We start from the raw sequence: 57,193 nt of genomic DNA on the forward strand, positions 1-57,193 counted from the left end.
CACTACCGCAGCCTGGGCGGTAGAGGTCAGCGAAGCGGCAAATCCCAGGGCAGAAAGCAGCGTTAACAAGGGCTTGGTTTTATGTAACATAATGATTCAGTCCATCGTGACAGGTCGAAGAATTGTGATATTATAACATTCGATAACTTCTGCAACCCGTAATCACTATGACCTCACTGATTAGCCTTGAAAAAATTTCCGTCAGCTTTGGTCAGCGCGCCGTGCTTTCTAACGTTTCGCTGACGCTGGAGCCGGGCAAAATATTAACGCTGCTCGGGCCTAACGGTGCCGGTAAGTCTACGCTGGTGCGCGTGGTACTGGGACTGATTTCGCCAACGCGAGGCAGCGTGGTGCGCCACGAACAGCTGCGTATTGGCTACGTGCCGCAAAAAATTCATCTGGACGCTACGCTGCCGCTGACCGTCGAGCGCTTTATGCTGCTGCGCGGCGGCGTCAAGCGCGGCGATATCCTGCCCGCGCTGAAAAGGGTGCAGGCCGCACAGCTGGTGGACGCGCCGCTGCAAAAGCTCTCCGGCGGGGAAATGCAGCGCGTGCTGCTGGCCCGCGCCCTGCTCAACCAGCCGCAGCTGCTGGTGCTGGACGAGCCGACGCAGGGCGTTGACGTGAACGGCCAGGTGGCGCTTTACGATCTGATCGATCAGCTACGGCGCGAGCTGAACTGTGGCGTGCTGATGGTTTCCCATGATTTGCATCTGGTAATGGCAAAGACCGACGAGGTGCTGTGCCTGAATCAGCATATCTGCTGTTCCGGTACGCCGGAGGCGGTCTCTCAGCATCCGGAATTTATCTCTATGTTTGGCCCGCGCGGCGCCGAGCAGCTGGCTATCTATCGCCATCAGCATAACCATCGTCACGACCTTCAGGGACGTATCGTTTTACGCAGAGGACAAACCAAGTGATTGAACTGTTGCTGCCCGGCTGGCTGGCGGGTTTCTTTCTGGCGCTGGCGGCTGGCCCGCTCGGCTCGTTTGTGGTCTGGCGCCGCATGTCCTATTTTGGCGATACGCTGGCGCACGCTTCACTGCTTGGCGTGGCTTTTGGACTGTTGCTGAACGTCAGCCCGTTTTATGCGGTGATCGCCGTTACGCTGCTGCTGGCGCTGCTGCTGGTCTGGCTGGAGCGTCGGCCGCATCTGGCTATCGATACGCTGCTGGGCATTATGGCGCACAGCGCGCTGTCGCTGGGCCTGGTGGTGGTCAGCCTGATGTCCGGCGTGCGGGTGGATCTGATGGCCTATCTGTTCGGCGATCTGCTGTCCGTGACGCCGACCGATCTTTATACCATCGCCGCTGGCGTGGTCGTGGTGCTGGCGGTGCTGGCGGCTAACTGGCGCTCGCTGCTTTCCATGACCATCAGCCCGGAGCTGGCCCAGGTAGACGGCGTCAATATCCAGCGGACTAAGATGGTGTTGATGCTGGTAACGGCGCTGACCATCGGCGTGGCGATGAAGTTCGTCGGCGCGTTGATTATCACCTCGCTGCTGATCATTCCTGCCGCAACGGCACGACGGTTTGCGCGCTCGCCGGAGCAGATGGCTGGGGTCGCGGTGCTGGTGGGGATTCTGGCGGTGACTGCCGGCCTGACCTTCTCCGCCTTTTACGATACGCCGGCCGGGCCGTCGGTGGTGCTGGGCGCGTCGCTGATGTTTATGCTCAGCATGGTAAAAAAACCGGCGGTCTGAAACGTCCGTCAGGGAAAGAAAAAACCGGTCGTCGCTGACCGGTTTTTTTATGGCTTACTCTTCCCGCGTGATGCCGAAGTGCTTATAGGCATGCTGCGTCGCCATCCGGCCGCGCGGCGTGCGCTGAATAAAGCCCTGCTGGATCAGATAAGGCTCCAGCACGTCCTCAATGGTTTCGCGCTCTTCGCCGATCGCCGCCGCCAGGTTGTCCAGCCCGACCGGGCCGCCGGTAAACTTATCGATGATCGCCAGCAGCAGCTTGCGGTCCATATAATCGAAGCCTTCCGTGTCCACGTTCAGCATATCCAGCGCTCTGGCGGCCACGTCGCCGCTCAGGCTGCCCTGCGCTTTGACCTCGGAGAAATCCCTGACGCGGCGCAGCAGACGGTTGGCGATACGCGGCGTGCCGCGCGAGCGGCGGGCGATTTCCAGCGCGCCCTCTTCGCTCAGCGGCAGGCCCAGACAGCTGGCGCTGCGGCCGACGATATGCTGAAGGTCTTTCACCTGATAAAACTCCAGACGCTGCACGATACCGAAACGGTCACGCAGCGGCGACGTTAGCGAGCCGGCCCGCGTCGTCGCGCCAATCAGGGTAAACGGCGGCAGATCCAGCTTGATGGAGCGCGCGGCCGGGCCTTCACCGATCATAATATCCAGCTGATAGTCTTCCATCGCCGGATAAAGCACCTCTTCCACCACCGGCGAAAGACGATGGATCTCATCGATAAAGAGCACGTCGTGCGGTTCAAGGTTGGTCAGCATGGCGGCCAGGTCGCCCGCTTTCTCCAGCACCGGCCCGGAGGTGGTGCGCAGGTTGACGCCCAGCTCGTTGGCGACGATCCCGGCCAGCGTGGTTTTCCCCAGCCCCGGCGGGCCGAAGACCAGCAGATGATCCAGCGCGTCGCCGCGCATTTTGGCGGCCTGGATAAAAATCTCCATCTGCTCGCGCACTACCGGCTGGCCGACATACTCTTCCAGCAGCTTCGGCCGGATGGCGCGATCAATGACTTCTTCTTCGCTGAAGGTTCCCGGCGATACCAGGCGATCGGCTTCAATCATGCTTTACCTCAAATAGCTGCGCGCAGGGCTTCACGGATCAGCGTTTCACAATCTGCATCCGGGCGGCCGACTTTACCGATCATCCGGCTGGCTTCCTGAGGTTTATACCCCAGCGACACCAGTGCGGCAACGGCTTCCTCTTCCGCGCTGTTGCCTGCGGCAGGCGCCTGCACTTCGCTGGTCAGCGCGAAAGGCGCATCGGCGGCAAACAGGTCGCCATGCATCCCTTTAAAGCGGTCTTTCATTTCGACCACCAGACGCTCGGCGGTCTTTTTGCCCACGCCCGGCAGCTTCACCAGCGAGGCGATCTCTTCGCGCTCTACGGCCGTAACAAACTGCTGCGCCGACATGCCGGACAGGATCGCCAGCGCCAGCTTTGGCCCAACGCCGTTAACCTTGATCAGCTCGCGAAACAGCGCTCTCTCCTGACGGCTGTTGAAACCGAACAGCAGCTGCGCGTCCTCGCGCACCACAAAGTGGGTGAACAGCGTTGCTTCGTGATCCAGCTCGGGAAGCTCATAAAAACAGGTCATCGGCATATGCACTTCATAACCCACGCCGCCGACTTCCAACAGCACCAGCGGCGGCTGTTTTTCCAGAATCTTGCCTCTCAGACGACCTATCACCGTAAGCTTCCTTCAGAAATGTGTTAATGCGGGGATTTATATCATAAAAAAAGCTGGATAGATATCCAGCTTATCAGGAACGCAGGCGACCGCGCGCCAGGTTGAGTTTGCCTTCGCCCAGCCGGTTAATATTCTGGCTGAGATGGCAGTGGGTGATGGCGATAGCCAGCGCATCTGCCGCATCCGCCTGCGGGCTGGCGGAGAGCTTCAGCAGCGTTTTCACCATATGCTGCACCTGGCTTTTCTCTGCGCTGCCGATGCCGACCACGGTTTGCTTGACCTGACGCGCGGCGTATTCGAACACCGGCAGATCGTGATTGACCGCCGCCACGATGGCCGCGCCGCGAGCCTGGCCCAGCTTCAGCGCCGAATCGGCGTTTTTCGCCATAAAGACCTGCTCAATGGCGAAGTATTCCGGCTGAAACTGGGTGATAATCTCGCTGACGCCCGCATAAATCAGCTTCAGGCGGGACGGCAGATCGGTCGAATTGGTGCGGATGCAGCCGCTGCCCAGGTAGGTCAACTGGCGACCTACCTGACGGATAATACCGTAGCCGGTTATCCGCGAGCCGGGATCGATACCTAAAATGATCGCCATTACGCCTCTCCCGGCCGTTGCGTGAAGTGCGCCATTACAGCGTTGCCGCGACCTCGTCGGAGATCTCGCCGTTATGGTAAACTTCCTGCACGTCGTCGCAATCTTCCAGCATATCGATCAGGCGCAGCAGCTTCGGCGCCGTTTCCGCATCCATATCCGCTTTGGTGGAAGGGATCATGGTGACTTCGGCGCTGTCGGCAGTCAGGCCCGCTGCGGCCAGCGCGTCTTTCACTTCGCCCAGCGATTCCCACGCGGTAAAGACATCCATCGCGCCGTCGTCATAGGTCACCACGTCGTCCGCACCCGCTTCCAGCGCGGCATCCATCAGGGTGTCTTCTTCCAGACCCGGAGCGAAAGAGATCACGCCTTTGCGGGTAAACAGATAGGCCACGGAGCCGTCGGTGCCCAGGTTGCCACCGGTTTTGGTGAAGGCGTGACGCACTTCGGAAACGGTACGGTTGCGGTTGTCGCTCAGGCATTCCACCATCACCGCCGTGCCGCCAGGACCATAGCCTTCATAGATGATGGTTTCCATGTTGCTGTCGTCTTCGCCGCCCACGCCGCGCGCGATAGCACGGTTCATGGTATCGCGCGTCATGTTGTTGGACAGCGCCTTATCCATTGCCGCGCGCAGGCGCGGGTTAGAACCCGGATCGCCACCGCCCAGCTTAGCTGCCGTAACCAGCTCGCGGATAATTTTGGTGAAAATTTTACCGCGTTTGGCATCCTGAGCCGCTTTACGGTGCTTGGTGTTAGCCCATTTACTGTGACCAGCCATTAACTCTTTCTCCAGATATAGATCGGACAGGCTATCCTGCGCGTGATGTTGTCCGCTGGCAGTGTCCGCAGTCCTCACGGACGCATGCCGGCAGCGAACAAACTCACCGCGCCGATAAAAGCCTGAACATTTAACTAATTCCATCCCTTTACCCGGCCATTAGCCAGAAGCCAGGGAGCTAAACTACAAATTCTTCAATGGCCTGGCGGTTGCTCCAGGACTTGCACAGCGCCGCACCTTCTGCGGCCGCCATCCAGCGCCAGGCCAGATGCTCGCTTAGCGTGACCGGCTGTTCGGCAGGCAGCGCCAGATAAAACCAGTGTTCGCTGTTATGCGTGACCTCCGGCGCGTAGCGGTGGCGAAAATGCGCAAAGATTTCGAATTCTATCCGACGCCGGCAGTCCACTAATGTGAGCTGCCCGGCGTTGATATCAATCCCTGTTTCTTCCAGCACTTCCCGCCGCGCGGTTTCCGCCAGGCTTTCGCCCTCTTCCTGACTGCCGGTAACGGATTGCCAGAAATCCGGATCGTCGCGCCGTTGCAGCATCAGCACCCGCCCGGTATCGCGGGCGAAGATCACCACCAGAACCGATACGGGCCGCTTGAAAGCCATCTTAGTTGCTCTCAGGCTTATCCTTTTTTATCACCTGGATCCCCAGCTCCGTCAGCGAAGCCGGATTGGCGAAGCTTGGCGCTTCGGTCATCAGGCAGGCCGCCGCCGTGGTTTTCGGGAAGGCGATAACGTCGCGGATGTTGTCGGTGCCGGTTAACAGCATAACCAGGCGATCCAGACCAAAGGCTAAACCAGCGTGCGGCGGCGTACCGAACTTCAGCGCATCCAGCAGGAAGCCGAACTTCTCACGCTGCTCCTGCTCGGTGATGCCCAGAATGCCGAATACCGTCTGCTGCATGTCGCCACGGTGAATACGCACCGAGCCGCCGCCCACTTCGTAGCCGTTGATCACCATGTCATAGGCGTTGGCGATCGCCGTTTCCGGCGCGTTTTTCAGATCGATTGGTGTCATGTCGCGCGGCGCGGTGAACGGATGGTGCATCGCAGTCAGCCCGCTTTCGCCGTCGTCTTCAAACATTGGGAAGTCAACGACCCACAGCGGCGCCCAGGCGTTGCCGTTGGTAATATCCAGGTCGCGACCCAGCTTCAGGCGCAGCGCGCCCAGCGCGTCGGCCACGATTTTCTCGCTGTCCGCGCCAAAGAAGATCGCGTCGCCGTCAGCGGCCTCGGTACGGCTCAGGATCGCTTCCACGATGTCCGCGTTCAGGAACTTGGCGACCGGGCTGCTGACGCCTTCCAGACCTTTGGCGCGTTCGTTGACTTTCATCCACGCCAGGCCTTTCGCGCCGTAGATTTCGACAAACTTGCCGTATTCATCAATCTGCTTGCGGCTGAGCTGAGCACCGCCCGGCACGCGCAGCGCGGCGACGCGGCCTTTGGCATCGTTGGCCGGGCCGGAGAAGACCTTGAACTCTACATCTTTCAGCAGGTCTGCCACGTCCACCAGCTCCATCGGGTTACGCAGATCCGGCTTGTCGGAACCGTAACGGCGCATCGCTTCGGCGAAGGTCATCATCGGGAAATCGCCCAGATCGACGCCTTTCACGTCCTGCCACAGCTCGCGCACCATTTTCTCCATGATTTCCCGCACCTGTGGCGCGGTCATAAAGGAGGTTTCGACGTCGATCTGGGTAAATTCAGGCTGGCGGTCGGCGCGCAGATCTTCATCGCGGAAGCATTTGACGATCTGATAGTAGCGGTCGAAGCCGGACATCATCAGCAGCTGCTTGAACAGCTGAGGCGACTGCGGCAGCGCATAGAATTTGCCTTTGTGCACGCGGCTCGGCACCAGATAGTCGCGCGCGCCTTCCGGCGTGGCTTTGGTCAGCATCGGCGTTTCGATATCCAGAAAGCCGTTGTCGTCCATAAAGCGGCGCACGAAGCTGGTGATTTTCGCGCGGGCCTTCAGGCGCTGCGCCATATCCGGACGACGCAGATCCAGATAGCGATATTTCAGGCGCGCTTCTTCGCTGTTGGTCTGATTGGGATCCAGTGGCAGCGGCTCGGCGCGGTTGATAATGGTCAGATCGGTGGCGAACACTTCTACTTCGCCCGTTGCCATCTCGCTGTTTTTGTTTTTTTCGTCACGCGCACGCACGGTGCCGGTCAGCTGGATACAGAACTCGTTACGCAGTTCAGAGGCCAGCTGAAAGGCTTCCTGGCGATCGGGGTCGAAAAAGACCTGCACGATGCCTTCACGGTCGCGCATATCGATGAAGATCAGGCTGCCCAGATCGCGGCGGCGGTTAACCCATCCGCAAAGTGTCACCTGTTGGCCTACGTGAGACAGGTTGATCTGTCCGCAATACTCGGTACGCATAACGCTATCCTTTTAACTTCGCCGCTCGCGGGCAGCATCTTTAGTTATCTGTTCGGGGCGATGCCGCCGCGAAAAAGGCGGCTATTATAATGGAAAAAGCCCGGCGCGATAAGAGTCGCTTCCTGCAAGCTATGCCGAAAGTCGCTACAATTAGCCTGCGCCTCACAAAAGCTAACAAATTTCCCGCGTCTCTGACATTGTTGTTATCGCGCATTAAGGCTGACTGCCTGTATTCTCAACGGTTTTCCCCAAACACCCGGAGCAAGTATGTTGGAATTAAACGCTGCAACCACCGCGCTGGTGCTGATCGATTTGCAGGAAGGCATTCTGCCTTTCGCTGGCGGCCCTTATAAGGCAGAAGACGTGGTGGCCCGTTCGGCAAAGCTGGCCGATAAATTCCGCGCCGTCAATGCGCCCGTCGTGCTGGTGCGCGTGGGCTGGGCGAAAGATTTCGGCGACGCGCCGAAGCAGGTAGTTGATAACAGCCACGGCGGCCCGCTGCCGGAAAACTGGTGGGACTGGCCGACAGCCCTGGGCAAACAGGACAGCGATATTGAAGTGATCAAACATCAGTGGGGCGCGTTTTACGGCACCGATCTGGAGCTGCAGCTGCGTCGTCGCGGTATTGATACTATTGTGCTGGGCGGCATCTCGACCAATATCGGCGTGGAATCTACCGCCCGTAACGCCTGGGAGCTGGGCTTTAACCTGATCGTCGCGGAAGATATCTGTAGCGCGGGCAGCAGCGAAGAGCACAACGGCAGCTTTAAGCATATTTTCCCCCGTCTGGGTCGTGTACGCACCTCAGACGAGATTATGGCCGCGCTGTAATTTTCCCCGCGATCGCAGGGAAGCGATCGTTATCGTCGGCATGATAAGAGAGGAGCGATGAAACCTTTTTATCTGGGTCTGCCGCAGTGGCAGCATCCGCAATGGAAAAAGTTGGGCATGGAAACCCTTGCCGACTACGCGCGTTATTTTAACTGTGTGGAAGGCAATACAACGCTCTACGCGCTGCCGCGCCCTGAGATCGTCCAGCGCTGGTACGATATGACCCATGACGATTTCCGCTTCTGCTTTAAGTTTCCTGCCACCATCAGCCACAAGGCCGCGCTGCGCGACAGCGGCGATCTGACCGCCGAATTTTTCAGCCTGCTGACGCCGCTCGCCTCCCGCATCGGTCAGTACTGGCTGCAATTGCCCTCCGCGTTTTCGCCGGCGGATCTCCCGGCGCTTTGGGCCTTTCTTGACGGCCTGCCGAAAAGCTTCAGCTACGGCGTGGAAGTGCGTCATCCGGAATTTTTTGCCAAGGGCGAGGCTGAAAAAGCCCTGAACGCGGGGCTGCATCAGCGCGGCGTGAATCGGGTGATCCTGGATACGCGCGGCGTCCATTCCGCCATACCCAGCAATCCGGCCATTATTGACGCGCAGCGCAAAAAACCGCACCTGCCGGTGCATGCGGTGATGACAGCCGACCAGCCAATGATCCGTTTTATCGGCGGCGACGAGGTAAGCGCCAACCTGAAATGGTTTGCAGCCTGGCAAAACAAGCTGCCGCAGTGGTGCGAACAGGGCCAGCCGTGGCTGTTTATTCATACGCCTGACGTGGCCTTTGCGCCGGCGATGGTGCAGAGCCTGTGGGGGGCGTTGCGCCAGGCGGTGCCCGATATCGGCGAGCCGCCGGACTGGCCGCAGCAGGACAGTCTGTTCTGATCCCGGGCGACGCTGCACATATGCTGACAGCTGCTCTTTTCACCGCTATGATGGCGCCAGAAATTTTCGACCGGGTGGAGTAAGGATGGTCAGCGCGCTGTATGTAGTGCTGGGAGCACTGTTTATTATCAAGTTTTCTTTTGACGTAGTGCGGCTGCGTCGCCAGTATCACGTGGCGCACGGCGACGGCGGCTTTTATGAATTGCAGACCGCCATTCGTATTCACGGCAACGCCGTAGAGTATATTCCGCTCGCCCTGCTGCTGCTGGTGATTATGGAAATGAACGGCGCGGAAATGTGGATGCTGCATCTGACAGGCCTCTTCTTTTTCCTGGGCCGCGCGCTGCACAGCTACGGTATGCGCACCAGCACGCTGCTGTGGCGGAAAAACGGTATGATCCTGACGCTGGCATCGCTGCTGGGCATGATCGTGCTTAACCTTGTTTTTCTGCCCTGGGATTTGGTTTTCACGCTGGGCTGAGGCGGAAAAGGTGCAGCCCGCGCCGCTTTCTGCCAGAATACGCCCTTTCCGTTTTTGTTCCGGACTTACCACTATGTCTAACCGCGATACGCTGTTCTCCGCGCCGATTGCCAAACTGGGCGACTGGACGTTTGACGAGCGCGTGGCCGAAGTTTTTCCCGATATGATCCAGCGCTCCGTGCCTGGCTATTCCAATATTATTTCGATGATCGGGATGCTGGCCGAGCGTTTTGTACAGCCGCACAGCCAGGTTTACGATCTGGGCTGCTCGCTGGGCGCCGCCACCCTTTCGGTGCGCCGCAATATCAAAGCCGAAGGCTGCAAAATTATCTCCGTTGATAACTCGCCCGCGATGGTGGAGCGCTGCCGCCGTCATATCGACGCTTTCCGCGCCGACACGCCGGTCGAGGTGATTGAGGCCGATATTCGCGCCGTTCCGATTGAAAACGCCTCGCTGGTGGTGCTGAACTTTACGCTGCAGTTTTTAGAGCCTGCCGAGCGGCAGAGCCTGCTGAATACCATCTGGCAAGGCCTGCGTCCCGGCGGCGCACTGGTGCTTTCCGAAAAATTCAGCTTCGCCGACGCCAGCGTGGGCGAACTGCTGTTCAATATGCATCATGACTTCAAGCGGGCTAACGGCTACAGCGAACTGGAGATCAGCCAGAAGCGCAGTATGCTGGAAAACGTTATGCTGACCGACAGCGTGGAAACGCACAAAGAGCGCCTGCGCCTGGCCGGTTTTGAGCATGCCGAACTCTGGTTCCAGTGCTTTAATTTTGGCTCGTTAATTGCGCTTAAGGCTGGGACGGACTGATGGATTTCGGTAATTTTTATCAGCTGATCGCCAAAAGTCCGCTGTCGCACTGGCTGGAAACGCTGCCTGCACAGATTGCCGCCTGGCAGCGCGAACAGCTGCACGGGCATTTTAAAAACTGGGATCGCTCGGTTGAGCATCTGCCGACCATCGTGCCAGAAACGTTGGATCTGCTGCACGGTGTCACCGCCGACAGCAGCCAGCTCAGCGAGCGTCAGCGCGGCGGTATCGAAAGCCTGCTGCGTAATCTGATGCCGTGGCGCAAAGGCCCCTACTCGCTGTATGGCGTGCATATTAATACCGAATGGCGCTCCGACTGGAAATGGGACCGCGTGCTGCCGCATATTTCCCCGCTGGCGGGCCGAACCGTGCTGGACGTCGGCTGCGGCAGCGGCTATCACATGTGGCGCATGGTTGGTGCGGGCGCAAATCTGGTGGTGGGCATCGATCCGATGCAGCTGTTTATCTGCCAGTTCGAGGCCGTGCGCAAGCTGCTGGGCAACGATCAGCGCGCGCACGTGCTGCCGCTCGGCATCGAGCAGCTGCCGGAGCTGAAAGCGTTTGATACGGTTTTTTCGATGGGCGTGCTCTATCATCGCCGCTCGCCGCTGGATCACCTTTATCAGCTGAAGAACCAGCTGGTCAGCGGCGGCGAGCTGGTGCTGGAAACCCTGGTGGTCGAAGGCGACGAGCACGCGGTGCTGGTGCCAGGCGAACGCTATGCGCAGATGCGCAACGTCTATTTTATTCCCTCTACCGGCGCGCTGAAAAACTGGCTGGAGAAATGCGGCTTTGTTGATGTGAAGATCGCGGACTATTCCGTGACTTCGACGGAAGAGCAGCGCCGCACCGACTGGATGACCAGCGAATCGCTGGCGGAGTTTTTGGATCCCAACGACAGCAGCAAAACCGTCGAAGGCTATCCGGCGCCGCTGCGTGCCGTACTGGTGGCGCGCAAGCCTTAGCACGACCGGCGTCGCCGTGGGCGTAAAGCCTTGGCTTTACTCGTGGCTCATAACTGCCAGCTTTAGCTACCCGTGCGGCTGACGCGGTGCGCAAGCTTCGGGCATAAGCGGCCTGACTGATAGCCAGCCTTAGTTCGTCCGGCGCGGGTGGCTGCTGGTTTCAGCCTCGCTGTAGTAAATAAAGCCGGACGACCATTTTCGCGCAGGGACGCGCGAAAAGTGCGTTCATTATCCGTGCTTTCCCCCTTCCCCGGCAGGTCTTAACGCTTCGCCAGCGCCAGCTTTGCGGCAAAGCCGATAAAGACGCAGCCGGTCAGGCGATCCATGATTTTTATCACCGCCGGCTTACGCAGCTTTTCCGCAAAGTAATGCGTGCAGGCGATCAGCATCCCGTTCCACAACGTGCCGACGACCACGTGGGTAAAGGCCATGCCGATACTCCAGAGCGCCACCGAGCCACCAGCAGGAATAAATTGCGGCAAAAACGAGACGTAGAAGATGCCGACCTTAGGGTTAAGCAAATTGCCTAAAAAACCACGCATAAATACGCGGCGATAGCCGTCCTGCTTAGCCTGCGGCAGAGCGTCCTGGAAGGCGCTGCGCGGTTTTAACAGTAGCCCCACGCCGAGCCATAGCAGATACGCCGCGCCCGCCAGCCTTAAAATGTTATAGGCCACTTCCGATGCCAGAAGCAGTGCGCCAAGCCCCACGCCCACCGCAGTGCCCCACGCCATACAGCCGGCATTGACGCCCATGCTGGTCGCCAGCGCTTTTTTCCAGCCGCTGGCGGCGGACGTACGCAGGATCAATGCCGTATCGAAACCCGGCGTCATGGTCAGCAGCGTAATGGCGAACAGAAAGGTTAATAACGAGGTCATACTGATTTCCCTGGAAAGGAAAAAAAGTTTAGCGATTACGCGGCTGATTGCCTACTACCAATTTTCGTTATGTCACATTTCCATCCCCCTTTTTGCGTTAAAAGGTCTACGGTTGAACCTGTACGACTTTTATTTCACCAAAAGGAGTTCCCATGAGTAAGTTCGTATTCTCTTCACCGCGCAAGTACGTTCAGGGCGCTGGCGTCATGGCTCAGCTGGGCGACTACGTAGCGGAACTGGGCAATAAAGCTTTTGTGGTGGCGGATGAAATCGTCTGGAAACTGACGGGCAAGACGGTGCAGGATGCTTTGCAGCAGCGCAACGTCGAGTTTCATTATCAGCAGTTCAACGGCGAGGCTTCCGGCAATGAGATCGCTCGCCTTACGGCGCTGGCGAAAGAGGCCGATGCGCAGCTGGTGATCGGCGTAGGCGGCGGCAAAACGTTGGATACGGTTAAAGCAGTGGCCGACGAGCTGAAGCGGCCGGTGGTGATTGTACCGACTATCGCCTCGACGGATGCGCCGTGCAGCGCGCTTTCCGTGATCTACTCCGACAGCGGCGTATTCGAAAGCTACCGCTTCTATAACAAAAACCCGGATCTGGTGCTGGTGGATACGCAGGTCTGCGCCCAGGCGCCGGTCAGGCTGTTCGCTTCCGGCATCGCTGATGGTCTGGCGACTTTTGTCGAAGCGCAGGCGGTCAAACGTTCGCACAGCAAATCGATGGTGGATGGCGATCCGACGATTGCAGGTATGGCGATTGCCGAAGCCTGCGAAAAAACGCTGCTGACCTGGGGATACAGCGCTTATCAGGCGGTAGAGAAAAAAGTGGTTACGCCAGCCGTAGAGGCGGTAGTGGAGGCCAATACGCTGCTTTCCGGCCTGGGCTTTGAAAACGCAGGTTTAGCGGGCGCGCACGCTATCCATAACGGCTTTACCGCTATCGACGGCGACATCCACCATCTGACGCACGGTGAAAAGGTCGCCTACGGCACGCTGACGCAAATGGTGCTGGAGCAGCGGCCCGATGAAGAGATTGCACGCTATGTCCGCTTTTATCGCGCGATAAAAATGCCGACCACGCTAAAAGAGATGCATCTGGAAAACGAAAGCTGGGAGAACCTGCTGAAAGTGGGCGAACTGGCTAACAGCGAAGGCGATACGCTGAAGAACCTTAACCCTAACCTTAGCGCGCAGGATATCGCCAGCGCTATCCTGGCAGTAGACGCTTTCAGCCAGACCGTGAAATAACAGCGTTTGGCGCGGGCCGCTTATTTGTCCGCGCCTTCCGCTTTATCCCAGTATTCAAAGCGATAGGCCGCGCTGATATTGCGCAGCACTTCACCGTGCGCAAAGACTTCTCTCTCATGCGAGTAGCTTAGCGTGCAGTTGCCCCGCTCGTCCCACAGCTGGCATTCATCCTGCGTGGTCAGCTCGCTATCGGGGTTATGCGTTTGCATCAGTAGCCCCTTTTCCCGCTTTTTATCGTCATAGCTCCACTGCATTTCGCTGTTGCCCGAACGGCTGGCGATCAGCAGATTTTCCGCATTCCAGCTATAGTGAAACTCGCCGTTGGCCTGCGCGTCCGAGCCTCTCGCCACGCTTTTTATCAGCCGCTGACGGCTGTCGTAGCTGTTAGTGGTTTCCGTAAAGCCCTTTTTGCCCTGCAACAGAAACGCCTCGGACGAGCTGGTAATGGTGCCCGTTTTACCGGTCAGATAGTTGACGGTTCCCTGTTTATTGCTGACTTCCACCAGCTTGCCCTTTTGCAGCACGAAGACCGACAGAACGTAGTCGGCCTGCCAGCCGGTGGCGACGCGCGTGACGCTTTGCACCATTCTGAGCGCGACGTTACCTTCGTTCTTGTCAAAGCTGATATCCGCCCGCAGCAGCGCGCCACAGCGATCGAACTCACCGAGAATGCGTTTTTGCTGGTCGACATCCTTACCAAACTCGCCCATTACAACCTGTTTTATCGGCCCTTTCGCGGTACCGCCCAGCAGCAGCAGGCTGTTGCTGTCGTTAACCCGTGCGGCGTTGGCGGGACAGGTATCTGCGCCCTGTGCCGCGCCCGCCAGTAGCATGAGCGGCAGCAGAAAAACGTTGGCGGTCATTATGACTTTCATCAGTGAACTCGCAGCAGCCAGAGATGTGTTCAGTGTAAGAGGAATTTCGGTTCTGCGGCAGAAAAAAAGCCTCACCAAAATGATGAGGCCTGGTACTTGCAAACATCACGTCGTTAACCTGGCGTGCTGTGCGGCAAAATCGGGGTCAGGCTACGCTTGCCGACGAGCCAAACGAGAGCGAGAGCGAGGCTTTCATGGCTTCCACCATATCGCCGTCAACGCAGGCGCGGCTGAACTCGTCCGTTTCCGCGACGGAAGTCATGGAAACACCGGCTTTACGGTAGCGCATTGCAGAGGCGATTCGCTGGCTGGCGGAGCTGTGTAGCTCACGCAATCCGGCTTCCACAAACTTATGCAGGTTGCTCATGCGGACGCCAGCGCCGGCCATAATGATTGGACCCTGGGTAAGCTGATTAAGTTCCCTTAATAAAGGTAAACCGCTTTCGGCGCTTTGTTGCTGGCCGGAAGTCAGGATGCGCGCCACGCCCAGGTCGGTAAGCTGCCGCAGCGCCGTCAGCGGGTTGTGACAGAGATCGAAAGCGCGGTGGAAGGTCACCTCCATGCCTGCGCAAAGCGCCATGACCTGCTTCATCCTGGCGATATCAATATGCCCGTCCACATCCAGTATGCCGACCACCACGCCCGGAAAACCAAGCTCGCGGATCCAGGCGACATCGTCTTTAATCTGACGAAACTCGTTGTCACTGAAGCAGAAATCACCGCCGCGCGGACGCACCAGGGGATGAACGGGTATGGACACGGTTTCGCGAGCCTGCAACAGGCTGCCAGCCGAAGGCGTTAATCCGCCTTCCGAAGGCGCAGCGCAAAGCTCCACCCGATCGGCGCCAGCGGTTTGCGCGGCCAGCGCGCAATCAATCCCATAGCAGCATACTTCCAGTTTTAACATTTCATTCTCCTGTTAATGACTGCCGGCTGGTTGTGTAAATCTGTTTCGCTGTTTAGTCTGCTTTCGAACATTAAAAATAATAGTAACGGGAATCACCAACATGACATGCACTTTCGACCAGCGTATCGATCGCCGTCACAGCGATAGTCTGAAATGGCAGAAATATGGCGGTCAGGATATTTTGCCGCTCTGGGTAGCAGATACCGATTTCCGCTCGCCGCAATGTGTGATTGACGCGCTTCAGCAGCGCGTGGCCCATGGTATTTTCGGCTATGGCACCACGCCGGATGAGCTGATTGCCGTCACCACGGCGCGAATGCTGGCGCGCTATCAGTGGAAAATCGACCCGGAATGGCTGGTTTTACTGCCGGGCGTGGTCAGCGGGCTGAATTTAGCGGTACGCGCTTTTACCGAGCCGCATCAGGGCACCGTCGCGCCCACGCCGATTTATCCGCCGTTCCGCTCTGCGGCGAAGCTGGCCGACCGCGCGCAGCTTGACGTGCCGTTAAAACTGCATGAGGGACGCTGGCTGGCGGATTTTGACGAGCTGTCACCCGCCATGACCGGCAACGAAAAACTGTTAATGCTGTGCAATCCGCAAAATCCCGGCGGCACGGTTTATCGTCGCGAGGAGCTGGAGGCACAGCTGCGCTTTGCGCAACGTCACGATCTGATCGTCTGCTCTGATGAAATTCACTGCGACCTGCTGCTGGAAGACGGCGTGCAGCATATTCCTTTTGGCAGTCTTAACGAAGACGCGCAGCGACGCTCCGTGACGCTGATTTCGCCCTCAAAGACGTTCAATATTGCCGGGCTGGGCGCTTCGCTGGCCATTATTCCCGATAAAGCGTTGCGCGCACGTTTCAACAAAGCACGCCTGGGCATTGTGCCGCAACCGGATATCCTGGCGCTGGTCGCCGCGACGGCCGCCTGGCGAGACGGGCAGCCGTGGCTGGACGAGCAGCTGGCCTATCTTAAAACCTCAAGGGACTGGCTGACCGAGCGTATCAACGCTATTGAGGGGCTTTCGCTGGCCCGCCCGGAGGCGACCTATCTGGCGTGGATTGACGCCAGCCAGCTTAACGTTGCCAGCCCGGCGCTGTTTTTTGAACGGCACGGGCTGGGCTTTTCCGCCGGGCGTGATTTTGGCGACGATAGCTTTGTACGCTTTAACTTTGGCTGCCCGCGCGATCTGATTGTGGAAGCGGTGCGACGGATGGAAAAAGCCGTGCGGACGTTACGACGCTAGCTCGCTCTCTACAATCTCTTTCAGGCTCCAGGGATGGAACTTGATCGTCACCTGGCCGTCGCTGACCGCGAGCGTCGGATTAGGCAGCCTTTCGCCCTCTCCTTTCGGCGCGCTATTTTTAATGGCTATCCCTGGTTTAGAGAGGCTCTCATCCGACAACAGCGCCAGCGCACGCACGCTCAGCTGCGCTTCATCGCCCGGCAGCACGATCTCAACGTGCTCCCAGCCTTCATGCCGATAGACTTTTTCACCGGGCCAGGGCAGCTCCACCATGCTGATTTGCCATGGCCCGACCCGTAATGGTTCATGCAGCTCAAACAGCGCGACCGGCCGTCCGCCTATCATCTTTTCTGAAAACAGCACGCCGTGCTGCAAAAAACCTTTTTTCCAGCGTTCCGCCGTCGCGACCTGATGGCAGCGTACGGCGATGTGATCGGCATGATGCGCAGCCAGATCCAGCCCGAGCCGCGTCGCCAGATGGTTAATTTTGTATAGAAACTCTCCAGAATCCTTAACTAAATCGTTTAATTCTTCCGCTACTTTACCTGAAAACATGCCTTCCTCGTTAAATTACTTTAAAAATATTAATCATTTTTATGCCATCACACCCCGTTTTCGGGCCAGCTTTCCTGATGAAGAAAAACGTAACAGCCCAGGATAGCTCGATAATTGCGGATTATTATCCTTTTCTTTAGTTAAATTTGGTTTAGTCCCAGCATATTATTTAGAAAATTTGGCTTAACTTAATGTTTTAATTTAGTTAAATTTATACAATGCGACTATTCTTAAATCCCGTTCGTCGACTCCAGGGTATTCTTATTTCTTATAGATTCGTTTCGCTTCTCACACAAGGAATAGCAAATGCTGATGTTAATACTTATTGCAGCGCTTATCGTTATGACGGGCTTTGCTCTGGTGAGGCACTGGAAGCTTCGTAACGAAAAGACGACTATCGCCAGCCCGCATCGCCCTCACCGTCGTCGCACCTGACCAGACAACCAGGAAGCAGCGCCCGCTGTTTCCTGTGCCCTCTCCTGTTTACACGCCTGGATAACTACAGCCTAAATGCAGTATACTTTTTCCCTTCTTTTTTAGCGGTAGCGAACAGCCACTCTGCTGTCCGACTCCGTTTAGTATGACGGCCTGGCCTCAGCGCGCAGGCGTTTTTGCATATAAAGGTAATCCGGTGAATATTCAGGCTCTTCTCTCAGATAAAGTCAGTCAGGCGATGATCGCGGCAGGGGCTCCGGCCGACTGCGAGCCGCAGGTGCGTCAGTCCGCTAAGGCACAGTTCGGCGATTACCAGGCAAACGGTATTATGGCCGTTGCGAAAAAACTGGGCAAGGCGCCGCGCCAGCTTGCTGAAGAGGTGCTGACCCATCTCGATCTACAGGGGATCGCCAGCAAGGTTGAAATCGCCGGACCAGGTTTTATCAATCTGTTTCTTGACGCCGGCTGGCTTGCCGCCCAGGTAGACCGCGTTGTCGACGCGCCGCGCCTGGGCGTGTCGCCGGTCGAACCGCAGACTATCGTTATCGACTACTCTGCGCCTAACGTCGCCAAAGAGATGCACGTTGGTCACGTTCGCTCCACCATCATTGGTGATGCGGCGGTGCGCACGCTCTCCTTCCTGGGCCACAACGTGATCCGCGCCAACCATGTGGGCGACTGGGGCACGCAGTTCGGGATGCTGATCGCTTACCTGGAAAAACAGCAGAACGAAGCCCATGAAGAGATCGCTTTATCCGATCTGGAAGCCTTCTACCGCGAAGCCAAGCGTACCTATGACGAAGATCCGGCTTTTGCCGAACGCGCGCGCGGCTACGTGGTAAAACTTCAGGGCGGCGATGAATACTGCCGTAAAATGTGGAAGCGTCTGGTGGACATCACCATGTCGCAGAACCAGAAAGTCTACGACCGCATGAACGTGACGCTGAGCCGCAAAGACGTCATGGGCGAAAGCCTGTACAACGATATGCTGCCGGGCATCGTTGCCGATCTGAAAGCCAAAGGCCTGGCGGTAGAAAGCGAAGGCGCTACCGTGGTTTTCCTGGACGAGTACAAAAATAAAGATGGCGAGCCGATGGGCGTTATCATCCAGAAAAAGGATGGCGGCTATCTTTATACCACCACCGATATCGCCTGCGCGAAATACCGTTATGAAACGCTTCATGCCGATCGCGTGCTCTACTATATCGATTCACGTCAGCACCAGCATCTACAGCAGGCGTGGACCATCGTGCGTAAAGCCGGTTACGTGCCGACGTCCGTGCCTTTAGAACACCATGCGTTTGGCATGATGCTGGGCAAGGACGGCAAGCCGTTTAAAACCCGCGCGGGCGGCACCATCAAGCTTTCCGATCTGCTGGACGAAGCGGTCGAGCGCGCCACGAAGCTGGTTAGCGAGAAAAACCCGGATATGCCAGCCGACGAACTGGCGAAGCTTGCCAACACGGTGGGTATCGGCGCGGTCAAATATGCGGATCTTTCTAAAAGCCGCACCACGGATTATGTGTTTGACTGGGACAACATGCTGGCCTTTGAAGGCAACACCGCGCCGTATATGCAGTATGCCTATACGCGTGTGCTTTCCGTGTTCCGCAAGGCGGGCATTGAAGAATCCGCCGTCACGGGCAAAACCGTGATTGCTGAAGATCGCGAAGCGGCGCTGGCCGTACGCCTGCTGCAATTTGAAGAAACCATCACCCAGGTCGCGCGCGACGGCACGCCGCACGTGATGTGTGCTTACCTCTACGATCTGGCCGGTCTGTTCTCTGGTTTCTACGAGCACTGCCCGATCCTGTCTGCCGAAGACGAAGCGACGAAGCAGAGCCGCCTGAAGCTGGCGCTGCTGACCGCGAGAACCCTGAAGCAGGGTCTGGATACGCTGGGTATCGAAACCGTCGAAAGAATGTAACAGGCGATCCGCAAAGGGACGAGCTTTCGTCCCTTTTTATCGCTAAAGATTTAGTCTGTTTTATTCTGCCTGGAAAATTTACCCGGGAGCCCGTACCGGATTAAAGCTTTTATTTCCCCATTTCATCTCGCCTCGCTCATCCTCCTGCTGAATTTCCGCCATAGCTGCCTGCATAATATTCAGGCACTCTGCGGCTGGTTTACCTGCTTTTTTAAGCGCTTCCGTTGCCAGAGCGTAATATTTCAGCACAGAAGATTTCGTGTAAGACAGGATGGCAGGTACAGAGCAAATGCTGCCGGAATCAAATCGCTGAACAAGCGTATCAGCGGATGTCCCTATTTCTTCCGTTGCCTGAAGCGTTGCCAACGGCTTATTGATCAATGCAAAACTTATTGCCTCAACGAGCTCAATAGCCTGTGGGTCGGTAATTGAATGACTTATCGCTTTTATTTTTCCAGGTAATACCGCAATCGTCTGGCTATTCCCTTTTGCAATATTACTAATAAATTGCCCCCAGTTTTCTTCGACCATCACTGAGCTACAGGCTGCGGAAGTGGAAAACAGACATAACGTCATCAACAAGAAAGATAAATTTCTCATCTTATTACCTCCAGCTCTCTGTCATGGGAAGACCAGATACGATCCCGGGTCGCAGACCTCAGGATAATACATCCCTGGGAAGCAAAGCCTGCTGGTTTGCCTATACGTTCGCCATGAATACGAAACTCCGTGCGCCCAAAGGTTTCACCAGTGATTTGCCTGAGCACGATCGTCATTGGCCCTTTTGTGTGGGTACGCTGCGTGATACGCCATTTACCACGCGGGATCGGCCCCATTCCTCTTACCTGCTGTCGGTCGGGATTATTCTTATTGGTCAGCATACCTGAATAACCACGGTCGATATACTCGCTATCGTGATAAAGATTTCCCGTAGATTGCTGATAAATCCATGCCATGTGCATTATCCTTATACAAATCTGTGCGGTTCCGGGTGGCCTGATTAGGTGATTTAGCCACCAGGATATGCCAAAATTATTCTGGTTTAGCTGAAGCGGACTGCCCCTTATACGCTCTATCCTTTTCGAAAATAAGTAGCATAATGAGTGGAATACCCGCCGTTATTCCCCCCTCTTCCTGAAAAGCGGGCAACGTATTTTCATCACACATTGCGCCGCAAAAAAATGATTAAGTTCACCTTATTGCACTATTTACGTTTTGTCTGTTATGACAAACCGCTCCCTGATGCCGTCGCCTGCCCTACAATGACTTCTGTAACCTGCCGCCCATGCCGCAACGACCTTTTCCGCAGACTTGCGTAACCCATCGCCAATCCCGCACCATCCTTACCGCCACGCCGCTGCCTGACCGCAGTAAGAGGCCATGCGGATAAGCGGACTGATTCATCCTGTTTATCAGGAACTGCACAAAATATTTGAAAATAACACCGTTATATAATAATACTCCCGAGCTACTTTCGTCCCCCACCTTCTGACCGCATTGTTATTTAATTATCGGAAGTTAAACAGGATTAATGCTGAGTTCTTTGCAGACAATAAATAGCCGTGCGATCTCACGCCCCTTGCTTGCGGCCTGCCTCACAAAAAACAAGCAACACCTGTTTATTTTCATCTTATTTTACGAGCAGCTTTCCATAACTAAATAAAGGCATAATCCTTTGAAAGAAAACGATCCATGGAGTATTGACGGCGTAAAGAAAAAGCATAGAGTTGATGGGCGACGCCTGAAGCGAAGCAGAAATAGCGAAGCCCGCCAGTGGTGGAACACTGACGAGCCTCTGACCACAATGTTATGAGGACTAACATCATGGCTGTAAAACAGTGTACCCAAACTCGCCCTGAGTTTACAAATTTTTCCTCGCTACCTGCGGGAATGGACTTTATCGATCTGGCGGAATATAACGAGCGTCTGGTTGCCGCCTTAATGGAAACGGATAATGATATGGAGCGTCTTTCTCTTTATAAAAAAATGGCCGCCAGCCTTGAACAGCTGGCGACGACTTATGAAGAACCGGTGCCTGACGAGCGCCTTCCACAGCTAACGGCGTCGAATATTACGGCTTTTCATCCTGTCACTTTTATTGCGGAACCGGAAAGAGTCACCCAATATTGCCAGGCTTTAACCCGGCTATTAATTCACAACCAGATTGATGCGGAAGCCAGACTGACGCTCAACGATCTGCTGTTCGATCTGGTCAATTATCAGGTGGACGAGCTGAAAGCCCCGCGCTATATGGAAACCTGGAACGGTTTAGTCCAGGTTCGCTAAATTCACCGGGAAAGACAGGCCGCATTCAATCCGCAGCGGTCTGTCCTTTTGCTTTTCTTCAGTGCCGCAGCGACCTTTGCAACCTATCGCCCTTCTCGCCTGCTCCACAGCGACCTTTGTAACCCGCCCCTTACTGCCTGCCATTCACCCCGCAGCGACTTCTGTAACCTGCCTCTAATCGCAACGACCTTTTCCCGCAGACTTACGTAACTTATCGCCAATCCCGCCTTTGCAACCTATTGCCGATCTCACCGCCGTTCTTACCGCCACACCGCTGCCAGACCGCAGTAAGGGGCAGTGCGGATAAGCGGACCGTTTGGCGCAGGGAAGCGCCAACCGAGCCTCCACGGATGGATTTACGGCGCGTCCGTGTTCCGCACCGACCCTTGCTGCCTGCTACCCATGCCGCAGCGACCTTTTACCACAGCCAACTTTTACCAAAGCGACTTCTGTAACCTGCCTCCATGCCGCAGCGATTTTCTTCCGCAGACTTGCGTAACCCGTCGCCAAACCCACACCATTCTTACCGCCACGCCGCTGCCTGACCGCGGTAAGGGACAGTGCGGATAAGCGGACCGTTTGGCGCAGGGACGCGCCAACCGAGCCTCCACGGACGGATTTACGGCGTGTCCGTGTTCCGCACCGTCCCTTGCTGCTTGCCATTCACCCCGCAGCGACTTCTGTAACCTGCCACCCATGCCGCAACGACTTCCCTAACCCGTCACCAATCTCACAGCCATGCTCACCGCAACGCCACTGCCAGACTGTCCCTTGCTGCCCGTCGCCCATATCACAACGACTTTTTCCCACGCTTCAGAACGCAAAAAAGGGGCGAATCGCTTCGCCCCTTTCTGCACTGCCTGCTTTTGCCCTGCACTGCCTGGCTTTGCCCGCCAGGCTACCGGTAATTCACCATCACTTCATTACTCAGCACGCGCAGCGTCTGAGGCAGCCGACCTTGTCCCTGCACGCCATAGACAAAGTGCAGCGTTTCTCCGGCATGAATATTGGTTAACCCTCGCGTCGCGCCGCTCGCGCCGTCAAGCGGCACGCAACGCCTTTCGGCACAAAGCCAGGCGGCAAAACCGGAAGGCATTGGGCCGGTCAGCTCATAGCGCCAGCTGATCTCCGTTATCGCGCCGGTCACCGTCTCCGACGCCTTCAGCGCGGGCGACGTTAACTGCATCCCGCGATTCAGCAATCCCGGCCCCGGCGCGGAGGCGTGCCAGGCGCCGCCGGCAGCCAACGCCAGCTGTGGCAGACAGCACAAAAACAGCAGCGCCTTTTTCATCAATGACCACCGATAGTCGACGTCATGCGGATCTGACGATTATCGGTCAGCTCCAGGTTAGAAATCACCATCAGCTGCGGCAGGTTGCGACGCAGGAAGCGGGCCAGCAGCGCGCGCAACGGATGGTTAACCAACAGCACCGGCGGCGCGCCCAGCGACTCCTGATGCGCCAGCGCGCCCTGCGCCTGCGCCAGCAAACGATCTGCCAGGCCCGGCTCCAGACCGCCGCCGCCCTGCAACGCCTGCAGCAGCAGACGTTCCAGCGTGGTATCCAGTCCGATAACCTGCACTTCGCCGTTGCCCGGATACCACTGCTGGGTAATCGCCCGGCCCAGCGCCACGCGCACTACGGAAGTCAGCTCGTGCGGATCGGTCTGCACGGTCGCGTGCTCCGCCAGCGTTTCAATAATGGTGCGCATATCGCGGATGGAAACGCGCTCCGACAGCAAATTCTGCAACACCTTATGCAGCGTGGTCAGCGTAATCACGCCAGGGATTAAATCTTCCGTCAGCTTCGGCATATCCTGGGTAACGCGATCCAGCAGCTGCTGCGCTTCCTGACGGCCAAACAGCTCGCTGGCGTACTGGCCAATCAAATGGTTCAGGTGCGTAGCGACTACGGTACTCGCTTCCACTACGGTATAACCCTGGATCTGCGCCTGCTCTTTCAGCGCGCTGTCGATCCAGATAGCGGCCAGACCAAAGGCTGGATCCACCGTCACTTCGCCCGGCAGCGTGCCTGCGGCGGTGCCGGGGTTGATCGCCATCCAGCGGCCCGGATAGGCGTCGCCGCTGCCGATTTCTACGCCCTTCATCAGAATACGGTAGCGCGCTGGCGGCAGCTCCATATTGTCGCGGATATGCACCACCGGCGGCAGAAAGCCCATCTCCTGCGCGAATTTCTTACGAATGCTGCGGATACGACCCAGCAACTCGCCATCCTGCGTATTGTCCACCATGGGGATCAGTCGATAGCCGACTTCCATGCCCAGCGTGTCTTCCAGCTGCACATCGGTCCAGGACGCTTCTACATTCACCGGCGTTTCCGCGCTTTTCACCATGCTGCTCTGCGGCATGGCTTTCGGTTTGGTCTCCTGACCGCGCATATACCACGCAAGGCCCAGCAGCGCGGCGGTAAACAGCAGGAACACCAGGTTCGGCATTCCCGGGATCAGACCCAGTAAACCCAGCACGCCTGCGCTCAGCATCATCACGCGTGGATTTTTGAACAGCTGGGTAACCATCTGTTCGCCAACGTCCTGATCGGTCGCCACGCGGGTCACGATAACGCCGGCTGCGGTTGAGATAACCAGCGCCGGGATCTGAGCAACCAGACCGTCACCGATGGTCAGCAGCGTATAGGTTTCGCCTGCGTGCCCCATATCCATACCATGCTGCACCACGCCCACCAGCAGACCGCCGATAACGTTGATGACCATGATCATAATGCCTGCGACGGCGTCGCCGCGAACGAACTTACTCGCACCGTCCATTGACCCGTAGAAGTCCGCTTCCTGGGTGACTTCCGCACGGCGTTTTTTCGCTTCGTCTTCACCAATCAGGCCGGCGTTCAGGTCGGCGTCGATCGCCATCTGCTTACCGGGCATCCCGTCCAGCACAAAGCGCGCGCCCACTTCGGCGATACGGCCAGCACCCTTGGTGATAACCATAAAGTTGATGATAACGAGGATGATAAAGACCACGATACCGATGGCGAAGTTGCCGCCCACCAGAAAGTGCCCGAAGGCCTCAACCACCTGTCCGGCCGCCGCCGCGCCCGTATGCCCTTCCATCAGGATGATACGGGTTGAGGCGACGTTCAGCGCCAGGCGCAACAGGGTGGAGAAAAGCAGAATGGTCGGAAACGCAGCGAACTCCAGCGTTTTCTGGGTAAACATCGCTACCAGCAGCACCATTATCGACAGCGCGATATTAAAGGTGAACAGCAGATCGAGGATGAACGGCGGCAACGGCAGCACCATCATCGCCAGGATCATCATAATCAATACCGGCCCGGCCATAATCTGCCATTGGGTATCTTTCATATTCGGTAAGCGCAACAATGTGGCCAGATTCGCCATCAGTCTTTCTCTCCAGAGCCAAAGTCCAGCGCTTCCGGCACCGGTAAATTAGCAGGTTTTTTCGGGGCCAGGCCGCCTTCCAGCTTCCAGCGACGGAGCTGCCAGACCCAGGCCAACACTTCTGCAACAGCCGCATATAACGTACCGGGAATATGCTGACCAATTTCACTGTGTCGATAGAGCGCGCGCGCCAGCGGCGGCGCCTCCAGGACAGGAATACGGTGTTCTTTACCTAATTCGCGAATACGCAGCGCCACTTCGCCTGCGCCTTTCGCCACCACTTTCGGCGCGCTCATTTTCCGTTCGTCATACTGCAAGGCGACGGAATAGTGCGTCGGGTTGGTCACGATAACGTCCGCTTTCGGTACATCCGCCATCATGCGTCGACGGGCCGCCGCGCGCATCTGCTGACGAATACGCCCCTTAACGTGCGGATCGCCTTCCTGCTGTTTATATTCGTCACGGATTTCCTGGCGAGTCATGCGCAGCCCTTTGTAGTAGCTGTACAACTGCCAGAAAACGTCAAATCCCACCATCGGCGACAGGCCCAGCACCACCAGCACGCAGCACATGGCAATCATGTTCAGCGAGCTGGCCAGCGCGGTATAGGGCGATTCGCTGATCAGGCGCATCATTTCCGGCCAGTTATGGCTGACATACAGCCAGGTCACGCAGCCGACCAGCACCGCTTTCAGAATCGATTTCACCAGTTCCGTCGCGGTCTGCGCGGAGACCAGCTTGGCTAAGCCTTTAATTGGATTCATCTTGCCAACGTCGAACTTAATCGCTTTGCCGCTGATCAGCACGCCGCCCAGCAGCATCGGCGCGGCAATCGCTACCAGCACCAGCCCCGCCATCATCGGCAGCAGCGTATACACCGCCTGCACAAAAAGTCTGCCGATCAGGTGCAGCATCTGGCTGGTATCGCTGACCACCGAGTGGTTGAACACTAATCCCTGAGCCAGCAGCTGACCGATTTTGCGGGCCATGCTTTCGCCGCCCATCCACAAAATACCCAACCCCGCCACCAGCATCAGCACCGAGGTCAGCTCGCGCGAGCGCGGAACCTGCCCTTCTTCTCGTGCTTTTTCAAGTCGGTGGGGGGTTGCGGATTCGGTCTTTTCCTCTTCGCTGTCACCAGACACAGGCTATCCTCAGGGAATTTCTGGAGTACGGAATGAATGCGGTTAGGATGCCAAAAAGGCGCAGGGATGATGCCGCGAGTAAACGCGTAAAAAGGGGGTTATTCAGGTAATAGCAAAAAAGGGCCGATAAGGATCGGCCCTGAGCGGAAGGACAAGCTTAAAACCCGAGGCTGTCGAGCAGGTCGTCGACCTGATCCTGGTTAGCCACCACGCCGGGCGCTTCACCGTTAATCTGCGGGCCGTTTTTCAGGCTGTCCGCATCTTTCTTCGGACGGGCAGGCTGTTCCGGCATGTTTTCCAACAGCACCATCAACAGCTGACGCTCGATTTCCTGGATCACATCCATCATGCGCTTGATGACCTGACCGGTCAGATCCTGGAAATCCTGCGCCATCATGATTTCCATCAGCTGCGCGTTGGTGAAGCTCGTATGCTGCGGCACCGATTCCAGATAACCACGGGTATCCGAAACCAGCGAGCGGGCATCTGCCAGTTCGATAGGATTCTCAAACCACTCATCCCAACGGCCTTTCAGCGCTTTAGCTCCATTCTCCATCTCTGTCTGACGTGGCTGCGCGGCTTCCACACAGTTCAGCGCGCGTTCAGCCGCCTGAGCGGTCATTTGCACTACGTAGTCCAGGCGATCGCGGGCGTCGGGAATGGCTTCCGCCGCTTCAGCAATGGCCTGATCCAGTCCCAGCTCACGCAGGCTGTCGCGCAGCATCCGCGTCAACGAACCAATTCGGGAGATAATGTCGTTCGCGGAAGCCGCGTCGACACTTGGTTTCGGAAGTTCGCTCATCTCGGCTCCTTACATACCCAGCTTTTCGAAGATCTTGCCTAACTTCTCTTCAAGGGTCGCTGCGGTAAAAGGTTTAACGACATAGCCGCTGGCACCCGCCTGAGCAGCCGCAATAATGTTCTCTTTTTTGGCTTCGGCCGTGACCATCAGCACCGGCAGCTTGCCGAGCGTGCCGTCTGCACGAATGGTTTGCAGCAGCTGCAGACCGTCCATGTTCGGCATGTTCCAGTCAGAAATCACGAAGTCAAAGCCGCCGGCACGCAGCTTAGCCAGCGCGTCAACGCCGTCTTCTGCTTCTTCAACGTTATTGAAGCCGAGCTCTTTCAGCAGGTTACGGACGATACGACGCATCGTGTTGAAATCGTCGACCACCAGAAACCGCATATTTTTGTCAGCCATAATTACTCCTGTTTGTGTAGCCCCGCGGGACGGGCGCTGCGTTAGATACGTAATGCCTGTCCGGCGCTAATTTTTGCCAGCATGTGCTGGCTGATTTGGTGGAGATCCACCACTTCACTGGCGCCCCCGAGCGCAATTGCTTCGCGGGGCATACCAAATACGACACAGCTCGCTTCGTTCTGGGCGATGGTCCACGCGCCTGCTTTGTTCATGGTCAGCAGGCCTGCGGCGCCGTCGTTGCCCATTCCGGTCAGGATCACGCCAACGGCGTTGCGACCGGCATACTGCGCGACTGATTTAAATAACACGTCTACCGAAGGCTTATGCCGATTGACCGGCGGGCCGTCGTGCAGTTTCACCTGATAGTTTGCGCCGCTGCGTGCCAGCTCCATGTGCATCGCGCCCGGCGCGATATAGGCATGGCCCGGCAGCACGCGCTCGCCGTCTTCTGCCTCTTTTACCGTGATCTGACACAGCTTGTTCAGCCGTTCGGCAAAAGAGCGGGTAAAGCCTGGCGGCATATGCTGCGTAATCATCAGCGCCGGACTGGTGGCCGGCAGCGGCTGCAACACATGCCTGATCGCTTCCGTACCGCCCGTAGAGGCGCCGATTGCGATCAGCTTTTCACTGCTCAGCATTGGCCCGGCTTTCAGCATCACCGGCGCTGGCTGCGACCGACGCACGTGCAGCTTCGCCCTTGAAGCGGCGCGCACCTTATCGGCAATCATCTGGCTGTAGGCCAGCATGCCTTCGCGGATACCCAACGACGGCTTGGTGACAAAATCCACCGCGCCCAGCTCCAGCGCGCGCAGCGTCACTTCGGAACCCTGGCCGGTCAGCGAAGAGACCATCACCACCGGCATCGGCCGCAGGCGCATCAGCTTTTCCAGAAAATCCAGTCCGTCCATGCGCGGCATTTCCACGTCCAGCGTCAGCACGTCGGGATTGAATTCTTTAATTAAATCGCGAGCCACCAACGGATCGGGCGCCGTCGCCACCATCTCCATGTCCGAATGACTGTTAATAATCTCCGTCATCAACTGACGCATCAGCGAAGAGTCATCAACACATAACACTTTGATTTTGCCCATTATCTTTCCTTAGTCAGCCCGTAAACCGTCTGGCCTCGCAGGTAAAACTCTTTGCTGATCTGGCTGAAGTTTTCAGAGTGTCCGGCAAAAAGAATGCCGCCAGGTTTCAGCATCGGGACAAAACGCCGCAGGATCTTTTCCTGCGTCTCTTTGTCGAAATAGATCATTACGTTGCGGCAAAAAATCGCGTCGAACGGGCCGGGAACGGCCCACTCGTTGCCCAGCAGGTTGAGCTGGGAAAATGTAATGGTGTTAGCCAGTTCAGGCCGAACGCGCACCATGCCAGCGTGCGGGCCGGTACCGCGAAAGAAGAAGCGTTGCAGCTGCTGAGGCGACAGCGTGCGCAGCTCTTCCTGGCGATAGACGCCCGACAGCGCTTTTTCCAGCACCTGGGTATCGATATCGCTGGCGTGAACCTGGAACTTGCCTGCGCCTAACGTTTCCGCCAGCGTCATGGCGATGGAGTAAGGCTCCTCGCCCGTCGACGCCGCCGCGCACCAGACGTTGAAACTGCCGCCGCGCCGCTTGGCGTGATCGGCCAGAATCGGAAAGTGATGCGCCTCGCGAAAGAACGCCGTCAGGTTAGTGGTCAGCGAGTTGATAAAGGCCTGCCACTCTGCACTGCCGGAATCACTCTCCAGCAGCGCCAGGTAACGACCAAAATCGTCGATGCCTAACGTCCGTAACCGGCGCACCAGGCGGTTATAAACCATCTCGCGCTTATGGTCGGCGAGAACAATGCCGGCCCGCTGATAAATAAGCTGGCTGATGCGCTTAAAGTGCGCATCGGATAACGGCAGGCGCTGTACCATCTGTGACAACAGCGTTGCGTTCTCCGGCGGTGCTACCAACGTCGATTTTTTCATCCAGATCCACCCTGCAAAGTACAGATTAAGGGGTTAAAACAGTGTGTTCCCTGTGGGTCAGTATCCGAGGCGGTTTGCCTTCTCCTGAACCAACCCGAGCGTGCCTGGGCTGCTGCCGCTTCCACTACCAGCGCGGCGTTCTGTTGCTCTGCTTTGCATCGTCCGGTGGCTATGACACTGGCTAACTACAAATTCAGATTGCTTAACTGTTTATCGGCAGCAATTCGATCTTCCTGAGGCCAAATTGCGTTAAAGCCTTATTTTTTACTGCCTGCCGTCTTAATAACCAGCCTCGCGCCGCCCTCCACAGACGGCGGCGCGGGGTTCAGGGATTAGAACGTTTCCCAGTTATCGTTGGAAACCGGGGCGGCCTGCGCTTTCTTCGGCGCGGCGGCAACGGCCATCGGCTTGCTGGTAGCCTGCACGACGCTGTCCTTACGAATGCGGAACACGGCGACGGCCTGGGTCAGACGGCTGGCCTGCACTTCCAGCGCGGCGGCGGCGGCGGCAGATTCCTCAACCAGCGAGGCGTTCTGCTGCGTCACGCGATCCATCTCGGTTACGGCGATGCCGACCTGATCGATACCGCGACTCTGCTCGCCCGATGCGGAAGCGATTTCGCCCATGATGTCGGTTACGCGGGTAACGGCGTTCACAATATCCGCCATCGTTTCACCCGCGCTTTCCACCAGCTGCGATCCGGTATCGACACGCGCCACGGAATCTTCAATCAGACCTTTGATTTCTTTGGCGGCCTGCGCGCTGCGCTGCGCCAGGTTACGGACTTCACCGGCCACGACCGCAAAGCCACGGCCCTGCTCACCGGCACGCGCTGCCTCTACCGCGGCGTTCAGCGCCAGGATATTGGTCTGGAAAGCGATGCCGTCGATCACGCTGGTAATATCGGCGATTTTCTTCGAGCTGCCCGCGATGTCACTCATGGTTTTCACCACGCCGTCCACCACCTTGCCGCCCTTCTGCGCCGTTTCCGACGCGCTCAGCGCCAGCTGCGAAGCCTGACGGGCGTTCTCGGCGTTCTGCTTCACGGTAGCGGTCAGCTGCTCCATGCTCGCGGCGGTTTCTTCCAGCGAGGCGGCCTGCTGCTCGGTACGCGAAGAGAGATCGTTGTTGCCCGCAGAAATTTCGCTTGCGCCGGTATAGATAGCGTCGGAGCCGTCGCGCACGTCGCTGACGGTACGCACCAGCGACTGCTGCATATCGCGCAGGCTTTCCGCCAGCAGAGTCATTTCGCTACGGCCTTCCACTTCAATGGTCTGCGTCAGGTCGCCGCTGGCGATGTGACGAATGTGCTCGATATTGCTGTTCAGCGGCAGCAGCAGCAGTTTACGGATGCCGCTCCACGCCAGCGCGATGACCGCAGCGGAAACCAGCAGCACGCCCAGCAGCAGCCAGATAGTCTGGTGGTAAGCGTCTTCATTGGTTTTAATACCCTGCGCCGTCAGCTGATTAACCACTTCCAGCCAGTGGTTATAAGCCTGCTGGAACTGTTCCTGATAGCTTTGGGTCGGCTGCGCGACGAAGTCGTCAAAACGGCCGGTTTCCATCATCACAATCAGCTCGGAAAGCGCGGTGTGGAACTGCTTGTAGTTAGCCAGCAGCGTCTGCACGTCCTCCGCTTTTTTCCCGTCTTCGGTCAGCGTGGCGTTGAACACCGCCAGGGATTTATCGGCAGCGGCCAGGTCGGCCTTTGCCTGCGTCATCAGATCGGTGGCAGAGGTGCCCGCGCCCGATTTGCTGACATCCTGCAGGTAACGAATACCGGCGCGGTTCAGCGTGTTGCGTGCCTGCACCAGCGACACCCATGAGTTGCCCATGGACTGTTGCAGGATGCGCATCTGCTGACTTAATTCAAAATTCTGTTTGTCGCTGTGCACGGCTTTGAAGAACAAACCGCCGGTCCCCAGCTGCAATACAGCAAACAACACCAGCACGCTCACCAGGCCGGTCACTACTTTTATACTCTTGAACATAACTACCTCAGTTGGGGGCTATTTGTTTTAGTTATCGGCAGACGCGGGGGGATCTTTATTGAGCTGTAGGGCGCTTTCCGGAAAGCACTACAGGGCTGTGCCGATGTGTCTGGTTCATGCAGAACGGCTGGTTAATTGTTTTGGAAAACCTCTGCCAGGCACGATTTCCTGCCGGTATCGGCAGCCAGAAAGGTGGCTTGTGGCGACGGCTTCCTTCTACCCGCCTCGCGACGGCTAAAAAGAAGCCCGCTCGGGCACGGTGCCGGAGCGGGCTGATTAACATGCTGTTAAGGATTAAGCGCTTGTGCTCTTTACTTAAAACGTTTCCCAGTTGCCTTCTTCAGCGCCTGGCACGGCGGCTTTACGCAGCGCGGGCTTCAGCGTACGCGGCGCAGGTGCAGCGGCACGAGCGGCCTGTTCTTTGCGTACGCGGAACACGGCAACGGCCTGAGTCAGACGGCTGGCCTGATCTTCCAGCGCTGCGGCGGCCGTGGCGGACTCTTCCACCAGCGAGGCGTTCTGCTGCGTCACGCGATCCATCTCGGTTACGGCGGTGCCAACCTGGTCGATACCGCGGCTCTGCTCGTCGGAAGCAGAGGCGATTTCACCCATGATGTCGGTCACGCGGGTAACGGCGTTGACGATATCGTTCATGGTTTCACCGGCGGTGCCCACCAAAACGGAACCGCTGTCCACGCGCGCCACAGAATCTTCAATCAGACCTTTGATTTCTTTGGCGGCCTGCGCGCTGCGCTGCGCCAGGTTACGGACTTCACCGGCCACGACCGCAAAGCCACGGCCCTGTTCGCCGGCACGCGCTGCCTCTACCGCGGCGTTCAGCGCCAGAATATTGGTCTGGAAGGCGATGCCGTCGATCACGCTGGTAATATCGGCGATCTTCTTCGAGCTGCCCGCGATGTCGCTCATGGTTTTCACCACGCCGTCCACCACCTTGCCGCCCTTCTGCGCCGTTTCCGACGCACTCAGCGCCAGCTGCGAAGCCTGACGGGCGTTTTCGGCGTTCTGCTTCACGGTAGCGGTCAGCTGCTCCATGCTCGCGGCGGTTTCTTCCAGCGAGGCGGCCTGCTGCTCGGTACGGGCAGAAAGATCGTTGTTGCCCGCCGCGATTTCGCTTGCGCCGGTATAGATAGCGTCGGAGCCGTCGCGCACGTCGCTGACGGTACGCACCAGCGCCTGCTGCATCTCTTTCAGGCTGTTGGCCAGCTGCGCCATTTCGTTACGGCCTTCCACTTCAATCGTGTGGGTCAGGTCGCCGCCGGCGATATGGCTGATGTGTGCGATATTTTCCTGCAGCGGCTTGATCAGCACGGAACGCAGACCGACCCAGCACAGCGCGATCAGCGCGACAACCAGCGCCATGACCGTGCCAATCACCCACAGCATTTTGGTATAGGCGCTTTCGTTATCCGCCACGCCTTTCGTGGTCAGCACGTTCTGCGCGTTACGCCAGGCCTGGTAGGCATCCTGCATATCGTTCTGCTTCTGCTCGATATTCATCTTGAACATCTCGGCCAGCTGCCTGTTTTCCATCAGCGTCACCATCTGGCCCAGCGCTTTGGAATAGGTTTCGTAATTTTTTTCTAACGCTTCGGTGATCAGCGGATCCATCCCTTTGGTATTGGGAATGCCCTGGTAGCGCGCATAAGATTTATCAGCATCAGCCAGCAGCGATTTGCTCTGGTTGCTGATATCGGTCAGCGAGGCGCTGTTAATGCTGTTGGCCGTTTCGCTTTGCAGGCGCAACATGCCGCGGTTAATGCTAATACGGGTCTGATTTAGCGCAACCCAGGCGTCAGTAAAAGCGGCGACGTTCTCACTGGAGTTCTGAGCAATAGAAAAGTTAGTTTTATCGCTGGTCAGCGCGTTAATAAATAATCCGCCCGCCAACAATTGGAGTGAGCCGAATACCAGCAGCACTAACAGCAGGCTGGTGACGACCTTAATGCGTTTAAACATAGGGTACCCTTGGTAGAAGTAAAATGAATCAACACCGAATATATCGGCGTAAATTAATGGAACTTTATGTGCGCCCGAAACAGATTTACTGAAGTGATACTTTAATAACTAAATTAATTATCCAGCCGCAAGACTTTATTCAAACCATAAAAAACACCCTGCCAGCATAATACCAACAGGGTGCCTGATACTTTATTTAAGGCGGCAATTACGCGCTGCGCAGCGTATCCATCAGCGCCATCTCTTCGCTGTTCAACAGCTTCTCGATGTCGACCAAAATCAGCATGCGTTCGCCCAGCGCGCCCAGGCCGGTCAGGTATTCGGTCGACATGGTGACCGCAAACTCTGGCGAAGGACGGATCTGATCGGTGGTCAGCGACAGCACGTCGGACACGCCGTCAACCACGATACCAACCACGCGCTGCTCAAGATTCAGTACGATCACCACGGTATTATCGTTATAAACCACATCCGGCTGCGCGAATTTAATACGCAGGTCGATAATAGGCACGATAACGCCGCGCAAATTAGTGACGCCTTTAATAAAAGCAGGCGTGTTGGCGATGCGGGTTACCTGATCGTAACCACGGATCTCCTGCACTTTCAAAATATCAATGCCGTATTCTTCGTCACCCAGCGTAAATACCAGGAACTCCTGGCCTACGGTTTCGCCAGCGAGTTTAGTGACAGTTGCCATTCCAGTCATAGTTCTACCCTTAATCGGTTAAAGTCAGGCTGCGGCTCCCGCCACACGCTTTTCACGGTTGAGAGACTGCAGAGCCGACACGTCGACAATCAGCGCCACGCTGCCATCACCCAGGATGGTCGCTGCCGAAATGCCCGGTACTTTGCGATAGTTGCTTTCAAGGTTTTTGACCACCACCTGGTGCTGGCCAATCAGCTGGTCCACCAGCAGCGCATAGCGTTTGCCCGCGCTTTGCAGGATCACCACGATGCCCTGAGTCGCCTCGGTTTTCGCGCCCTGCACATCAAAGACATTCCACAGCTCAACCAGCGGCAGGTATTCGCCACGGACTTCCAGCACGCGCTCGCCACCGGCCAGCGGGTGCAGATCGTCAGCCAGCGGCTGCAGAGATTCCATTACCGCGTTCAGCGGCAGAATAAAGACTTCGTCAGCGACGCGAACGGACATGCCGTCCAGGATCGCCAGCGTCAGCGGCAGCAGGATACGAATGGTCGTGCCCTTGCCCTGCTTAGAGGCAATTTCTACGTGGCCGCCCATCTCCTGGATGTTACGTTTCACCACGTCCATGCCCACGCCACGCCCGGAGACGTCGGTAACCTGCTCGGCGGTGGAGAAGCCCGGCGCGAAAATCAACATGCCTACTTCTTCATCGCTCATCGCGTCGCTCACCGGCAGGCCGGAAGAAAGCGCTTTCGCCAGGATACGTTCGCGGTTCAGACCGGCGCCGTCATCGATCACTTCGATACAGATATTGCCGCCCTGGTGCTCTGCAGAGAGCGTCAGGTTGCCGACGCCCGATTTCCCGGCCGCCACGCGTTTTTCCGGCGATTCGATGCCGTGATCCAGACTGTTACGCACCAGGTGCGTTAACGGGTCGATAATGCGTTCGATCAGGCTCTTGTCCAGCTCGGTGGAGCTGCCCAACAGCGTCAGTTCAACTTCTTTACCCAGCTTGCTGGCCAGATCGCGCACCAGGCGTGGGAAGCGGCTGAAGACATATTCCATCGGCATCATACGGATGGACATCACCGATTCCTGCAGGTCACGGGCGTTACGCTCCAGCTGGCCCATGCTGTTCAGCAGGTCGCCATGCGCTACCGGATCCAGCTCGTTGGAACGCTGGGCCAGCATGGACTGCGTGATCACCAGTTCGCCGACCAGGTTAATCAGCTGATCGACCTTTTCAACCGCTACGCGGATGCTGGTGGATTCGCTGGCTTTGGCCGCCGCCGGTTTTTTGGCCGCTTCACGTTTGGCCGGAGCCGCCGCTTCCGCTACCGCAACGGGCTGAGGAGCTGGCGCAGGCGCTTCTTCCACGGCAGCCGGCGCGGTTTCTGTCACGGCAGGAGCCGACGAAGCATCCAGGAATTTGATCTGCGATTCTTCAATCACAAAGCAAAGCACGGCGACGATATCGTCCTGACCGACCGAGGAATCCAGCGTGACCTCTACCGAGGTTTCGCCTTTGATCACGTCGGAGACGGTGCCCAGATTGCCCAGCTCTTCCAGCATCAGCGGGATTTCAGTGGGTTTCAGGTTCACCAGCGCCATCCGCAGGCCGGCCGGAGCCGGAGCAGCGGCAGACGCGGCCGGCGCCGCTACGGCTACGGGCGCGCTTTCGCCTTTGGCTTCCAGCGCCAGCTGACGCAGCGCCTGACAGATATATTCAAAGGTTGCAGCGTCCGGCTCGGTCGCGGTTTTATAGGCATCCAGCTGTTCCTGCATAATATCTTTGGTTTCCAAAAACAGGTTGATGATAGGCGTGCTTAGCTGCATTTCGCCGCGTCGCGCACCGTCAAGAATGTTCTCCAGGATGTGCGTGGTTTCCTGTAATACAGTAAAACCAAAGGTGCCCGCGCCGCCTTTAATGGAGTGGGCCGCACGGAAAATAGCGTTAAGCTGCTCCGCATCCGGTTCCTGCGGGTCTAACCCCAACAGGTGTTGTTCCATGTCGGCTAACAATTCGTCAGCCTCATCGAAAAACGTCTGATAAAAATCGCTGATATCCATGCTCACGGTATCACCTCTGCTGTGAGTCGCGATCGGTCTGGGCCGCTGGCACAGGCGATGCTGGTGTTAAAGTTGGTGCTGCCTGTTCGCCTGGCGGCTCGGCCGGGTTTGGTTTTTTTGCGGCATCGCCCGGAACGGACGGTGCCACGATTTGCTGTAATGCTGCCGGCTCGCTGTCGCTGATCTGTACCGCGTCGCTTTCCGAGTTCTCTTTCTCAATCTGCGCTTCGGTGTCATGGTTCAGCACCAGCAGGCTGATACGGCGGTTGACGGCGGCGTCGCCGCCACGGTTCTTCAGCTTCATGGTGTCGGCCATGCCCACCACGCGCAGCATTTTGTCGCTGGCCAGCCCGCCGATAATCAGCTCCCGCCGCGAGGCGTTGGCCCGGTCGGCCGACAGTTCCCAGTTGCTGTAGCCGCGCAGGCCGTTAGCGTACTGAATATCGTCCGTATGGCCTGCCAGGCTGATCCTGTTCGGAATATCGTTCAGGATCGGCGCAATGGCCCGCAGGATATCGCGCATATAAGGCTCGACGTCCGCGCTGCCGGTTTTAAACATCGGTCGATTCTGGCTGTCGATAATCTGAATACGCAGGCCCTCTTCCACCATGTTGATAATCAGGTGCGGGCGCAGCGCCTTCAGACGCGGATCGGCTTCAATCAGCTGATCCAGCTTTTCGCGCAGACGGTTTAAGCGGATATCGTCCAGCTTGCGTTTCTCCGCGTCCATATCGATAACCTTGTGCACTTCGCCTTTCTGCTGGCTGGGATCCATACCGCCGCCAGGAATAACGCTGGTGCTTTCGCTGGTTTTGGTGCCGCCGGTGATAGCCACCCGCAGCGGCGTCTTAAAGTAATCGGCAATCCCCGCTAATTCCTGAGGCTTGGCGATCGCAATCAGCCACATCACCATGAAAAAGGCCATCATCGCGGTCATAAAGTCGGCATAGGCAATCTTCCAGGAGCCGTGGCCGCCCGCGTGCGCGGAATGCTTTTTCTTCTTAACCAGGATAATCGGGTGATTGTCGTTCTTCATGCGTCCTGACCTTTCGCCGGCGATTTCGCGTTACGAACGTGCTCTTCCAGCTCAGAGAAGGATGGCCGCTCGGTGGAGTACAGCGTTTTACGGCCAAACTCAACGGCGATCTGCGGCGCATAGCCATTCAGGCTGGAAAGCAGCGTGACCTTGATACACTGCATCATCTTGGTGGTTTCAGCACATTTCTGACGCAGCAGTCCGGCCAGCGGGGAAATAAACCCGTACGCCAGCAAAATACCCAGGAAGGTACCGACCATCGCGTGAGCGATCAGCTCGCCCAACTCGGCTGGCGGACGATCTGCCGACGCCAGGGTGTGCACCACGCCCATCACCGCCGCCACGATACCAAACGCGGGTAAAGAGTCGCCTACCGTACCGATAGCCGTAGCCGGTACGTCACATTCGTGTTCGTAGGTTTCAATCTCTTCATCCATCAGGGCTTCGATTTCAAATGCGTTCATATTGCCGCTCACCATCAGTCGCAGATAATCGGTGATAAAGTCCACCAGTCTTTTATCGGCAAGGATGCGCGGGTAATTAGCAAAAATTTCACTTTCCTGCGGACTTTCAATATCGGCTTCCAGCGAGAGCATCCCCTGCTGGCGCGATTTGGCCATCAGGCGATAAAGTAACGCCATCAGATCCATATAAACCGCTTTATTGTATTTCGAGCCTTTCATCAGCAGCGGCATCGCTTTTAACGTTGCTTTAATTGCCTTGCCGTTATTGCCCGCTAAAAATGCGCCAATGCCCGCTCCGCCGATAATTAACAGCTCGGAAGGTTGATAAAGCGCGCCCAGATGTCCGCCTACCATTGCGTAGCCGCCCAACACCGACCCGAGAACCAGGATATACCCCAAAATAACTAACACAATAAATCCTTACGTCTGGCGACGTGTGGGTTAAAGATGAACCGGATTAGGTCAGGTTTATTCCGTCGCGTGGGCAAAAAAAAAGCAGCGGTATTTAACCGCTGCTGGATTCACTCCACGTGGCGAACATTAAACGGCAAGTTTTACCTGTTCATCCAGCAGTTGTGAAATGTTATCGGCAGGTTCTGCGATAAGTTTACGTCTTTTTACCGCACGAGAAGGCGGCTGGCACAGGCTGCAAACAAAGCTGCCGACCGGCTGGTGCGCGTGGTTAATAAAGCTTCCGCCGCAGCATTTGCAGTCGGAAAGCTCCAGCATGCCGCTCTCAACAAACCGGACTAAGGTCCAGGCGCGGGTGAGCGCCAACAGCGGGCCTTCGTCCTGTTGCGGGCATTGCTCCAGGTAGAGACGGTAGGCTTTAATCACCGCGTCCACACCGGTGCTCAAACCGCTTTTGAGTAAAAACTGCCAGGCGTTACAGAACATAGAAGAGTGAATGTTCTGTTCCCAGGTCATAAACCAGTCGGTAGAAAAAGGCAGCATGCCTTTTGGCGGCGGGCTGCCGCGCAGTTCTTTATAAAGTTTAATTAAGCGGCCGCGGCTTAGCTGCGTTTCGCTTTCTAACATTTGCAGGCGAGCGCCTAAAGTAATTAATTCAATCGCCAGCTGAATATCACGCGCTTCCTGAACAATACTTTTTTCACTCATTAACTCGCCCTCTTTTTCGGCAGTTCGTCATTTTTAGCTGATGCATTACGCAATAAACGGCTGGATAACAAAATGCCGGTGTGGATTTGCTGCAAATCATCCACGCGAGATTCCTGAGTTAAGCGATTAATCGTTACGTGATCGGTAAAGCGAAACTGGCATATCAGCTGATTTGTCTCGGCCAGCTTCACCATTTCTGGCAGCGTTAAGTGAGCGAGCGCATCGGCCATCTGCTCATCAATGCCCAGACGAAACATTGCTGAGGCTTTTTCCTGATTAATAAGGCGTTGAGCAAGTAATAAATAAGACAAGTTGATATCGTAAATGTTTTTTAGTAATTCTGATGTACCCATTTTTATCCGTCCTGACTGACACGACTTAAACGTTGGCGGATTGCGCCGCTACCTTTGTTGCTGCTGGTAAATCTTATTGTGGCAAAAAATTAAGTGGCAAAAGCCAAACGTTCGCGAAGCTCCAGGCGGCCCTGAAAGCGGCCTGCAGAAAGTAGTCATTAACTCATTTTGCCGGTTACTGCTCCCTTGTTTTCGTCCGCTTCCCTGACGTTCTCCCTGACTGAAAGTTGCTCTGGTTTAGGACTATTCCGAAAACAACGCAACTTTATCTGCTCTAATTTCCGGATACAACGGAGGCCAGCTAAAATTTTAGATAAAGTGTGATCCAGATCACACTTTTGGGGGTAATTTGACAAAATTATCCTTCAGAAACGCTGTTGATTAGTTCACTAACTAAGCAAATTTGGACTTTTTTGTTAAATTTTAACCCTACGCGATCATTTACCGATGAAAATGGTTCCTTTTACGTCGATTGAATGGAGGAATGATGTGTTTACGCGCACAACTGGATGTAAAAACGCATAAAAGACAAATATGCAGAGGAATGTGCTGATTTTTGTATGTTAAGCATGTGTAAATCGTAATCACTAAAGGTAACTATCGACAGGGGCAATGATGCGTGCAGAGTAAGATATTGCAGGTTTACGACAGGAAGTGTTTAGGGAGTGTAAGCCGCGTCAGCCCTGTGTTTAGCGGGTGCCAGCGGATGTAACCAGGGGTAACATTAGCAACGCGAATGTTTGTGCCAAAAATTTAACCTCAGGCAGTAGGTATCGGCACGCGCCTTGTTTTCTTTAGTAAAAAGTGATTTTTTTCCTTTTTTTTCTTTCCGGTGGTCCTTTTAAGGCACTTTTTTGAGCAATACGGACTTAAAAAATTAAAAAAAAAGGGCGACCCACGGTCGCCCCTAAATTAACTGGCATGACTTATGCTAGACGGAGAGCGTCGCCGCTTTATCCGCCCCGCCCTGTGCCTGGCTACGTACCGGCAATGCCTGGAGATCTTTCAGATAGGATTTGCGCCAGTGCGTAATATCGTTCTTACGCAGCACGTCCATCATGTCGTTGTAGCGTGAGATACGCTCGTCCAGCGGCATGGTTAACGCCTGGTTCAGCGCGGCAGCCACTTCATCACGATCGTAAGGGTTAACGATAAGCGCGGAGGTCAGCTCGTTGGCCGCCCCGGCAAAGCGTGACAGCACCAGTACGCCAGGATCTTCCGGATTCTGCGCGGCCACATACTCTTTTGCCACCAGGTTCATCCCGTCACGCAGCGGCGTCACCAGACCAATATCGGTCAGGCGGAAGATTTTCATCAGCAGGCGGCGATCGAAATGCTGGTTCAGGTAGTAAAGCGGCGTCCAGCCCAGCGTGCCGTATTTACCGTTAATGCGGCCTGCTTCCGTTTCCAGCTGATGACGAATATCCTGATAGGCCTGCACGTCGCCGCGCGAGGTTGGCGCAATTTGCGAATAGCGGATTTTCCCACGATGCTCGGGGAAGTTTTCCAGCAGCGCTTCATAGGCAAGGAAACGCTCCGGCAGCCCTTTCGAGTAGTCCAGGCGCTCACAGGCAATAATGTTTTTGGCGTCGCCGAGGTCGCGTTTCATCGCGGCCATCTTCGGCGGCAGCGGCCCTTCAGCCATCTCTTTAATGCTGTCCGGCTCAATGCCTATTGGATACACCTCGGTAGAGAACTGATTGCCGAACGCCACGTGCGTTTTGCCGTTGGTCTGCACGTTGGTCAGCAGCGCCAGTGACTCCAGGAACGCCATACGGTCGCTCTCTGTCTGGAAGCCCAGCAGATCGTAATCGCACATCATCTCCAGCAGCTCATTGTGCGGCGGCAGCGCGTTGAAGATTTCCGGCGTCGGGAAAGGAATATGCAGGAAGAAGCCGATGCGGTTTTTCACGCCCAGCTTGCGCAATGCGGCGGCGAACGGCAGCAGATGATAATCGTGGATCCACAGCACGTCGTCCGGCTCAATCAGCGGCAGCAGGCGTTTCGCCAGCATGGTGTTGACGTGACAGTAGCCATCCCAGGCCTCGCGCTGGAAGTTTACCAGGTCAAGGCGGTAGTGGAAGGCTGGCCAGACGACCGCATTGGAAAATTGCAGGTAATAAAGGTCGTAATCGTTTTGATTAAGGCCAAAAGAAGCGTAGGTGACGTTATCTTTTTCAAACAGATCCATCTCCTTGTCTTCTTCGCCGATCTCGTTGATTTCCCCATTCCAACCAAACCACAGGCCGCCGGTGGTTTTCAGCGCATCCATAATGCCAACGGTCAGTCCGCCCGCGCTGGTTTTTGACCCATCCGGTACGGCGATGCGGTTAGATACGACTACTAAGCGACTCATAACCTTGACTCCTTAATGACTTATCGTCTTGATCTAGTTTTAATAATGTTTGCTCAAGCCAGTGATAAACGGCCTCGACGTCAGCCAGGCGATAGCCCGCTTTTGTCTCACCTTCACCTACCTTGATTGCGATGCCGTCCAGGGCATTGACCGCTTCAAAACCTGCCTCATCGGTCAAATCATCACCTAAAAATACCGGCGTTCTGCCGGCAAAAGGGGCCTGCTGCATAAAATCGGCAATGGCGGCACCTTTACTGACGCCTTTCGGCTTTAGCTCCACCACGCATTTGCCTGGCTGTAGCGCCAGCTCGGGAAAGCGTTGGGTCATCGTTTCCGCCAGCGTCAGGATAGCCTGCTGATAGTGCGGTGCGCGGCGGTAGTGCAGCGCAAATGCCATGCCCTTCGTTTCCAGCTGCGTATCCGGCATCTTCGCCACGGCTTCGCTCAGCAGCGACGTCAATGAGGCAGAGACGTCGTCCGGCAGGGAAAGCCGCTCGGTATGCCCGGCTGCATCGCGACGCTCCGCGCCGTGCACGCCGGCCAGCGGAAAGCGCAAAGGCGCCACCAGCGCATCCAGCTCGCGCGTCGGACGGCCGGAAACCAGCGCCAGCGCGCCGTCGCTCAATTCGGCCAGGCGAGAAAGCGCGGCTTTGGCCGCAGCAGGGATAAAAACCTCTTCCGGGCGTGACTGGATAGCGGCCAGCGTGCCGTCCACATCAAAGAAAAAAGCGTAACGTCCTTCAGGCACTAAAGGGGGTACGGATTCCAGCGTATTCACAAATATTCCTCCTGATTATGTGTGCCACGGCGCTACGTCGGCCCAATGTCTGGACTGACGTTGGCGGAAACAGACGTCAGGTCTGCTTTGCCCACAACGCACGAGGAAAAAATTTTTGTCAGCGGATGTGGCGGAGCGAGAAAGAGGATGCGTTAGAGAGGGTATTCGGCGCTGATTCCTTCTGCATAATCTCTGCACGCCTCGTGCAGTCTGTCTCATCTCGTTGCCACATACGTAACAACATCAGCTATCAGTATAGTCACTGATAGCGGCTCTGCCAGACGTGCTGGCTCCGGGGCCGCTTGTTACGCCTCTAACATGGCAAATAATCGCGACAAAAACCCCAGGAGTAATACGAAATTGTGAAATTTTTGGTAGAAACAGGAAAGTTGGTGTTGAAATGTTAGCGCGCTGTTGTTCCTGCCCGTCAGGCGACGGGCGACATCCACAGCGTATTCAGGTTGTAATGGCTCCAGGTCTCCGCCTCTTCCGGCCCGGCAATACTGTCCCAACAGTAGCGATCGGCCAGATCGATTACTTCCGGCCGCAGCATATGATTGGCGGAAAGCGAATAGAACACGCAAACCCTGGGCAGCAGCAGCGAGCTTTCGCCCGGTTCAATCACCACGGCCACGCGACCGGAAGCCAGACGCACGATTGAGCCGACCGGATAGATGCCGACGGCTTTCACAAAGGCGTAAAAGATTTTGCGATCGAAGTGCCCTTCCCAGCTGGCCATCTGGTGCATCGCGCTGGCCGGATTCCAGCCCGCTTTATAAGGACGATTGGAGGTGACGGCGTCATAGACGTCGCAAATCGCCGCCATGCGCGCCAGCTGGGAGATATCTTTGCCTTTCAGGCCGTGCGGGTAGCCGCTGCCGTTGATTTTTTCATGATGATGCAGCGCCACGTCCAGCACCGCTTCGTTTTCACCGCTGCGGCGCAGCAGATCCTCGCCCATGACCGGATGCTGTTTCATCACGTCGAACTCATCGTCCGTGAGCTTGCCGGGCTTGTTGAGGATCTCCAGCGATACGCCCGCCTTGCCGACATCGTGCAGCAGGCCGGCCGTGCCTGCCAGGCGCGTCTGTTCATCATTGAGGTTAAGCTGGCGGGCGAGCGATACCATCAGCGCGCAGACCGCCACGGAGTGCAGGTAGGTATAATCATCGTGCGTTTTCAGCCGCACTACGCTCAGCAGCGCGGCCGGATGACGGCTGAGGGAACCGCCGATTTCGTCCACCAGCGGCAGCGTGCTGCGGGTATCAATCGTTTTACCGAGGCGCGCATCGTTAAACATGCTCATCACTTCGCCTTTGGCATGCAAGCAGATCGCCTGTGCCTGCGCGATCTCTTCATGGATACCCGATACCCTGGGCAGGGCAAGCTGTTCGTGAAGCGGATCCTGGCTGTCCGGGCCGCGCCCTTTCTCCAGATCGATCCAGACTTCTTTTATGCCGCTTTCCACGATGACGTCAATCTGCTGCTGCGTGGTAAGCAGCATATGGTTACGCACGAGGGGATGCTTCAGCCAGAAAACTTCCAGCTTGTGCACGTACATGCCGGTGCGCAACTCGTGTATCTGAATTCTTATTATCATTTCCCCCCTCCTGCCCCTCCTGCCTTTTCCTCCAATCTGCACAGGTATCGGCGGCACGAAAAAAACCTTCAGCCATTGTCGCCGCTTATTTTGCTTTTTTCGATTTATTTACATTGCCCGGGGCAGGCTGTTCGCCAGCCTGAAAAGGTAAGTCGTTTTCAGGCTGGAAGGCGAAGAAGGCATTACGCCGTACGGAGGTCGGCTTCGGGAAGATTAGTGAATAACGTTGTCGTCGCTGGCGGAACGGCGATTCAGGGCTTCACCGGCGCTGACCTGAGCATGGCGAAGCTCTCTGATAGCGGCAAGGCAGGCTTTGCGGTGCTCTTCATCCGTTTGTCGGGCCGCCAGCGCGCGCAGTTCATTAATAAGCGAGGCAAGATTAAGCGGGCGCTGCTGCTCAAGAAGCGCCAGCGTGGCTTCTCCCAGCATCAGATCCCGTAATTTTTCAGAATGGCGATGGTCCATGGAAACTTCTCTGGCTTGTCTGCCGCGTGGATCGCTTTCCGCGTGGCAGGACGGAACGCCTGAACCCACGCGGAAAGAAAAAGCAGGTCGAACGAGCGGTGGGCTACGCGGGCGTTTAGCTTTCGCGACCGAACAGCATAGCAATCAGTTCGTGATGATGTTTTTCGAGGTCGGGCTCACTGACATCGGCCAGGCGGCTCAGCAGCTTTGCACAGATTGACTGGCGATTAACCGTCATGCCGGATTTTAAAATCTCCATCACTACCTCACCCAGCGTTTCCTGATGAGAAGGTACAGCAGCGTCATGGGCGCCGAAGTAGAGGCTCATGTCCGCGGTTTGTGTGTTGAAATTATCCTGACGCATAATGGATCCTCTTAAGCAGGTGAAAGAATGCCCGAAGGGGGTAACGTTTCTACCCTGTACAGCTTTTCAATTAATGTACAGTATCTTAAAAGTCTGGGGCGGATTTTTTTTGCAAAAAATGCTTTTTTGAGACATAAAAGGCGTTATTTGGTCACATTTTAGTTAATAACTAACAACCTTTTCTCAAAATATTTAGCCGGTTATAACAAAAACAGGAAATGACAGGCTTCAGGGCAAACTTGTACAAGCGCGAGTAAAAACGGGGGAGAACGGCTGTCTCCCCGCGATGACACCTTATTTTTTCGGTACGTTTACTGCAGATTTGCCTACGGTTTCGTTTTCGATTGGCCCTGATGCGCCAAGATCGGTGCCGGTGACCGGGTTCACCGTGGTATCGGAAGCGGTACGCAACGCCAGATTATCCAGCTCGGTTTTCTGATCGGACGGCAGCGTGATGCTGGCATAACCGTCGCCGCCATCTACCGCCGGTGCCGGATCGGCTACGTAAGTGAAGTTTTCGTCCGAGTTCCAGCTTCCACGCACCTCGCCGCCTTCTGACATATTGTAATAAACGTTTGAGTACTGCTCGATAGGCGGCAGCTTGCCGACCGGGAAGTTATTACGAATGGAATAAAGCGCCTTTTCAAAAGAGATCTGATGCGCAACTTCGCGGGTCATCAGAAAGCCTAACGCATCCTTAACGCCCGGATCGTCCGTTACGTTAATCAGGCGCTCATAGAGGATTTTAGCGCGCGCTTCGGCGGCGATATTAGAGCGCAGATCGGCTGTAGGTTCGCCGATGGTATCGATATAGGCTGCCGTCCACGGCACGCCGCCGGAGTTGGTCAGCGCCGGGCCGCCGCCGTAAAGAATCGACGTCAGGTGGCTGTCATTACCGTTGCCGGTGATGGAGCGGTACAGCTCGCCCTCTTCTTCCGTGCCTTCGGCCAGCTTGCCTTTGGCGCCTTTGTTCAGCATCCCGACCAGCGAACCGATAATTTCCAGGTGGCTCAGCTCTTCGGTGGCAATATCCATCAGCATATCGCGACGGCCTTCGTCTTCGTCCGACAGGCCCTGGGTAAAGTAGCGGCAGGCCGCGGCCAGCTCGCCCTGTGGCCCGCCGAACTGTTCCAGCAGCAGGTTAGCCAGTCCGGGATTTGGCTCGGCAACGCGAACGGTATACTGCAATTTTTTTACGTGTCTGAACATAGCTCACTCCAGTCAGAAAAGGCTTCCGGCAATCTGCTCTGCGGCAGATCTCTCCGCTCTTTATTGCTGGTTTTCATACCTGAGTTATGGCGGCAGAAATAGATTACATGGGGTATTTCTGCTTGAGGATATTCAACGTCACTATTCAGGTTTAAAAACCTCGTTTAAAGCATAGTTTACTTTTTTCCCCTGCAAGGTATCTGAGCGGAAAGTAAAACGAATAAGATTAGTCCTGGGTGTTAATTACGGCCAGGAAAAAACAGAATTGCGTCCTGCCAGGCTAAATAGCTGTTTTAACCCGCCGTCTTAGCGAAATAATTATCATTAAGATTGCCATGCGAATTACGCAGCGATGATTGCTGCCGTATGGGATTTCTTATTTCGTGTTGGCCGGAATAAAACACCTGAATAATCTGCATTTGTACGAAATAGTTTCCGCGCGGCCTGGTCTGGTTTTTTGTGGTCTATGCTTGCCCTCGGGTTTTCATAGTGAGGAGAAAGCAATGAAGTACAGAAAACTGGGCCATTCCGGCCTGATGGTTTCTGAGCTGACGCTCGGGACGTTAACCTTTAACGGCCAGGCCGGCTTTGAAAAAACCGGCAACGTCGATGTTCGCCAGGCCCGCCGTTTTATTGAGATAGCGCTGGAACGAGGCGTCAATACCGTGGACACGGCCGACCTTTATTCCAAAGGCGGGGCGGAAGAAACGCTGGGCGAGGCGCTGGGTGGCAATCGTCAGCGCGTTATCCTGGCCACGAAAGCCCGCAGCCCGATGAGCGACGATCCTAACGACAGCGGCGCCACACGCTTTCATCTGATTAAGTCCTGCGAGAACAGCTTAAAGCGTCTGAAAACGGATCATATCGATCTCTATCAGATCCATAACTGGGACGGCGTGACGCCGGTGGAAGAGACGCTGCGCGCGCTGGAAGATCTGGTGAAAAGCGGCAAAATCCGCTATTTCGGCACCTCGAACTATACCGGCTGGCAGATGATGAAAACGCTGGGCTGCGCCGAGGTGAATCATCTGCTGAAGCCGGTAAGCCAGCAGATTTACTACACGCCGGAGTCGCGCGAGGCGGAGTTCGAGCTGCTGCCGATGGCGCTGGATCAGAATATCGGCACGCTAATTTGGGGGCCGATGGGCGAAGGTCTGCTGACCGGCACCGTACAGCGCAACGTGAAAACGCCAGCGACCTCCCGTCAGGGCAACGGCTGGCCGGAACCCTACGTGCACGATATGGAGCACGCTTACCGGGTTATCGACGTGCTGACCGAAGTGGGCAAAGAGCATAATGTATCGACCGCGCGGGTCTGCCTGGCCTGGCTGCTGACGCGTCCGGGCATCACGTCGCTGATTGTTGGCAACCGCACCGAACAGCATTTACAGGACAACCTGGCCGCAGCGGAGCTGACGCTGAGCGAAGCGCAGATCAAACGTATTGAGCAGGCGACGCGTTCTGCGCCGCGCTATCCGTACTGGCACCGTTTCACCAGCGGCATGGACAGACTGGATCCTGCGGAAAAAGTTTTTCTGGATGAGTATCAGCAAACGCTGGAAGAACGGAAAGATCTCGACCGTAAATAATCTTTTTGCGGCTAACGAACCCGGCTGACGGGTTCGTTTTCGCGTTTATCGTTGGCCCTTTTATATCTTGTTCACCTGCCTTTATATTCCGCCTTAATCCGTAGCCTCGCCCGTAATAAAAAACAGGCCGCCGCACTTTTGTTATCGCTGTCCGCACAACGCAACGGCGCAATTGGTCCGCAGCTATACTGATAAAAAAACAAAAGGAGAAGGATATGAAACTTGCCGTATTTGATATTGGCGGTACCTCGTTAAAAATGGGCGTTGTAACGGATAAAGGCGACATTCTGGCCAGTGATAAAGCGGATAACGAAGGATCGCGCGAGGCTATTCTGGGCGCTATCCTGGACTGGCTGGAAAAAAACCCCGGCTGCGAAGGCATTGCCGTTAGCGTGCCGGGCTATGTCGATCCGCACAACGGGTTTGTGTCGATGGGCGGCACGGTCAGGGCATTTGATGATTTCCACCTGAGTAAATGGCTGACGGAAAAAACCTCCCTGCCCGCCACCGTGGAAAACGACGCGCACTGCGCCCTGCTGGCCGAACGCTGGCTGGGTAAAGCACGCAATATGTCCGATTTTTTGATGATCACCATCGGCACCGGGCTGGGCGGCGCGGCCTTCTGCAACGATGCGCTGGTACGAGGCAAGCAGGATCGCGCCGGCGAGTTCGGCTGCCTGCTGGTGGCGCGTCCCGCTGGCGGCAGCGTCAGCCACTATACGATGGGCGACAACTGTACGATGACCGCGCTGCGCAAAAGCTATGCGCTGCACAGCGGGCGTGATGTGGACGAGGTCAGCGGCAAAGACGTTTTTTCCGGCTGGGATAATAAAGAGCCGGTCGCCACCAGGCTGGTCACCACCTTTTATCAGGATCTGTGCGCCGGCATTTATAACCTGGCGAACGTATTCGATCCCGAATGCATTTTTCTGGGCGGCGGCATCACCGAGCGCGAGGATTTTCTGGAGGAGGTGAAGTTTCATCTGGCCTGGTTCGGCAAAACCATCCCGGTGGATACGGCCACCTTCGGCAACGATTCCGGGATGTTAGGCGCGGCCTGGCACTTCCTGCAAAGTAACCAGCGCGATACACACGGCTGACAGGCGTATCAACGCGCACGGGCGCCATTGGCAAGGCTAAGCCCAGCAACATCGCTGGCGCGCTTGTCAGGCAATCCACAGGCGCCAACGGCAAGGCTAAGCCCAGCAACATCGCTGACGCGCTTGTCAGGCGGCCCGCGGGCGCCATTGGCAAGGCTATACCAATAACCCTGTCAGCACTCGTTGGGCAGCCTGCCGTTATGCTGGCTACGCCAGCCTCGCTAGCGCGCTCGTTGGGTGGTCAGCGCCAGCGACCAGAGATTGCGCTGGCAGCGGGGGCAACTCAGCTGCTGCTGCGCCTGTAGCCGCTGCGTTTCTCCGCAATGGTTGCAGGCGTAGAGGCCATCTGCGGGCACGCAGGTATAATCCTGCCGATGTTGAGGCGGCAGCACGGAAAGGCCCGGCCGCACTTCTTCGCGATCGTAGTAATAGGCGCTGATATCGCCGTCCAGCTCGATCAGCGCCAGCCGGATCTGACCCAGATGCTCCACGCCCTCCTGCCGCAGCTCCATAAAGAATTCGTCCTCAGAAATGTTCAGCCCGTCCAGGCTGTCCAGCACATACAGACCGTCCTGAATCAGTGTGATCACTTCGCCCTCCACCCATCGGGCGACCCGTGAGCTGCGTGCGGTCAGAAAAGTCGTGAAGCGATAAAGTACCAGCAGCACCAGGAAGACCATCGCGACCGGCAGCACAGGCACATCATCATAAAAAGTGACGTCTCCTGAGGCCGATCCCAACGTCAGGATAATCACCAGCTCAAACAGCGACAGCTGGCGAATGCCGCGCCTGCCGGAAACTTTCAGAAAGAGAAAAACAACGATGTAGGCGAAGAGTACCCGAACCGCGACCTCGCCTAAAAAAGTAATGGAAAGATCGTTCAAGAAAAAGCGGTGCCAGTCGAAAGAAAACATAAGCGTGCGTGATTATCCCAAAGAAAAAAATGATAAGGCGTCAGTGGAAAAGTTGATATTTTATGACATTTTCCTGCGCAGAAAGCCATTATTAAGATGCATAAAACGAGGCTGGTGGCCCTGCATCCACGCTGGATTTTACTTAGCGCAAAAAAGAAATAAGCGGCTCTTATCCTTCTGCTCCGGCGCAACTATTATTCCCGCTGCAGTATAAGCTGCTTTATTAACCGGGGACGCACCTTTAAGAAAAAGCGAATAAATTCCTGTTATTACAATCTGTTGCCGGAAAGTTCCGATCAATGCCTTGCCTGCCGCCCGCATTCAGCGATACTGTATATAAACACAGTTAAACCGGAATAAGCATTATGCAGCCGATTTCCCCTGCTGAAATTATGGAAGATCTTTTTTTACCGCTGTTTATTGAGCGCGTACCCTGCGGCTTTCCCAGTCCGGCCCAGGATTATATTGAGGACCGTCTGGATTTGAATAAGCTGGTGCTGCGTCATCCCAGCGCCACCTATTTTATCAAAGTAAGCGGCGACTCGATGATTGAGGCCGGGATCGGCCATGACGATCTGCTGGTGGTGGATCGTTCGCTGACCGCAGAGCATGGCGATATCGTGGTAGCGGCCGTGGCCGGTGAATTTACCGTTAAAGAGCTACGCCTCCGCCCTTTTTTACAGCTGATGCCGCGCAATCGTCACTATTCTCCGATTACGTTTCACGATGCGGAAGAGCTGGAAATTTTTGGCGTGGTCACTTTTATTCTGAAATCCACCAAAAATGTTCGCGCTGGTTGACGTCAACAGCTTTTATACCTCCTGCGAAACGGTGTTCCGTCCCGATTTGCGCGGCAGGCCGGTGGTGGTCGTTTCCAACAACGACGGCTGTATTATTTCCCGATCGGCCGAGGCAAAAGCGCTGGGCATTAAAATGGGCGAACCTTATTTTAAAATTAAACAGGATCTCCAGCGTCAGCAGGTGCAGGTTTTCAGCTCAAACTATGCGCTGTATGCCGATCTCAGCCATCGGGTGATGACCCTGCTTGGCGAGCTGGCGCCTGCGAGCGAAATTTATTCTATTGACGAGGCTTTTCTGGATCTGACCGGCGTCAGCAACTGTCTCTCGCTGGAGGATTTTGGCCGCGACATCCGGCAGCAGGTGCTGAAAGCTACCGGCCTGACGGTCGGCGTCGGCATCGCGCCAACCAAAACGCTGGCCAAGCTTGCTAACTATGCGGCGAAGAAGTGGAGCAAAACCGGCGGCGTGGTCGATCTCTCCGATCCGGCGCGCCAGCGCAGGCTGCTGCCGCTGGTGCCGGTTGAAGAAGTCTGGGGCATTGGCCGTCGCGTCGGCAAGCGTTTGCAGCTGATGGGCATTAAAAACGCGCTGGATCTGGCCGACAGTCCCGTCCCCACCCTCCGCAAGCACTTCAGCGTGGTGATGGAGAGAACGGTGCGCGAGCTGCGCGGCGAATCCTGCCTGGCGTTAGAGGAAATGGCACCCGCTAAACAGCAGATCGTCTGTAGCCGCTCTTTCGGGCACCGCGTCACCGACTATCAGGATATGCATCAGGCGATCTGCGCCTGGGCCGAACGCGCGGCGGAAAAGCTGCGCGGCGAGAAACAGTATTGCCGCTTTATCAGCGTTTTTATCCGCACCAGCCCGCACGACGACAACGGCACCGGCTATAACAACCAGGCCTCCGGCAGGCTGCTGCTGCCCTCGAACGATACGCGCGATATTATTCGGGTGGCGACCGAGGCGCTGGACCGTATCTGGCGCGAAGGCGAACGCTATATCAAAGCGGGCGTGATGCTGAGCGATTTTTACAGCGAAGGCGTGGCGCAGCTGGATCTGTTTGCCGAAACGCAGCCGAAGGCCAACAGCGCGGCGTTAATGACCGCCATTGATACGCTGAACCGCTCCGGCAAAGGGAAAGTCTGGTTTGCCGGACAGGGCATTGAGAAAAGCTGGTCGATGAAGCGGGAGATGCTCTCTCCCGCCTGGACCACGCGCTACAGCGATTTGCCGACGGCGAAGTAAAACCAGCGACGGGCCAGCCCGGCAAACAGCGCCGACAGCACCAGCAGCGCCAGGCCGAAGGCGAACGGACTCCACCAGCCGGCCGCGTCAAACAGCAGGCCGCCCAGCCCCGCGCCAAGCGTGATCGCCATCTGGATCACCGCCACCATCAGGCCGCCGCCCGCTTCGGCATCGTCGGGCAGCGCGCGGCTTAGCCACAGCCCCCACGCCACCGGCGCAGGCGTCGCTACCAGCCCCCAAAGCGCCAGCAGCACGCCGGTCAGCAGCAGAGAATGCCCCAGCGCGATCAGCAAGGCGGCCAGCAGCGCCATGCCGAGCGGAATGGCGATCAGATAAGCGTAGAGGCGGCGCTCAAGCAGCGTACCGATAAGCCAGGTGCCGATGAGTCCCGCCCCGCCCAGCAACAGCAGCAGCAAAGAGAGCTGGTTGACGTTGGCGCCGGTAACGGTTTCCATAAACGGGCGCAAATAGGTAAAAATGCCAAACTGCCCCATAAACAGAAACATAATGCCCGCCATGCCCAGCGCCACGGGCGGCCGAACAAGCAGGCGCAGCGGGTTGGCGGCTTTGTTGCGGCCGTTGCCGGGCAATGATGGAATGCTGCGCCATTGCCAGATAAAGGCGATAACGGCCAGCGGCACCACCATAAAGAACGCCCCGCGCCAGCCAATATACTGCCCAAGAAAACTGCCCAACGGCGCGGCGACGGTAGCGGCCAGCGCGTTACCGCCGTTGATCAGCGCCAGGCCCTTCGCTACCGCGTGAGCAGGCACAAGGCGCATCACCGTCGCCGTCGACATCGACCAGAAGCCGCCAATGGCGATCCCCAACAGCGCCCTGCCGACCATAAACATCAGGCCATTGGTCGAAAAGGTTACCGTCAGCCCGGAAAGCGTCAGCAGCAGCGTAAAGGCGATCAGCACTTTTTTACGATCGAAACGCCCGGTCAGCGGCGTGTTAAGCAGGCTGGTGAGCACGGCAAAAAAACCGCTGACGGAAATTGCCTGTCCGGCATGGCCCTGACTGATCCCTAACCCCTGCGCGATGGGCGTCAGCAGGCTGACCGGCATAAATTCTGAGGCGATCAGCACCACTACGCCAAGCGCCATCGAAAAGACGGCGCCCCAGGCAGGGTGATGACGAGATTGTTCCGCTACAGCACTATTCATGAACGATTCCGATATTATTAACACTTGCGCTATTTTGCACGCTGGCCGGGTTAATGATTAGACGGGCGTAATCGCATGTAATTGTGAATTTTTTGCATCAATCAACGAACGCAAAGCCTCAAAGACCCGTGAGCACGCATAAAGAGCGGCACTGCAGGGCTTTGGAGTTTTGTGCGCCGCAGGCAGGCGAAGCGGTAAAAGAGATAGAGTAATGCGATCGGATGGGGTAATTTTTACGCGCTTGTGAAATTTAATCAGCAATTCTGCGTGGATACTATGAACGATATCGTGGCCTTTCTGGCCGTTGCCCGGGCGCAAAGCTTTACCAAAGCCGCCGCCGGTCTTGGCGTCAGCCCTTCGGCGCTGAGCCATACCATTCGTAATCTGGAAGAACGGCTGGGCGTGCGGCTGCTGGCGCGCACCACGCGCAACGTTGCGCCTACCGAAGCCGGCGAGCGTCTGTTGCAGTCGGTTGGGCCGCTTTTCGATCAGATTAACAGCGAAATTGACAGCATTGGCGAGCTGCGCCATACGCCTGCCGGTAATATTCGCATCACCTGCTCAGACGACGCGGCGGAAAATTTGCTGCGGCCGATACTGCCCGCGTTTTTCAACACCTATCCTGATATCAGCGTAGAGATCTGTATTGATTACGGCTTTACCAATATCGTCAGCGAGCGTTTTGATGCCGGTATTCGTTTAGGCGAATCGATCAGCCGGGATATGATCGCCGTGCGCCTCGGCCCGGACTGGCGTCTGTCCGTGGTCGGCGCGCCGGACTATTTCCGCCGCAATCCACACCCTGTCGTTCCGCAGGATCTGACCGCCCATCGCTGTATTAATATCCGGCATTCGGTCGGCGGCAGTATTTACGCCTGGGAATTTGAAAAAGACGGGAAAAAACTGAATATCAAGGCCAACGGCCCGCTGTTGTGCAACAGCAATATTCATATCCTGAACGGCGCGCTGGACGGTATCGGCCTGGCCTGCATCCCGGATTTTATGGCGAAACCCCATATTGAGGCGGGTCGGCTGGTAGAGGTTCTGGCGGACTGGTGCCCGACGTTTGAAGGATTTCATCTTTATTATCCCAACCGTCGCAACACTTCTTCGGCGTTTTCCGCCTTTGTGGAAGCGGTCAGGTATCGCGGGCCGCGCTGAGATGCGGTTATCCGGGCAGAACAGGCAAAACCCGTCCTGCCCGGTGATTAACCCTGGTGGCTAAAATGAAGCGCTACGGTTACAGCAGGTTTTTCTCGGCCAGATCCAGCGCAAAGTAGCTGAAGATCAGATCGGCGCCCGCACGCTTGATGGCGCCCAGGCTTTCCAGCACCACTTCGCGCTCGTTGATCGCCCCCGCCTGCGCGGCGAACTTCAGCATCGCGTACTCACCGCTGACCTGGTAGGCCGCCAGCGGCAGCTCGGTACGTTCGCGCACGTCACGGATGATATCCAGATAGGCACCCGCTGGTTTTACCATCAGCGCGTCCGCGCCTTCAGCCTGGTCGATTAACGACTCGCGGATCGCTTCGCGGCGGTTCATCGGGTTCATCTGATAGGTTTTGCGATCGCCCTTCAGCGAGGTGCCTGCCGCTTCACGGAACGGGCCATAGAAGGAAGAGGCGAACTTGGTGGAGTAGGACATGATAGCCGTATCGGTAAAGCCCGCTTCATCCAGCGCGTGGCGGATAGCCGCGACCTGACCATCCATCGCGGCGGAAGGCGCGATAAAGTCGGCACCCGCGCGCGCGGCGGCAACCGCCTGCTTGCCCAGGTTAATCAGCGTGGCGTCGTTGTCCACGCCATGATCGTGCAGCACGCCGCAGTGCCCGTGCGAGGTGTATTCGCAAAAACAGGTATCGGACATAACGATCATTTCCGGGACGGTCTCTTTACAGATACGGGACATGCGCGAAACCAGCCCGTTTTCCTGCCAGGTATCGCTGCCGTCGGCGTCGGTATGATGAGAGATGCCGAAGGTCATTACCGAACGGATGCCCGCTTTCGCGATGCGCTCGATCTCATAGGCCAGACGTTTTTCCGGAATACGCATCACGCCAGGCATGGCCTGAATCGCTTTATAGTCGTCCAGACCCTCTTCAACAAAGATCGGCAGCGCCAGATCGTTAATGCTGAGCGATGTTTCCTGAAACAGCGAGCGGAAGGAAGGCGTTTGACGCAGGCGTCGTGGACGAAGAATTGGGGATAGAGTCGACAAAACAACCTCGGTTTAGCAGATAGTCAGCGGCAGAGAGGCGCCGCAGGGATAAAAAGAAAGTCCGTTAACAGTATACCCACAGGCGCTTTCTGACAATGTCTGTCGCTTTTCTTCACTGGCGAACGGCACAGAATGCCTGGGTTATTATCCGCGACGCCGCCTCTGTTGGCCGCGCTGAAATAAGTAACAGACAGGCGGTAATCCTGGTGAGAATTTTCATGATCGGACGCCATGACATCCTGAAATTATGCCCGGGCTTGTAAAGCCTCTGGCCACTAACGCTAATCGTTTTTCGGGTGTGGTTCAGCACTCAGTCATTTTGTGGGCTTATCAGTTCAGGCACGGCAAATGAAGGCGGACAAAAAGCAGTCCCATCCCTGAGCCGTAACGCTCATTCCGTAAATTGCAGTTCCAGATGGACGTCGCGCAGAACTGGCGCTAAAGACGTTTCGCCACGGACGGGTTTCGGCCTGACGGCCCATTTGCGCAAGCGTCCCTTTTTTTAGGTCTATACTCAGTGAGCCAGGTATATGATTTAAGTAGACAATTTGCTGTCACCGGGAAAAGGGAAACCTTAAATTTATAATATATATGCTTGTTTTTGTTGTATTTTTTTCTGTGGCGCTTTGCATGTTAAGTCAGCGTCCATATCACCCCTGACGACTATGGAGGCGTATCGATGGATTTTCTTGGCTGGACAGCCGCAACGGGCGGGCTTTTATTACTGATGTCGCTGGCATCAGGCTGGATCAATCGCGGCCCGATCACCACGTTTTCTCTCTACCTGATTGCCGGCGTAATTTGTGGCCCTTGGGTGCTGGATCTGCTGCATATCGATATTGCCGCTCATGCCGAACTGACCGCTCACCTTACCGAGATCGCAATGGCGGCCTCGCTGTTTATCACCGGGCTGAAACTCAGGCTGCCGTTCCGGCATCAGGGCTGGCGGCTGGGGATGCGGCTGGCTTTCCCCGGCATGCTGCTGACCGTGCTGGGTATGTCGCTGGCGGCACACTATCTGGTCGGCCTTTCCTGGCCGTTTGCCATCGCCTTTAGCGCCATCGTCGCGCCGACCGATCCCGTACTGGCCAGCCTGATTTCCGTTAACGATGCCCGCGATGACGACAACCTGCGCGTGTCGCTCTCCAGCGAGGCCGGGATGAACGACGGCACCGCCCTGCCGCTGCTGATGCTGGCGGTGACGCTGCTGACCACGCAGCAGGAAATGACGCTGGATCTTTTCCGCCACTGGGCGTTAAAGGACGTGCTCTGGGGGATCACCGGCGGGCTGGGCATCGGCTTTGTGTTTGGCCGCTTTGTCGGCCAGTACGTCACGCACCTGCGCTACGCGCATAAAGATGTCGCCCCGAATGATTTCCTGGCGCTGGCGCTGATTGCGCTGAGCTATGCGGCGGCTCAGGCGCTGGACGCCTCCGGCTTCCTGGCCGCGTTTGCCGCTGGCGTGGGTCTGCGTCGGGCGGAAGTCAACGTTATCCGCCGCCAGCCTGCCGATGCGTTTGACGACAGCGACCATCGCCCACCGGCGGAGGTGCTGGTCAATCCGCATATCCGTCATGAATCTCTTGATCCGGATCCGGCGCGCTCGGTAGGCCTGGTCGTCGGCGATGCGCTGTCGTTCGGTGATACCGTGGAACGCCTGTTTGCGGCCGGCATTATTATCGTGCTGGGCGTGACGCTGGCGCATCACTGGGATCCGGACGGGCTGCTGATGGCGCTGGTGCTGTTTGTATTTATCCGCCCTGCGGCAGTATGGCTCGGCACGACAGGCATTAAAGTGCCGTGGCAGCAGAAGATGATTATCGGCTGGCTGGGGATCAGGGGGATTGGCAGTATCAACTATATTGCCTGGGCCTATACGCACGGCGTGGCGGGCGAAGAGATGACGCGCATGGCGAATATCGCCTTTACGTTAATCGTTGCCAGCGTTATCGTGCATGGGATTTCGGTCACGCCGCTGCTCAACTGGCGGCAGGCCAAAATAGCCGCCGCCAAAGAGCAGGACGAATAAGCGTTATAACGCGCTGGAGAGTTTTTTCTTACAGTAGACCAGGCTGCTGTAAAGCGGGTTCAGATACCAGATAACCATCAGTTTGATATTGTTTCGCGTCAGTTGGCGTACCAGCGCGTTTACCCTGGGCTGGTACTCCTTCGGCACGGTCATATCATGCTCGCGCAACATTTTCAGGCAGCCGCTCATCACCGGAAAATAGTAATCATCCACCAGCGAACGTTCCACCGGCACGTTGGCGGCGCGGATAGCCTCTTCGGTACCTTCACGAGCGATAAAGTAGTTCTTCACCCAGGAAAAATCGCGCGTACGGACGGAAAGCGACGTCGTGGTATAGCGCTTAAAGTAGTAGGCTTCTGGCGTCACGAAAACCTGTTTTGCCTGCAAATAGAGGGTAAACATAAAAGGCGCGTCTTCGTGATTCTGGATCGGCAGAAAGCGGCTTTTGGTCCGGACAATCAGCTCGCGAGAGATAATGCTGGACCAGAGCACGCGATGCGCGGAGCCGCTGCTGTTCAACTGCTGAATAAAGGC

At 56.5% G+C, this 57,193-nt stretch carries 56 protein-coding genes (2 of these 56 only partly in view); 18 read left to right on the forward strand and 38 right to left on the reverse strand.

The window, feature by feature from the left end:
- Positions 1-90: the start of a zinc ABC transporter substrate-binding protein ZnuA gene (znuA, locus tag QCD69_RS12205; protein ID WP_253460729.1), read on the reverse strand. It extends 858 nt beyond the left edge of the window; only the first 90 of its 948 coding nucleotides appear in the window; the start codon lies at positions 88-90; its stop codon lies beyond the left edge, outside the window.
- Between the two features lie 77 nt (positions 91-167).
- On the opposite strand from znuA, the gene znuC reads away from it, so the two are divergent.
- Complete coding sequence (gene znuC, locus QCD69_RS12210; RefSeq protein WP_253460726.1) at positions 168-920, forward strand: zinc ABC transporter ATP-binding protein ZnuC; 753 nt, start codon at positions 168-170, stop codon at positions 918-920.
- Positions 917-1,702 (forward strand): zinc ABC transporter permease subunit ZnuB, encoded by a 786-nt coding sequence (gene znuB, locus QCD69_RS12215; RefSeq protein WP_253460724.1) that lies wholly within the window; start codon positions 917-919, stop codon positions 1,700-1,702. Before znuC ends, znuB begins: the two co-directional genes overlap by 4 nt.
- Positions 1,703-1,756: 54 nt before the next feature.
- Here znuB and ruvB read toward each other — a convergent pair whose 3' ends face one another.
- The 6 genes from ruvB to aspS form a co-directional block, all read right to left on the reverse strand.
- Complete coding sequence (gene ruvB, locus QCD69_RS12220) at positions 1,757-2,761, reverse strand: Holliday junction branch migration DNA helicase RuvB (protein ID WP_125287913.1); 1,005 nt, start codon at positions 2,759-2,761, stop codon at positions 1,757-1,759.
- 8 nt (positions 2,762-2,769) lie between these two features.
- Positions 2,770-3,387 (reverse strand): Holliday junction branch migration protein RuvA, encoded by a 618-nt coding sequence (ruvA, locus tag QCD69_RS12225; RefSeq protein WP_125287914.1) that lies wholly within the window; start codon positions 3,385-3,387, stop codon positions 2,770-2,772.
- A 73-nt stretch (positions 3,388-3,460) separates the two neighbouring features.
- On the reverse strand, positions 3,461-3,985 hold the full coding sequence (gene ruvC, locus QCD69_RS12230) for a crossover junction endodeoxyribonuclease RuvC (RefSeq protein ID WP_253460721.1): 525 nt from the start codon (positions 3,983-3,985) through the stop codon (positions 3,461-3,463).
- Positions 3,986-4,019: 34 nt separating this feature from the next.
- Entirely contained in the window at positions 4,020-4,763 is a 744-nt protein-coding gene (locus tag QCD69_RS12235; protein ID WP_253460718.1) for a YebC/PmpR family DNA-binding transcriptional regulator, read from the reverse strand.
- Between the two features lie 178 nt (positions 4,764-4,941).
- Complete coding sequence (gene nudB, locus QCD69_RS12240; protein WP_253460715.1) at positions 4,942-5,376, reverse strand: dihydroneopterin triphosphate diphosphatase; 435 nt, start codon at positions 5,374-5,376, stop codon at positions 4,942-4,944.
- A gap of 1 nt (position 5,377) precedes the next feature.
- A complete protein-coding gene (aspS, locus tag QCD69_RS12245; RefSeq protein ID WP_301252215.1) occupies positions 5,378-7,156 on the reverse strand; it encodes an aspartate--tRNA ligase in 1,779 nt (592 codons plus the stop codon).
- Positions 7,157-7,423: 267 nt separating this feature from the next.
- Between aspS and QCD69_RS12250 the strand changes: the two genes are divergently transcribed.
- The 5 genes from QCD69_RS12250 (at position 7,424) to cmoB (ending at position 11,129) form a co-directional block, all read left to right on the forward strand.
- Positions 7,424-7,987 (forward strand): hydrolase, encoded by a 564-nt coding sequence (locus QCD69_RS12250; RefSeq protein WP_301252217.1) that lies wholly within the window; start codon positions 7,424-7,426, stop codon positions 7,985-7,987.
- A gap of 57 nt (positions 7,988-8,044) precedes the next feature.
- Positions 8,045-8,869, forward strand: a complete 825-nt coding sequence (locus QCD69_RS12255) for a DUF72 domain-containing protein (RefSeq protein WP_301252219.1) — start codon at positions 8,045-8,047, stop codon at positions 8,867-8,869.
- Positions 8,870-8,954: 85 nt separating this feature from the next.
- Positions 8,955-9,350, forward strand: coding sequence for an MAPEG family protein (locus tag QCD69_RS12260; protein WP_253460703.1), 396 nt, complete (start codon positions 8,955-8,957; stop codon positions 9,348-9,350).
- A gap of 73 nt (positions 9,351-9,423) precedes the next feature.
- Positions 9,424-10,164, forward strand: coding sequence for a carboxy-S-adenosyl-L-methionine synthase CmoA (gene cmoA / locus QCD69_RS12265; protein ID WP_125287922.1), 741 nt, complete (start codon positions 9,424-9,426; stop codon positions 10,162-10,164).
- Positions 10,161-11,129, forward strand: a complete 969-nt coding sequence (cmoB, locus tag QCD69_RS12270) for a tRNA 5-methoxyuridine(34)/uridine 5-oxyacetic acid(34) synthase CmoB (protein ID WP_253461296.1) — start codon at positions 10,161-10,163, stop codon at positions 11,127-11,129. The genes cmoA and cmoB overlap by 4 nt, the downstream gene beginning before the upstream one ends.
- Before the next feature lie 260 nt (positions 11,130-11,389).
- Here the strand turns inward: cmoB and QCD69_RS12275 are convergent, their stop codons facing one another.
- Positions 11,390-12,007 (reverse strand): LysE family translocator, encoded by a 618-nt coding sequence (locus QCD69_RS12275; protein WP_301252220.1) that lies wholly within the window; start codon positions 12,005-12,007, stop codon positions 11,390-11,392.
- Positions 12,008-12,159: 152 nt separating this feature from the next.
- On the opposite strand from QCD69_RS12275, the gene QCD69_RS12280 reads away from it, so the two are divergent.
- A complete protein-coding gene (locus tag QCD69_RS12280; protein WP_301252222.1) occupies positions 12,160-13,257 on the forward strand; it encodes a glycerol dehydrogenase in 1,098 nt (365 codons plus the stop codon).
- 20 nt (positions 13,258-13,277) lie between these two features.
- Here the strand turns inward: QCD69_RS12280 and QCD69_RS12285 are convergent, their stop codons facing one another.
- Together QCD69_RS12285 and cutC are read right to left on the reverse strand one after the other, a co-directional pair.
- A complete protein-coding gene (locus QCD69_RS12285; RefSeq protein WP_301252223.1) occupies positions 13,278-14,120 on the reverse strand; it encodes a hypothetical protein in 843 nt (280 codons plus the stop codon).
- 157 nt (positions 14,121-14,277) lie between these two features.
- Entirely contained in the window at positions 14,278-15,039 is a 762-nt protein-coding gene (gene cutC / locus QCD69_RS12290) for a copper homeostasis protein CutC (protein ID WP_253460691.1), read from the reverse strand.
- Between the two features lie 100 nt (positions 15,040-15,139).
- Between cutC and QCD69_RS12295 the strand changes: the two genes are divergently transcribed.
- Complete coding sequence (locus QCD69_RS12295) at positions 15,140-16,288, forward strand: MalY/PatB family protein (protein ID WP_301252224.1); 1,149 nt, start codon at positions 15,140-15,142, stop codon at positions 16,286-16,288.
- On the opposite strand, the gene QCD69_RS12300 is transcribed toward QCD69_RS12295, so the two are convergent.
- Positions 16,277-16,843 (reverse strand): VOC family protein, encoded by a 567-nt coding sequence (locus QCD69_RS12300; RefSeq protein ID WP_253460685.1) that lies wholly within the window; start codon positions 16,841-16,843, stop codon positions 16,277-16,279. The two genes, QCD69_RS12295 and QCD69_RS12300, sit on opposite strands and share 12 nt — an antisense overlap.
- Before the next feature lie 306 nt (positions 16,844-17,149).
- Here QCD69_RS12300 and QCD69_RS12305 point away from each other — a divergent pair, with 306 nt between their 5' ends.
- Together QCD69_RS12305 and argS are read left to right on the forward strand one after the other, a co-directional pair.
- Positions 17,150-17,278 carry a hypothetical protein gene (locus QCD69_RS12305; protein WP_301252226.1) on the forward strand — a complete coding sequence of 43 codons (129 nt, stop codon included), beginning with the start codon at positions 17,150-17,152 and terminating at the stop codon, positions 17,276-17,278.
- 196 nt (positions 17,279-17,474) lie between these two features.
- Entirely contained in the window at positions 17,475-19,205 is a 1,731-nt protein-coding gene (gene argS / locus QCD69_RS12310; protein ID WP_301252227.1) for an arginine--tRNA ligase, read from the forward strand.
- 78 nt (positions 19,206-19,283) lie between these two features.
- On the opposite strand, the gene QCD69_RS12315 is transcribed toward argS, so the two are convergent.
- Positions 19,284-19,805 (reverse strand): hypothetical protein, encoded by a 522-nt coding sequence (locus QCD69_RS12315; RefSeq protein WP_301252229.1) that lies wholly within the window; start codon positions 19,803-19,805, stop codon positions 19,284-19,286.
- Entirely contained in the window at positions 19,802-20,161 is a 360-nt protein-coding gene (locus tag QCD69_RS12320) for a tlde1 domain-containing protein (RefSeq protein ID WP_253460676.1), read from the reverse strand. Before QCD69_RS12320 ends, QCD69_RS12315 begins: the two co-directional genes overlap by 4 nt.
- 868 nt (positions 20,162-21,029) lie before the next feature.
- Between QCD69_RS12320 and QCD69_RS12325 the strand changes: the two genes are divergently transcribed.
- Positions 21,030-21,491 (forward strand): hypothetical protein, encoded by a 462-nt coding sequence (locus QCD69_RS12325; protein ID WP_301252231.1) that lies wholly within the window; start codon positions 21,030-21,032, stop codon positions 21,489-21,491.
- 898 nt (positions 21,492-22,389) lie between these two features.
- Here QCD69_RS12325 and flhE read toward each other — a convergent pair.
- The 21 genes from flhE to QCD69_RS12430 all read right to left on the reverse strand — a co-directional run bounded on the left by flhE (position 22,390) and on the right by QCD69_RS12430 (position 45,594).
- On the reverse strand, positions 22,390-22,782 hold the full coding sequence (gene flhE, locus QCD69_RS12330) for a flagellar protein FlhE (RefSeq protein WP_301252233.1): 393 nt from the start codon (positions 22,780-22,782) through the stop codon (positions 22,390-22,392).
- Positions 22,782-24,863, reverse strand: coding sequence for a flagellar biosynthesis protein FlhA (flhA, locus tag QCD69_RS12335; RefSeq protein WP_253460668.1), 2,082 nt, complete (start codon positions 24,861-24,863; stop codon positions 22,782-22,784). Before flhA ends, flhE begins: the two co-directional genes overlap by 1 nt.
- Entirely contained in the window at positions 24,863-26,008 is a 1,146-nt protein-coding gene (gene flhB / locus QCD69_RS12340) for a flagellar biosynthesis protein FlhB (RefSeq protein ID WP_253460665.1), read from the reverse strand. Before flhB ends, flhA begins: the two co-directional genes overlap by 1 nt.
- Positions 26,009-26,165: 157 nt before the next feature.
- Positions 26,166-26,810 carry a protein phosphatase CheZ gene (cheZ, locus tag QCD69_RS12345; RefSeq protein WP_125287937.1) on the reverse strand — a complete coding sequence of 215 codons (645 nt, stop codon included), beginning with the start codon at positions 26,808-26,810 and terminating at the stop codon, positions 26,166-26,168.
- 9 nt (positions 26,811-26,819) lie between these two features.
- Positions 26,820-27,209: a chemotaxis response regulator CheY gene (gene cheY, locus QCD69_RS12350; protein WP_034935773.1), complete on the reverse strand. Its 390-nt coding sequence runs from the start codon at positions 27,207-27,209 to the stop codon at positions 26,820-26,822.
- A gap of 41 nt (positions 27,210-27,250) precedes the next feature.
- Positions 27,251-28,300 carry a protein-glutamate methylesterase/protein-glutamine glutaminase gene (locus QCD69_RS12355; RefSeq protein ID WP_253460662.1) on the reverse strand — a complete coding sequence of 350 codons (1,050 nt, stop codon included), beginning with the start codon at positions 28,298-28,300 and terminating at the stop codon, positions 27,251-27,253.
- Positions 28,300-29,166 carry a protein-glutamate O-methyltransferase CheR gene (cheR, locus tag QCD69_RS12360; protein WP_301252236.1) on the reverse strand — a complete coding sequence of 289 codons (867 nt, stop codon included), beginning with the start codon at positions 29,164-29,166 and terminating at the stop codon, positions 28,300-28,302. Before cheR ends, QCD69_RS12355 begins: the two co-directional genes overlap by 1 nt.
- A gap of 332 nt (positions 29,167-29,498) precedes the next feature.
- Positions 29,499-31,157, reverse strand: a complete 1,659-nt coding sequence (locus QCD69_RS12365; protein WP_253460655.1) for a methyl-accepting chemotaxis protein — start codon at positions 31,155-31,157, stop codon at positions 29,499-29,501.
- A 315-nt stretch (positions 31,158-31,472) separates the two neighbouring features.
- Complete coding sequence (locus QCD69_RS12370; RefSeq protein ID WP_301252238.1) at positions 31,473-33,134, reverse strand: methyl-accepting chemotaxis protein; 1,662 nt, start codon at positions 33,132-33,134, stop codon at positions 31,473-31,475.
- Between the two features lie 208 nt (positions 33,135-33,342).
- Positions 33,343-33,840, reverse strand: coding sequence for a chemotaxis protein CheW (gene cheW, locus QCD69_RS12375; RefSeq protein ID WP_125287941.1), 498 nt, complete (start codon positions 33,838-33,840; stop codon positions 33,343-33,345).
- 24 nt (positions 33,841-33,864) lie between these two features.
- Positions 33,865-35,850, reverse strand: coding sequence for a chemotaxis protein CheA (gene cheA / locus QCD69_RS12380; RefSeq protein ID WP_301252255.1), 1,986 nt, complete (start codon positions 35,848-35,850; stop codon positions 33,865-33,867).
- Between the two features lie 10 nt (positions 35,851-35,860).
- Entirely contained in the window at positions 35,861-36,886 is a 1,026-nt protein-coding gene (motB, locus tag QCD69_RS12385; RefSeq protein ID WP_253460650.1) for a flagellar motor protein MotB, read from the reverse strand.
- Complete coding sequence (motA, locus tag QCD69_RS12390; protein WP_125287943.1) at positions 36,883-37,761, reverse strand: flagellar motor stator protein MotA; 879 nt, start codon at positions 37,759-37,761, stop codon at positions 36,883-36,885. The genes motB and motA overlap by 4 nt, the downstream gene beginning before the upstream one ends.
- Positions 37,762-37,890: 129 nt before the next feature.
- Positions 37,891-38,469, reverse strand: a complete 579-nt coding sequence (flhC, locus tag QCD69_RS12395) for a flagellar transcriptional regulator FlhC (protein WP_125287944.1) — start codon at positions 38,467-38,469, stop codon at positions 37,891-37,893.
- The gene (gene flhD / locus QCD69_RS12400) at positions 38,469-38,822 is read right to left on the reverse strand and encodes a flagellar transcriptional regulator FlhD (RefSeq protein ID WP_253460647.1); all 354 of its coding nucleotides are present in this window, start codon (positions 38,820-38,822) and stop codon (positions 38,469-38,471) included. Before flhD ends, flhC begins: the two co-directional genes overlap by 1 nt.
- A gap of 931 nt (positions 38,823-39,753) precedes the next feature.
- Complete coding sequence (gene otsA, locus QCD69_RS12405; protein ID WP_253460644.1) at positions 39,754-41,178, reverse strand: alpha,alpha-trehalose-phosphate synthase; 1,425 nt, start codon at positions 41,176-41,178, stop codon at positions 39,754-39,756.
- Positions 41,153-41,956 (reverse strand): trehalose-phosphatase, encoded by an 804-nt coding sequence (otsB, locus tag QCD69_RS12410; RefSeq protein WP_253460640.1) that lies wholly within the window; start codon positions 41,954-41,956, stop codon positions 41,153-41,155. The genes otsA and otsB overlap by 26 nt, the downstream gene beginning before the upstream one ends.
- A 427-nt stretch (positions 41,957-42,383) precedes the next feature.
- Positions 42,384-43,556: an HD-GYP domain-containing protein gene (locus QCD69_RS12415; protein WP_253460637.1), complete on the reverse strand. Its 1,173-nt coding sequence runs from the start codon at positions 43,554-43,556 to the stop codon at positions 42,384-42,386.
- Between the two features lie 213 nt (positions 43,557-43,769).
- On the reverse strand, positions 43,770-44,021 hold the full coding sequence (locus QCD69_RS12420; protein WP_253460634.1) for a hypothetical protein: 252 nt from the start codon (positions 44,019-44,021) through the stop codon (positions 43,770-43,772).
- A gap of 115 nt (positions 44,022-44,136) precedes the next feature.
- Entirely contained in the window at positions 44,137-44,385 is a 249-nt protein-coding gene (gene ycgZ / locus QCD69_RS12425) for a regulatory protein YcgZ (protein ID WP_253460631.1), read from the reverse strand.
- A gap of 294 nt (positions 44,386-44,679) precedes the next feature.
- Complete coding sequence (locus tag QCD69_RS12430; RefSeq protein WP_253460628.1) at positions 44,680-45,594, reverse strand: manganese catalase family protein; 915 nt, start codon at positions 45,592-45,594, stop codon at positions 44,680-44,682.
- 503 nt (positions 45,595-46,097) lie between these two features.
- Here QCD69_RS12430 and QCD69_RS12435 point away from each other — a divergent pair.
- Positions 46,098-47,183, forward strand: a complete 1,086-nt coding sequence (locus tag QCD69_RS12435) for an aldo/keto reductase (protein ID WP_301252242.1) — start codon at positions 46,098-46,100, stop codon at positions 47,181-47,183.
- 215 nt (positions 47,184-47,398) lie between these two features.
- Positions 47,399-48,283, forward strand: coding sequence for an ROK family protein (locus QCD69_RS12440; protein ID WP_301252243.1), 885 nt, complete (start codon positions 47,399-47,401; stop codon positions 48,281-48,283).
- A gap of 221 nt (positions 48,284-48,504) precedes the next feature.
- Here QCD69_RS12440 and QCD69_RS12445 read toward each other — a convergent pair whose 3' ends face one another.
- The gene (locus tag QCD69_RS12445) at positions 48,505-49,197 is read right to left on the reverse strand and encodes a DUF421 domain-containing protein (protein ID WP_253460619.1); all 693 of its coding nucleotides are present in this window, start codon (positions 49,195-49,197) and stop codon (positions 48,505-48,507) included.
- A gap of 365 nt (positions 49,198-49,562) precedes the next feature.
- Here QCD69_RS12445 and umuD point away from each other — a divergent pair, with 365 nt between their 5' ends.
- Complete coding sequence (gene umuD / locus QCD69_RS12450; protein WP_253460616.1) at positions 49,563-49,997, forward strand: translesion error-prone DNA polymerase V autoproteolytic subunit; 435 nt, start codon at positions 49,563-49,565, stop codon at positions 49,995-49,997.
- Entirely contained in the window at positions 49,981-51,243 is a 1,263-nt protein-coding gene (umuC, locus tag QCD69_RS12455; protein WP_253460613.1) for a translesion error-prone DNA polymerase V subunit UmuC, read from the forward strand. The genes umuD and umuC overlap by 17 nt, the downstream gene beginning before the upstream one ends.
- Here the strand turns inward: umuC and QCD69_RS12460 are convergent.
- Positions 51,216-52,412, reverse strand: coding sequence for an MFS transporter (locus QCD69_RS12460; protein ID WP_301252245.1), 1,197 nt, complete (start codon positions 52,410-52,412; stop codon positions 51,216-51,218). The two genes, umuC and QCD69_RS12460, sit on opposite strands and share 28 nt — an antisense overlap.
- A gap of 276 nt (positions 52,413-52,688) precedes the next feature.
- Here QCD69_RS12460 and QCD69_RS12465 point away from each other — a divergent pair, with 276 nt between their 5' ends.
- Positions 52,689-53,573: a LysR family transcriptional regulator gene (locus QCD69_RS12465; protein ID WP_253461292.1), complete on the forward strand. Its 885-nt coding sequence runs from the start codon at positions 52,689-52,691 to the stop codon at positions 53,571-53,573.
- Positions 53,574-53,652: 79 nt separating this feature from the next.
- Here the strand turns inward: QCD69_RS12465 and hemB are convergent, their stop codons facing one another.
- Positions 53,653-54,630 carry a porphobilinogen synthase gene (hemB, locus tag QCD69_RS12470; protein WP_253460606.1) on the reverse strand — a complete coding sequence of 326 codons (978 nt, stop codon included), beginning with the start codon at positions 54,628-54,630 and terminating at the stop codon, positions 53,653-53,655.
- Positions 54,631-55,309: 679 nt separating this feature from the next.
- Here hemB and QCD69_RS12475 point away from each other — a divergent pair.
- Positions 55,310-56,659, forward strand: coding sequence for a cation:proton antiporter (locus QCD69_RS12475; protein ID WP_253460603.1), 1,350 nt, complete (start codon positions 55,310-55,312; stop codon positions 56,657-56,659).
- Positions 56,660-56,662: 3 nt separating this feature from the next.
- Here the strand turns inward: QCD69_RS12475 and QCD69_RS12480 are convergent, their stop codons facing one another.
- On the reverse strand, positions 56,663-57,193 hold the 3' portion of the coding sequence (locus QCD69_RS12480) for a glycosyltransferase (RefSeq protein WP_301252247.1). 468 nt of this gene lie beyond the right edge of the window; 531 of the gene's 999 nt are visible here — the last part of the coding sequence; the start codon falls outside the window, past its right edge; the stop codon is at positions 56,663-56,665.

It is taken from the genome of Erwinia sp. PsM31, from assembly GCF_030433775.1.
GTDB classification, from domain to species: domain Bacteria; phylum Pseudomonadota; class Gammaproteobacteria; order Enterobacterales; family Enterobacteriaceae; genus Erwinia; species Erwinia aeris.

Coding starts and splice junctions, on each gene's coding strand:
- znuC (WP_253460726.1), top strand. CDS start 168: ATGACCTCACTGATTAGCCTTGAAAAAATTTCCGTCAGCTTTGGTCAG.
- ruvB (WP_125287913.1), bottom strand. CDS start 2,761: ATGATTGAAGCCGATCGCCTGGTATCGCCGGGAACCTTCAGCGAAGAA.
- ruvC (WP_253460721.1), bottom strand. CDS start 3,985: ATGGCGATCATTTTAGGTATCGATCCCGGCTCGCGGATAACCGGCTAC.
- QCD69_RS12235 (WP_253460718.1), bottom strand. CDS start 4,763: ATGGCTGGTCACAGTAAATGGGCTAACACCAAGCACCGTAAAGCGGCT.
- nudB (WP_253460715.1), bottom strand. CDS start 5,376: ATGGCTTTCAAGCGGCCCGTATCGGTTCTGGTGGTGATCTTCGCCCGC.
- aspS (WP_301252215.1), bottom strand. CDS start 7,156: ATGCGTACCGAGTATTGCGGACAGATCAACCTGTCTCACGTAGGCCAA.
- QCD69_RS12250 (WP_301252217.1), top strand. CDS start 7,424: ATGTTGGAATTAAACGCTGCAACCACCGCGCTGGTGCTGATCGATTTG.
- QCD69_RS12255 (WP_301252219.1), top strand. CDS start 8,045: ATGAAACCTTTTTATCTGGGTCTGCCGCAGTGGCAGCATCCGCAATGG.
- QCD69_RS12260 (WP_253460703.1), top strand. CDS start 8,955: ATGGTCAGCGCGCTGTATGTAGTGCTGGGAGCACTGTTTATTATCAAG.
- cmoA (WP_125287922.1), top strand. CDS start 9,424: ATGTCTAACCGCGATACGCTGTTCTCCGCGCCGATTGCCAAACTGGGC.
- QCD69_RS12275 (WP_301252220.1), bottom strand. CDS start 12,007: ATGACCTCGTTATTAACCTTTCTGTTCGCCATTACGCTGCTGACCATG.
- QCD69_RS12280 (WP_301252222.1), top strand. CDS start 12,160: ATGAGTAAGTTCGTATTCTCTTCACCGCGCAAGTACGTTCAGGGCGCT.
- QCD69_RS12285 (WP_301252223.1), bottom strand. CDS start 14,120: ATGACCGCCAACGTTTTTCTGCTGCCGCTCATGCTACTGGCGGGCGCG.
- cutC (WP_253460691.1), bottom strand. CDS start 15,039: ATGTTAAAACTGGAAGTATGCTGCTATGGGATTGATTGCGCGCTGGCC.
- QCD69_RS12295 (WP_301252224.1), top strand. CDS start 15,140: ATGACATGCACTTTCGACCAGCGTATCGATCGCCGTCACAGCGATAGT.
- QCD69_RS12300 (WP_253460685.1), bottom strand. CDS start 16,843: ATGTTTTCAGGTAAAGTAGCGGAAGAATTAAACGATTTAGTTAAGGAT.
- QCD69_RS12305 (WP_301252226.1), top strand. CDS start 17,150: ATGCTGATGTTAATACTTATTGCAGCGCTTATCGTTATGACGGGCTTT.
- QCD69_RS12315 (WP_301252229.1), bottom strand. CDS start 19,805: ATGAGAAATTTATCTTTCTTGTTGATGACGTTATGTCTGTTTTCCACT.
- QCD69_RS12320 (WP_253460676.1), bottom strand. CDS start 20,161: ATGGCATGGATTTATCAGCAATCTACGGGAAATCTTTATCACGATAGC.
- QCD69_RS12325 (WP_301252231.1), top strand. CDS start 21,030: ATGGCTGTAAAACAGTGTACCCAAACTCGCCCTGAGTTTACAAATTTT.
- flhE (WP_301252233.1), bottom strand. CDS start 22,782: ATGAAAAAGGCGCTGCTGTTTTTGTGCTGTCTGCCACAGCTGGCGTTG.
- flhA (WP_253460668.1), bottom strand. CDS start 24,863: ATGGCGAATCTGGCCACATTGTTGCGCTTACCGAATATGAAAGATACC.
- cheZ (WP_125287937.1), bottom strand. CDS start 26,810: ATGAGCGAACTTCCGAAACCAAGTGTCGACGCGGCTTCCGCGAACGAC.
- cheY (WP_034935773.1), bottom strand. CDS start 27,209: ATGGCTGACAAAAATATGCGGTTTCTGGTGGTCGACGATTTCAACACG.
- QCD69_RS12355 (WP_253460662.1), bottom strand. CDS start 28,300: ATGGGCAAAATCAAAGTGTTATGTGTTGATGACTCTTCGCTGATGCGT.
- cheR (WP_301252236.1), bottom strand. CDS start 29,166: ATGAAAAAATCGACGTTGGTAGCACCGCCGGAGAACGCAACGCTGTTG.
- QCD69_RS12365 (WP_253460655.1), bottom strand. CDS start 31,157: ATGTTCAAGAGTATAAAAGTAGTGACCGGCCTGGTGAGCGTGCTGGTG.
- QCD69_RS12370 (WP_301252238.1), bottom strand. CDS start 33,134: ATGTTTAAACGCATTAAGGTCGTCACCAGCCTGCTGTTAGTGCTGCTG.
- cheW (WP_125287941.1), bottom strand. CDS start 33,840: ATGACTGGAATGGCAACTGTCACTAAACTCGCTGGCGAAACCGTAGGC.
- cheA (WP_301252255.1), bottom strand. CDS start 35,850: ATGGATATCAGCGATTTTTATCAGACGTTTTTCGATGAGGCTGACGAA.
- motB (WP_253460650.1), bottom strand. CDS start 36,886: ATGAAGAACGACAATCACCCGATTATCCTGGTTAAGAAGAAAAAGCAT.
- flhC (WP_125287944.1), bottom strand. CDS start 38,469: ATGAGTGAAAAAAGTATTGTTCAGGAAGCGCGTGATATTCAGCTGGCG.
- flhD (WP_253460647.1), bottom strand. CDS start 38,822: ATGGGTACATCAGAATTACTAAAAAACATTTACGATATCAACTTGTCT.
- otsA (WP_253460644.1), bottom strand. CDS start 41,178: ATGAGTCGCTTAGTAGTCGTATCTAACCGCATCGCCGTACCGGATGGG.
- QCD69_RS12415 (WP_253460637.1), bottom strand. CDS start 43,556: ATGATAATAAGAATTCAGATACACGAGTTGCGCACCGGCATGTACGTG.
- QCD69_RS12420 (WP_253460634.1), bottom strand. CDS start 44,021: ATGGACCATCGCCATTCTGAAAAATTACGGGATCTGATGCTGGGAGAA.
- ycgZ (WP_253460631.1), bottom strand. CDS start 44,385: ATGCGTCAGGATAATTTCAACACACAAACCGCGGACATGAGCCTCTAC.
- QCD69_RS12430 (WP_253460628.1), bottom strand. CDS start 45,594: ATGTTCAGACACGTAAAAAAATTGCAGTATACCGTTCGCGTTGCCGAG.
- QCD69_RS12435 (WP_301252242.1), top strand. CDS start 46,098: ATGAAGTACAGAAAACTGGGCCATTCCGGCCTGATGGTTTCTGAGCTG.
- QCD69_RS12440 (WP_301252243.1), top strand. CDS start 47,399: ATGAAACTTGCCGTATTTGATATTGGCGGTACCTCGTTAAAAATGGGC.
- QCD69_RS12445 (WP_253460619.1), bottom strand. CDS start 49,197: ATGTTTTCTTTCGACTGGCACCGCTTTTTCTTGAACGATCTTTCCATT.
- umuD (WP_253460616.1), top strand. CDS start 49,563: ATGCAGCCGATTTCCCCTGCTGAAATTATGGAAGATCTTTTTTTACCG.
- umuC (WP_253460613.1), top strand. CDS start 49,981: ATGTTCGCGCTGGTTGACGTCAACAGCTTTTATACCTCCTGCGAAACG.
- QCD69_RS12460 (WP_301252245.1), bottom strand. CDS start 52,412: ATGAATAGTGCTGTAGCGGAACAATCTCGTCATCACCCTGCCTGGGGC.
- QCD69_RS12465 (WP_253461292.1), top strand. CDS start 52,689: ATGAACGATATCGTGGCCTTTCTGGCCGTTGCCCGGGCGCAAAGCTTT.
- QCD69_RS12475 (WP_253460603.1), top strand. CDS start 55,310: ATGGATTTTCTTGGCTGGACAGCCGCAACGGGCGGGCTTTTATTACTG.